The sequence below is a fragment of the Pseudomonas sp. 1L-C-7-B-C1 genome, from assembly GCF_057291635.1.
The window spans coordinates 55313-110734 of sequence record NZ_JBXAWH010000013.1; the positions used below are offsets into that span (position 1 = coordinate 55313).

Below are 55422 nucleotides of genomic sequence, written 5' to 3' on the forward strand. Positions count from 1 at the left end.
GCAGGCCGCCCAAGTAGTCGGGCACGCCGTAGATGTTCTGTTCCACGTCGTAGTTGAGGATGTGCTCCACCTCGTCCTGGTCGAACTCCACTTCTTTGCCGCCGGCCAGCAACTGGACGAAGCCGCCGCCAATCTTCACGCGCATGTTGATGGCCGGCAGGTGTTCCATCTCCAGCACCTGGCCAAACGCATTGGGCTTGCGGTAGAGATAGGCCTCGCCGAACACGTTGAAGTCGAGCGCTGCGCGACTCATCGTCGCGAAGGTGAAGCCCACTGATGGCATGAACTCACGCAGCAAGAGGTTGCGCTTGAAACCCGGGATGGCGCCGTGGTGTGCATTGGCCTTGAGCAGCTTGGCCAGCCCGGGGCGGGACACCGGCGGCGTGTACAGGCGCCCGTCGTTGCTGGCGAACACGCCCAGGTACTGGCCGATGTTCCCGGTAAGCACTTGCTCCGGGGCCCCGAACGAGAACGCCCGCATGGGCGCGGACGCCGCTGGCGGTGCCGGCTGAGTGTTGCGTTGATCCATTGTGTGTTGATCCGGTGAGGGCATAGCGGCTGCGCCGCTGCTTGTTGGTGTTGAGGGGTTCGTTGGCCAGCGCATGCATGACGGCCCAGGCGATGTCCGCATGGCCTGTGGCGTCGGTGCGCGAGGCGCTGTAGGTCACTTGGCCACTACCAGTGGTGCCGCGCTTGATCGTCAGGAATGCCTGGGCAATATCGCTCCAGCCAGCGTCCCACTCGATGCGGCTGCCCTGAATCGTGTCCTGCGCTTTGAGCACCAAGGTGTTTTTGGTTTCAAGGCTGTAGTGGATTGAGGTAGCGCGCGGGTAGAAGTCGCGCACCAGGTCGAACACGCCGTAGCCTATCCCGGTGGTGTCGATGCCGATGTGCTGAACGTTGAAGCGCTCGGTCAGCTTCTTGACCTGCTCGGCCTGGTACTTGAAGGACTGACCACGCCAGCTGTGTTTCTCCAGGATCCGGAACTTGCCGCCTGTTTCCAGCGGCGGCGCGATGACCACGCATGTGGCGTCGTCCCGGGTTCGGCTCGGGTCGTAGCCGATCCAGACCGGGCTATTGCCAAATGGCCGTGGGTCGTCAGGGTCGTAGTCCGTCCACAACGACAGATCCGAATAGCATCGCTCCAGATCCGCCAAGCTGAACGCGCTCTGCGTGCTGTCGATGAATTTGCACATGAACAGCTGCTCGAACGTGTCCTCGTCGTACTCCAGCTGGAGTTGCTCGAGGTCGAACAGATCACAGCCCCCAGCGATTGCGTCGAGGATGGTAATGACCTTGCGCCACTGGCCGTCCGGGCACAGCGCGCCGCCGGCGATCTGCTGTGCACCCGGCCATGGGTCTTTGGCTTTCTTGCGCTTGCTGTTGCGGAATTTCTCGCCACTCCAGAACGGATAGGCCTGGTGCGACACCGCGCTGGGTGTCGAGAAGTAGGTTTTGCGCCACTTCTTGTGGGTCGCCATCGCCGAGGCGACGGTGTTTAGCTTCTCGAAATTCTGAATCCAGAAATATTCGTCGACGTAGACGTGCCCATGATGGCCCTGGGCGGTACTGCTGTTGGTGCTCAAAAAGCGCAGCTCAGCCCACGGCTTGCCGTCTTTGCTGAGCACGATCGGGTTGCCGGTCAACTCCAGGCCAAACCATTCCTGGGCAAAGGAGATGATGTAGCTGCGGAAGATCTCCGACTGAGCTCGGCTGGCCGAGAGGAAAATCTGGTTTTCGCCAGTCAGCACCGCATCCATGAACGCTTCGCCGGCGAAATAGTAGGTCAGGCCGACCTGCCGACTTTTCAGGATGTTGCGGATCCGCGCCGTCAGGGGGTTCTGCTTCGCGGCGAACAGCTCCTTCTGATAGGCGTACATCTTGCTGATGAACTTGTCGAGAAAGTCGACTTCGGTCAGCTCGCTGACGTCGTTCTTGACCTTCTTTTCCCGCTTGCTCCCACCCTTGCTGCCACGGTCCGCCCGCTCCCGACGGTTGCCCCTTTCATCACCTCGTCGCTGGCCTGGCTCATCTGTGTTCTCGGCAACGGCCGTGGCGGCGGGTTTAGCGCACTGTTTAACGAGCCGTTCGCGCACGGTCGTCAGACGGTCGAGCTCGTCCAGCTCGCCTTTGGTCAACGGCGTGTGCTTTTCCAGCAGCAGCGTGATGCGTCGGCTGACTGCAGTCAGTGGCTCTTCATCGCACAGCATGTTTTCCCAGCCGCCCTGGCGGATCCAGTAATAGACGATGCGGATGTTCGGCAGGTTGAGGTGCGCCTGGATTTCCTTCGCCTTGTGGCGGCGCAGGAACAGGCGTTTGGCGGCTTCTTTAACTTCGTTGGCGTAGTACATGGACTGCAGTCTATGCGGCGAAATTAGGCCGAACGCGGGGTTAATTTCTGCAAATGACCTACATCGCGCATGTAGGAGGAGCGCGCAAGGCAACCGTTTGTTTGACGGCCTGCGCGTGCCTATCTTGGCGGCTCAGACCACCGATGAGCGCTATTCACGTCCATGCCCCGTTCACTTGTTTCGTATTGGAAACGCGTTGCCACCAGCGGCCCTACCGTCGACGGTCGCGAGATCCTTCCCCAGGAACTGCGGGACATCGCCGAGACCTACGCGCCGTCGAAATTCACCGCCGTCATCTGGTGCGAGCATGAGCGCTGGTTCGGCTCCCACGGAACCGTGTTTGCCGTACGCCTGATCGAGGAAGGTGAAGACCTGGACGCCGGCCAAGTCGCACTTGAGGCCCAACTCAAGCCGAATGACCGACTGCTGTCGTTGAATGACCAGGGCGAAAAGCTGTTCTCCAGCATCGAGATCACGCCCAACTTCGCTGGCACCGGCAAAGCCTACCTGACAGGCCTTGCCGTCACCGACTCCCCCGCCAGCCTGGGCACACAAGAACTCTACTTTGCGAGGAAAACCGGCAAAGACGCCTATTACGGAGCCTCTGTCGAGATCGGCCCGCTGAACGATGACCCGCCTCAGGGCGAGATGGGCAAGCTGACTGCGATGTTGGCCAGCCTGTTCAAGCGCTTCAGCAGCGATCAGCCAGCCCCCGCCGCAAACGAATCCCCTACCGAGAGCAAATCCCCGATGGATGAAGCCACAGCTAAGGCACTCAAGAGCCTGGTTGAACAACAGCAGGCCGTCACTGCCGGCATTCAAGCGATGATCGAAGGCAACATCGACGCCGACGCAGATCAGGTCGCCGACGTGCAGACCGCAGTTGATGAAGTGTTAGCCAACGCTGAAGACGACAAGCAGCTAAGCCAACAGGGCGCGAGCAATAAAGCCGTATTGGCCGCCGTCGCCAAGCTCGATGCCAAATTCAACAGCCTGCTCGACAGCCCCAAAGGCCGTCATCTGCCGCGCACCACCGGTGCCGCCGATCCACAAAAAGCGCGGGTGCTCTGACATGGCTCAAAATCTAAGCACCCTGGGCGCCAGACTTTATGCCCAGATGCAGCTCGACATCGCTGAAACCTACGGCGTCGAGCTGGCCACCAAAATGTTCAGCGTTGAGCCGACAATCGCTCAGGAGCTGAACGACGCAATCACCGCCAAGTCGGATTTCCTGCAACGCATCAACATCATCCCCGTGGGTGAGGTCAAAGGGCAGAAGGTTTTCCTGGGTGTGTCAGGGCCAGTGACTGGCCGCACCGACACCAAAACCAAAGATCGCGAAGCGAAGGATGGATCAGCTCTCGATGACAGCACCTACGAGCTGTTCTCCACCGAGTCGGACGTCTGCCTGCCCTACGCGAAAATCGACGCTTGGGCCAAATTTCCCGACTTTGCGCAGAAGTATTCCGCCGCCGTGCAGAAGCAGATCGCGCTGGACCGAATCATGGTCGGCTTCCACGGCGCCAGTGCTGAGGCGCAGACGGATCTGGTGGCCAACCCAATGCTGCAGGACGTCAACAAAGGCTGGCTGCAAATTGCCCGTGAGCAGATCCCGCAGCAGGTACTGACCCACGGCAAAGAGGACGGCAAGGTCACCATTGGCGAGGGCGGCGACTATGCCAACCTTGATGCCTTGGTACATGACACCAAGCAACTGGTCGACGAGCGCTTGCGCGACGGCGGCGATCTGGTCGCCATCATCGGCAGTGATCTGCTGGCAGCAGACAAGGCCAAGCTGTACGCCAAACAGGGCAGCACGCCGACCGAAAAAGAACGCATCGAAGACGCCCAGGTCATCGCAACCTACGGCGGCCTGCCGAGCTTCAGCGTGCCCTTTTTCCCGGTCAATGCGGTGATGGTCACCAGCTTCGACAACCTTTCGATTTACTTTCAGGACTCCAGCTGGCGCAAGCAAACAATCGACAACCCACGGCGCTCCCGCGTTGAGGATTACAACAGCCGCAACGAGGGCTACGTGATCGAGCAGCTGGAAAAATTCGCGCTCACGGAAAATGTGGAGGCCTATAAAGCCCCACCACCGGCAGCTCCCGTCCGAGCCGCTCAAGCTCCGGCACCAGCAGCCCCCGTTAAGCCTAAGCCTGCGCAGCCAGCAGCTCCTGCCCCTACACCACCCAAGAAGGTGGCTCCGTGAGCCTGGCACTGGCGCACAAACGTCGCGTGATCGCTGACGGCCCTGTGACGGCGGGCGCCGGTGCCAAACCGCCGGCGTATTCGGCGGAGACGGCGATGTCCAGCCCCGCCAATGCCCGCAAACACCTCCGGTTGATGGAGGACGCACTGGCAGTGGATCTGGACCGGATCAGCTCAATCAACAGTCACGAGCTGCGCCGGCAACTTAAGCGTGAGGAGCTGCTGCCCAAGTACCAGACGTACGTCCAGCGGTACCGCGAATCCGGATTGAGTTTCCCGAACCCGGTGCTGATGTACGTCCTCATCTGGCTGTTCGACACCGCCGAGTTTGACCAGGCGTTTGAGCTCGCAGACTTCGCCATGTCCCAAGGGCAGGTTTTGCCGGCACCGTTCAAGCGAGACATCCCCACTTTCTTGGCGGACGAGCTGATCGACTGGGCCGAGATCGAATACAAGGCCGGTCGCAGCCCGGAACCCTACGTCAGCAATCTGCTGCCCTGGGTGGACGGCGAATGGAAGCTGTTCGAGAAGATCCCGGCCCGCTACCACAAGCTGCTCGGCATCCTGGCGATGGACCAGAAGAACTGGGCGAAAGCGATCGAGCATTTCAATCGCGCAATGGATCTGGACGACAAGATCGGCGTGCTTACCCGGCTGAATGGGTGCGTCGGTGCCTTGAACAAGCTGGCCGCAGCAGCAGCCGCAAACCAATCAACAGACTGACTTACCCCCCAGCGGGGAACGGCTGAGGTCATCCAGTTCACTTGTGACCTGGTGATGCCGTCGACGCCGTCTTCCCGCCCTATTTGAGCGCCCAGCAATGAGCTTTTCAGGCAAACCCACCACTTTTGTGGAACAGACGATCAAGAACGACGGCTTCTGGCCGGACCTCTCCGTGTCTGAGTTTCAGAAAAGTTACCGCCTGCCGGCGGAGTACCTGAGCGAGATGCTGAGCGCCGACCTGACCACGGCGATGGTCGAGGTCAACACCGATCTGGCCATGCTGAGGACTCGCTGGACCAGCGCAGGCATCAAGTCCCTGGAAACTGCTGACAGCACGGTGCTGCCAGAGCGCACCTTCCAGGCCGCGACGTACAAGCGCGCCGTCTACTGCAGGGCGAAGGCCAGCCTGCTGACTCAATTTGCGACCGTTACCCGACGCGAAAGCGCAGAAAACACGGGCAAGGAGCAGCCAGAGCGATCGGAAACTTTTCTCGCTTTCAGCCAGCAGGCCGTGCGCTCGCTGCAGGGGCGCGGCCGGATTACGGCGGCGCTGTTATGACCAAGCTCAAAGCCCTCACCGCTTACCTCATCGGGTGCCAGTTGGTGGCTCCCGAGCAGTTGGACAGCTGGACCGAACAGGTTCACCTGGCGCTGATCTGGAAGCCTGACCTACAGGGCATGCGCATGGGGGACATGAAGTACACCGCGACGGTCGCGCTTGAGCGTTTTGACGATCATCCAGGCCGATTAATGGCGCTGGTGGGGAGCTGGCTGGAAACCCACGACAACGACCGCGACGACCTACCGCCAGTCGTGTTCGACATCACCATGGTCGATGACGATCTGGCGGACGTGGACATCAATCTGGAGTTCGTCGAGCCCCAGTACCTGGCGGAGGACCCGGACGGCGAGGTCGCCGCGTACGGCCGCACCTGGTCTTTCATTCCCTTTGATTTGTGGGTGGCTGAGAACGGGGAGGTGGCCAGCGGTGGCGCGTAGAAACTTCGACGTCGACGTGCGCGGCTACTTGGGCGTTCAGGAGCAACTGGCACTGCTTCGGCTGACGCCCAAGCTTCGCCGGCGCCTGCTCAACACCGCCACCAAACGCGTGCGCAGCATGAGCCGGCAGCGCATCCGCCAGCAGCAGAACCTCGACGGCACTCCCTTCGCGCCCCGCAAAAGCAGCGGCAAAGGCAAAAAGAAAATGGAGGCCGGCCTCGGCAAGTTGCTGATGGTCACCCGGCTGAGCCCGGACGAGGCGGAGCTGGGATGGCGTAACGCATTGACCCGCTGGGTCGCGAACCAGCAACACAAGGGGGTCTCTGAACGCCGTACTGCCGCGCAGATGCGCAAGTGGAACAAGACACCGCCAGGCCTGGCGGCGACCCCGAAGCAGGCAAAGCGACTGCGCCGCCTGGGCTTCAAGGTCCCGCAGCCCGGGAGGCAAAGCCTGACGCGCCCCTCCGTGGCGTGGATTCAAGAGCACGTCAATTACGCCAAGGCCGGTCTGCTGATCCGCATCCTGGATGACGAAAAGGCCGAGTCGACAGGCGCGCAAAGCTGGGAGATCACCCTGCCCAAACGCCAGTTCCTCGGCGTGAGCACTGATCGCGACACCGCGTTGCTGGTGAACCAGGTGCTTAAACAAATCCTCAATTCACCCCGTTAACGAGGCAGCTCAATGGCACTCGGACAAGTCACCGTCGACAACCTCAATCTCGGCCAGGGCGGCGTAAAAGAGATAGAGCGCTACTTTCTCTTCATCGGGCCGGCGGCCAAAAACGTGGGCCAGTTTCTGGCGCTCAACACCGACAGTAATCTAGATGCGGAGCTAGGCGACGAGGCCAGCGATCTGAAATCCCAGATTGAGGCGGCTCGCCTCAATGGCGGTCAGCGCTGGGCCTGCATGGCGGCGCCGATCGGCACGGAGGGCAACTGGGCCGAGGCGCTGGAAAAGTCCCAGCAACAGGGCGTTTCTGTCGAAGCCGTGGTGGTCACAAAGCCGGTGGCCACCGCTGGCGAAATCACCGCGATGCACGACGCAGCTATTGCTTTGAACAACCAATATGGCCGCCGTGTGTTCTTCATGGCCTCAACCGCCGGCATCTTGCCTGTGCAGACCTGGGCGGAGTACTCGACCGAGCAGAAGGCTCTGCTCGCTGGTGTGGCCGCGCCGCGTGTCATGGTTGTGCCGCAGCTGCATGGCAACGACCTGGGGGTTTTGGCGGGCCGTCTGGCGCATTCATCCGTCAGCATCGCAGACAGCCCAATGCGCGTGGCAACAGGCCCGCTGCTGGGGCTCGGCCCTGTGCCAGAGGATTCCGACGGTATCCCGCTGCCCGGCGCCGTACGTTCTGAGCTGGACGGAGCGCGCTTCTCGGTTTCCCAGACCTACTCCGATTACCCGGGCGTGTACTGGGCCGATGGCAACATGCTGGACACCCCCGGCAGCGACTTTCAGGTCGTCGAGTATCTGCGCATCACGGACAAGGCGGCGCGTCTGATCCGCCCCTTGTTGATCCGTCGCGTTGGCGATCGCCGACTCAACAACACGCCCAACAGCATGGCGGTCAACACCAGCCAACTGATGGCGCCGCTGCGGGCGATGGCCAAGTCAGTGACCTTCAACGGCGAAACCTTTCCGGGCGACATCGAACCCCCCAAGGACGGCGACCTGGTGCTGACGTGGCTCAGCAAAACCAAGGTCACCGCTTACATCAAGCTCAAACCCTTCAACTGTCCGAAAGACCTGACGGCCAACATCGCCCTCGATCTTTCGGTTGATACAGCGGAGTAACGCCAGATGGCGAAGATCGGCGGCAAAAACTTCGACGTGAACCTGGGCGACCTGTCGCTGCACGTCGAGAACTGCAACCTGGACATCACCGATAACTCGGCGGTCGCCCAAACCCGTGGCGTCCCCGATGGCTACGTAGAGGGCGACGTGGCGGCTAGCGGTGAATTCGAGCTGGACACCACCAATTTCAACCTGTTGATCGACGCAGCGCGCACGGCCGGCAGCTTTCGCGCGCTGCAGCCGTTCGACACGGTTTTCTTCGCCCAGGCGGGTGTTGATGACGTGCTGCGCGTGGAGGCGTTCGGTTGCAAGGTGAAGATCTCCAGCCTGCTGGGCATCGACAGCAAGGGCGGCGAGAAGAGCAAACACAAAGTGCCGTTCGACGTCACCAGCCCTGACTTTATCCGCATCAACGGCGTGCCGTACCTGGACGCCAAAGAGATCGAGGGCCTGCGCTGATGGGCGACTGGCTGGATCGAGTGCAGACGCTCGAACAACTGGAGCGCGACCACGCTATCAGCGCACAGCGTGCGCGTCCGATCCCCACAGGTTTGAGCCGTACGCACTGCATGGACTGCGAACAGCCCATCCCCGAAGCGAGACGCGCATTGGGTGGAATGGTGCGTTGCACGCCCTGTCAGGCGAGCACTGAACGAGGGCAGGTTTGATGGCCGAGCGCACCTGGCTGCATTTCGCCCCTGCCGAGCTGCGTTGCAAATGCGGTCAGTGCAGCAGCGACGGCTCTGAGATGAGCGCCGAGTTCATGGCGGAACTGGAGACGCTGCGCGAGCAGTTCGGTCATCCCATCGCACTGAGCAGCGCATTCCGCTGCGCCCGGCATCCCGTTGAAGCGGGCAAGGCAAATCCTGGCGAACACGCAACAGGCCTCGCCGTCGACGTGCGCTGCAGCGGCGCCGAGGCGGTGCAGATCCTGCGCCTGGCAATGAATCTCAAATTCACCCGATTCGGCGTGAGCCAGCGCGGTGCTGCGCGATTTATTCACCTGGGAATGGCTCCGATCGGCGGCCGCCTCCCCAGTCCGACCATCTGGAGTTATTGAGTGCCTTTCGAAACTGACCTGGAACTGCGCCACCGGCCTGGCCATGTGCGTTGGGAAGTGATTCAGCCACTGACGTACCGCGCTGCAGACGGCCGTGTGGTTGAGGTGCCGGCAGGCTATTTGTCGGACCTGGCCAGCGTCCCGCAACTCGCGCGGCGCATCGTTGATCCGCAGACGCCTCAGGCGCGACGGCCGTCGGTGGTGCATGACTACATCTACACCCATCTGACGCACCGTTTCAGCAAGGCCGAGGCAGACCGGATCCTTTACGACGCCCTGCGCGAAGAAGGCATGAATACAGCGCTGGCCTGGCTGATGTGGAAAGCCGTGCGCCTGGGCGGGCGTGGCACCTGGAGCGCATGACATGGAATTGAATCCACTGACCATCAGCATCCTGCTGATGCTGACTGAACTCTCCTTAACCGGCGTCGCGGGCTTTCAGGTGTACCTGTTCAGGCAGATCAGCGCGGCGCGCCGCGAGCACCTGGAGCTGCGCATTCACCTGGCGCAGAACTACGTGCGCAACGACCAGTTCGACAAGGTGATCAGCCGGCTGGAAACCCGGCTGGAAAATCACCTCGACAGCTATTTCAACAACCTCAACAAGCGAGCAGCACCATGAGCGATCAAAACGCAGACATCACCCTGGAAATTGGCGAAGAGGAATTCACTTTCCAGCTGACTCCCCAGGACGTGACCAAGTACTTCAACGCGATTACCCAAAACAACAAGGTCGCCCCCGGCCATAACCTGCTGATGACGACTGTCGAGCAATCCCGTCGCGCCTCGCTGAGGCCGCTGCTGGGCAACCCGGTGATGGTCATGCAGCTCGCCGGCACGCTGCTGGAAGAGTACGGCCCGGACGTTGAGGTGGTCGTAAAAAAGCGATTGAGCACGCTGAGCGCCTGACCGAGAACGGGCTGGGGCAGTTGATGGCGTTGATGAACCGGTGGCTACCCGGTGCAGAGCCCACGCCAGAGGCGATGGGCACCGCCAAGTGGCTTGAAGATGAGCACTGGAAACGCATGGAGATCGCCGTGGCTAACGGCATCGCCATGGCCTTGAACGGATAAAAGCAGTGGCAGATCGCAGCGCAAGCCTGGCTTTCATTTTGAGCATGACCGACCGGATCACCGCGCCACTGGCCAAGGTGAAGATGGGCTTTTCCGACTTGGCCAACCAAAGCGAAAAGCACACACGCACGATGGGCCTTGGGATCGGTGGCTTGGTCGGCAGCGCCTATGCCCTCAAGTCCGCCATGGCGCCGGCGCTCGAACAGAATGCCGCGCTGGGCGAGGTTCAGAGTCTGGGTGTGGCCGCCGAAGGGCTGGATCTGCTGAGCAAAAAGTCTCTGGAGTTCAGCATCGCTTACGGCGAGAACGCCACGGCGTTCGTCAGATCGGCCTACGACATTCAGAGCGCGATCGCGGGGCTCACTGGCAGTCAGTTGGCAACCTTCACCGCGTCATCGAACCTGCTGGCCAAGGCCACCAAAGCCGATGCCAGCACGATCACCAATTACGTCGGCACCATGTACGGGATCTTTCAGGATCAGGCCGATGCGATGGGCAAAGCCGCTTGGGTCGAGCAGCTCACCGGGCAAACCGCGACCGCCGTGCAGATGTACAAAACCACGGGCCAAGGCATGAGCAACGCTTTCACCGCCCTGGGCGCAAGCGCGACCTCGGCAGGCGTTAACGCCGCCGAGCAGATCGCGATCCTCGGAACGCTGCAGGCGACCATGAGCGGCGGCGAGGCAGGCACCAAATACAAGGCGTTTTTGGCCGGAGCCTACGGCGCGCAGCAGAAGCTGGGGCTGTCGTTCACCGACAGTCAGGGTCGGCTGCTGCCAATGCTGGATATCCTGGGCAAGCTGAAGGGCAAATACGGCGAGCTGGATGCGGCTGAGGCCGACCAGATCAGCAGAGCATTTGGCGGCAAGGAAGCAATGGGCCTGATCTCCCAGTTGCTTCCCAAGACCAATGACCTGGCCGCCGGCATCGACAAACTGGGCAAGGTCAAGGGCCTAGAGCAGGCCGAGAAAATGGCCCAGGCCATCGCCGATCCTTGGGAGAGGTTCGGCAGCGCGATACAGGCGGTGCGGATTGCGTTCGGCATGACGCTGTTGCCCGTGCTCAACCCGATCATGGAAGGACTTGCCGGGTGCGGGGCCTCCCTGCTTCGCTGGATCCAGCTGTTTCCCAATATCACCCGCATCATCGGTATCGCCACGCTAACCATCATGGGCATCGTGGCGGCGCTGTCGCTGCTTACTTTGACTGTCGGCGTTGCACGTATGACGAAATTGGGACTGCTCACGGTCTGGAAGCTGCTGCACATGGCCGGCATGCGCAGCGTCGCGATGTTCCTCTACCACACCGCCATGGTCGTACTCTTCATCGCGAGCCTCGCTGTGATGTACACCTGGATGGTGCTGGTGCGCACCGGCATGCTGCTCTGGCAGGGTGCGATCTGGCTCGTCAACGCCGCGATGCTGGCCAATCCGGTGGTGTGGATCATCATTGGCATTGTCGCGCTGATCGCGATCGTGGTCGCGGCGGTGTACTACTGGGACGAGTGGACCTCGGCGCTGTTGAACAGTGAAGGGTTCGCCTGGGTGAGCGCCAAGCTGCAAGCGCTTTCTGACTGGTTCAACTCCATGGGCGGCTGGTCCGCCATGGCGAAAGGCGCCTGGGACAGCATCGTCAGCGTCTTTTACGTCGCGATCAACAGCCTTATCGAGATGATCAACAGCATTCCGGGCGTCAACATCGAAGCGCGATTTGGCGGCATGCCTGACGTGCCCGGGCTGGACGCTGCGACCCAAGGGCTCGACAACGCAAACGCCGGCGAGAACGCCCGGCAAACCCTCAATTCAGCAATCCCCAGCCTGTCACCGGCCCGCCCTTCGGCGGTGCCGGCAGGCGGGCTGCTGACCAAAATCCAGAACAACAGCACCAGCCAGAACAAGGGCACCCATGTGGAGAACGTGAATATTCATACCGGCAAGGCCATGAGCCCGTTGGAGATGGAAAGCATGATGGCGATGGCGGTGGGCGGATGAGCGAATACGTCGACCTGCTGATTGAGCACAACGACCTGGCGCTGGATCCGTCCCATCAACCCAGGCTCATCGATGACCGCGGCTGCATTGCTCAGGACATTGCGCACATGATCCGCGACAGCGGCCTGCTGGTGACGCTGGTGGCCGAGCGCGATCGTCTGCGTCAGCGCGACTGCATCCAGCAGCTCGAATTGCTGGTGGAAGCCGATGAGCGTCTGGTACCGGGCACGGCAAAGATCAGGACGCTTGAATCTGGCGTGTACCTGGTCACCGCGAAAACGCTGAAGTTCGGCGCCGTGGAGATAAGCCTGTGAGTGATGTCGACTTCAAGGCAGTCATGGCCAATGCCGGCATCCCGACCACCGAAGCAGGCCTGAAAACCGCTTGGGAAAAGGAGGTCGCAGCCCAGGGCGCGAAGGTGGCCAACACTAGCAGCTACTCTCCTTTTTGGCGCGTCATCACCGCACTGGTGACCAAGCCTGTGCTTTGGCTGCTGGATTACCTGTGCGTCAGCATCCTACCCAACTTCTTTGTGAAGACCGCCGTTGATGCCTGGCTGGACATGCTGGCCTGGGCCGTGAACGTCGAGCGCAAGGGCGCCACCCGAGCCGTCGGCGCGGTGCTGTTCACGCGAGCGGCTGCAGAAGGCGTGCTTGAGCTTGATGCCGGCATCGTGATTCAGAGCCCTGCGATCAACGGCAACGTGTACAAGCTGATTACCACTGCCAATGCGCGCTTCCTCGACGGGCAACTGCAGGCCGAGGTGCCGGTTCAGGCTGTAGAACCGGGCAGCGGTTACAACCTGGCCCCGGGTTACTACGCGATTCTGCCCGTGCCCATAGCGGGAATCGTGCAGGTCGCCAACGCGGACGGCTGGCTGCAGTCGCCAGGCGCAGATCCGGAGCCCAATGATCAGTTGCGCCTGCGGGTGCGCAACCAGTTCTCCGCCGTCAACCAATGGCACACCGACGCGGTATACCGCGCCATGATCTCGGCCTTCCCAGGCGTGCGGCCGGACGGCGTGTACTTCGAGCATGGCGCGCCCCGTGGCCCGGGCAGCGCGAACGCCTTTGTGTTGTTCGACGCCGGCGTGCCGGCAGAGGGCTACCTGGTGCAGATCAATGAGCACATTCGCGACCTAGGCAACCATGGCCACGGCGACGACCTGTTGGCGTTTCTGATGCCAGAGGTGCAGGTAACGTTTGAGGTACAGGTCTGGCCTGACCCCCACCTCGACAAGCCAGGCGTCGAGGCTCTGATCGGCGAGATTGAGTTGTACGTGCGCGCCGCCTTCCGCGAGAGCACCCCGCGCGACTATCAGCCGACGCTCACCTACCCGCAATCACGTTTCAGCTTCAGCCGTTTGATGGAGGAGCTGCACGGGCAATTCCCGCAAATCCAGTCACTGCACATCGACAGTCCGGACATCATCTCAGGGCTCGACATCCCCCGGATCGAAAGCCTGAAGGTAGTGCCCGCATGATCAGGCTGAAGCTTCCTTTCTGGCTGGCAGGCGCCGAGCTTTCGAAACTCCGAGCGGCGGCGCAGTCCTGGTGGGCGGCGGTCAGCGGCTGGCTGGACTGGCCCTATCACCAGCTTGATCCCGAAACATGCCATCCCAGCGTATTGGAGCTGTGGGCCTGGCAGCGTGACGTGACGCGCTTCACCGGCGAGCCGGAGGCACTGTTCCGGACTCGAGTGCGGTACGCGTTCATCAACTCGGTCGACGCCGGCAGCACTGCCGGCATGAAGCGCATCTTCGTGCGGTTGGGCGTCGGGTACGTCGAGATCGAGGAACGACAGCCGGAGCGCGACTGGGACGTTATCCAGCTCAAGTTCAGCAATGCACAGCTTTCCCTCAACCCCGAACTGTTGCGCGTCCTGGTGCAGCAGTACGGCCGAACCTGCCGCCGGTATGAGTTTGTGACCATCACACCGGTCGCGGCGCGAGCCGTGCTGGTGGACTTCAACGACGATCAACAGACGTTGATCGCCACCCTAAAGGAGCATGAATGAGCGCCAGCATCACCTTGGCGGGAGAGGCGCAGATCGCCCGCAAACAGGGCGAGGAAAAGCCTCTCATCATCAACCGGTTTATTTTCGCCAATGTGCCGGGCCTGGACCCGGCGGCGCCGGTAGATCGTGCCGCCGGCAAACCGGCCCAGGAACATATCGCCTATGTCTACGACATGCCCCAGGACAACGCGGGCTTCGTCACGCCCAATCAGGTGGTCTATAGCGCCCAACTCGGTTCGAACATTGGCGACTGGGACTTCAACTATGTCGGGCTAGAGGATGCCGACGGTGAGCTGTTCGCGGTCTCCTATGTGCCGCTGCAGCAGAAGCGCAAGAACGTCGAGCCCCTGCAATTGGGCAACAACATCACACGCAACTTTCTGGTGGCGTTCGACGGAGCACAGGAACTGACGCGCATCACCATTGAGGCCAGCACCTGGCAGCACGACTTCACGGTGCGCCTGGCAGGCATTGATGAGCGAGAGCGGCTGAGCAACCGGGATCTGTTCGGCCGAGCCTGCTTCTTTGGCAATGCGATGAAGGTTGTTCAATCTGGGGGCGGCTATTCGCTCGCCCCGGGCAGGGCGTACATCGAGGGCGTCCGGCTTGAGACTGGGCAGCCCTTAGTCCTCAACCCCACGGCAGTGCCAAGCAAAGTGTGGATTGATGTTTGCCTGCACCGCGAAGGTAGCGACGTCGTGGCCAGCTTCGAAATGGCCTATAGCGGGTCACACGAGGACTACGTCGACACTGCCGGCCGTGCCCATTATTGCGTGCCCATCGCCTCCATCGAGTCCACCAACAAAATCACCGACCTGCGAACTACGCGACCGATCGTAGGGCCACTCGTGGATTTCTGGGCGGCACAGAATGGGGACTATGAGCATCTGCGAGCACGGGCGACTACGAAAGCGGACGTCGGGCTCGATCAGCTCCCCAACGCAAAGAGCGACGATCCCGACAGCAACAGCAGCGAGATCCTGGCCACAACCGCCGCGCTGACTCGGATGGCCGCCAAAGTGCTCGATCCCATGACAGGGATGATCAGTTTCTTTGCCATGACCAGCCCGCCACCTGGTTGGATCAAGTGCAACTTCGCTGCGCTGTCGCGTACCACCTACGCCGCGCTGTTCAACCGGATAGGCACCACCTATGGGCCGGGCGATGGCTCAACCACCTTCAACGTCCCGGACGCGCGAGGGGATTTCATCAGGGCTTGGGACGACGGTCGCGGCGTTGACCCGGGCCGAGTGTTCGGAACTGAACAAGGCCACATGACGGCGTCGCATGATCACGCCGCTTCGGCGGATCCAGTGGGCGACCACGCGCACGCTGCCTGGTCTGATGCGCAGGGCATCCATACACACGCTGCCTGGACCGATGTCCAGGGCAACCATACGCACCCAATTGCTGCTGATATGAGCGGCAATCAAAATCTCCTGACCATGGGCGCTACGCAAGGGATAGACGAGGGTCTAGTCATTAACCCGGCCCAACTCGGCTATGCAGGTGAGCACGCTCACAACGTAGGCATCGGCGAAGCCGGAAACCACGCGCACAACATCGGCATTCACGGCGCTGGTAGCCACAGCCACGTTATCCGCGTGCATGCAGCCGGCGGAGCTGAGACCCGGCCCCGCAACATCGCCTTCCTCTGCTGTATCAAATATTGAGCCTGCCCATGACAACCAAAACCGTATTTCAAACCAACGCATTCGGGCTGTACGTTGGTACCGTCGAGGCCGATCTGTCGCCACTTGAACCCGAGGTATACCTAATCCCCGGCGGGTGCGTGGAACTTGCCCCACCCGATGCGCCCGAGCACAAGGCAGCCCGGTGGAATGGCAAAGCCTGGGAATTGATCGACTACCTCGACGGCGTTACGGCTTACAGCATTGTGACGGGCGAACCGCTGGAGCTCGACGGTCATCGCCCGGTGCCCTCTGGCTACACGCTGAAAAAACCGGCAGAAGGCCAAGTCTGGAAAAATGGGGATTGGGTGGACGATGTGCCTACCATCCTGGCGAACCTGTACGCCGATCGCCTCGCCTTGATCAACCGTGAATGCAGCCGCTACATCGAATCCGGCTTTACTTCCCAGGCGCTGGGTTGGGTGTTCACGTACGCCAGCGAGCTGGACGATCAGATCAACCTGACCGGAATGATCCTGTGCGGTAACGGTGGTGACTTCGCCTGCTACGACGAGGCAGGAGTTAAAGCATTCCGAGCGCATACCGCCGAGCAATTGCGCGAAGTTGGTGAAGACCTGGTGCGATTCAAACACGCCGCGCTGCTGCAGGCGGATGCGCTCAAGACCAACTTAGAGGCCGCCCGGTCGCAAAACAGCATCTCGGCGCTGAAGGCCATCGACTGGGTAGCGCCGGCATGAGCTGGGCGCCGGTGACGATGCGCTGGCCGGAAAAATCCACCGCCTGGATGTCGGGGCTCGACGAGGCCAAGGCGCTGGCCAACGGTGAGATGGCCAGCTCGGCGGAGCGCTTGAAAGCGCTGGAAGGTCTGGTGACGACAAACCCCGGCCCCGTTGGCGCTGCTGCCAAGCAGGGGGTAGAGATTGGGCGCGAAGCACTGGCGCGCCAGCTGGGACAGGCCCCAAGTTGTGTCGTGCTGACCCCGTATCAAAGCGGGATAGGACAAGGCACCGGCTATTCCCGATTCCTATCCGCGCCAAATTTGCTGGAGCAGATGGCTCGCAAGCTGGGACACATGGATCGTGCAACACGCCCTGCAGGTGAGCAATACGCGCTCTCCATTCTGTTTCTGGCCACGCGGCTGGATCAGTTCGCCGACGCGCTCGGTCGCTTCAACGCGCTGATGCCCATGCGCGAGCTTGAACGCGCCGAGCGACGGGCTCGTTACCTTCACAAGCTCGAGGAAGAAAAGACGGAGATCCCGGTCGCCAGCACCACCCCACCTTGGCAGGCCCTTCCGCTGGCCAGCTGCACTTTGCTCAAAGCCGCCAAACAGTCGATGTCCGGGCAACTGTCGATGCTTGAGAGCTATGCCGACAGTTCTCCCCTGGATGAACTTGCAAAGCTTTCTGCGCAAAAGGCCGCGCAGCAGCTGGATCGCGATCGCCAACTGGCTGACCTCAAGGCGTCGCTGATGAACAGCGTCCCGGACGCGAACATGCGGGCTCGACTCATCGGCCCGGGCACAGATCTGCAGCGCCAGCTGCTGGCCGGCGAGCAGCCTGGCCATGAGTGGGTTTTGTGCGCCGGCGTGTTGCTCGTCGGCAACCTGGACGGGTTGAGTTTCGTGCAGGAGCTGATTGGCCTATGACGCTGCTGCTTGATGGCCAGAAGATCCAAGGCAAAAATCTGAAGGTCGTTGCCAACCTGCGCATCGAGAGCGGGGATCTCTCAGGGCAGACGAGCAACACCGAGAAGGCCCACAAGGGTTTTAAGCCAAAAACACTGGCCGTGACGATGACCATTCCGTTCAACCTGCCCGAGCAATTACGCGAGCTGATGCGGCTGGCGGAGGCCACTTCCAGCGGTGGGCAGCTTCACCTGTACCGCGTCGTCAACGACACCGCCGATGCTTTCGGTGTGCGCCAGGTCGAGTTCAGCGACGGCGTAAGCGTCAGGGAACACGACTCGCTGAGCCAGTGGCAGATCCAGTTCACCCTGAGCGAGCGGCAATCCAATCCGGAAAAGGTCGAGGGCAGACGCCCGGCCGGCCCCGTCAAGGCGCAGAGCGCACCCGGCGCGGTGATTGGTGAGACTCCTGAAGCGCCGGCGACCCCGGGCCTTACTGGCTTCGAAAAGGCGCTCTCCAAAATTGACAAGTGGCTGGAGTAAGCCGGCATGAAGCTGAACAAGGTTCTGACGGTGGACCAGGCGCCGGTAAATCTCGTCACCGATGACGTGCGGCTGGATCTCAAGAGCCCGGGCCGCGCCATATTCATAGTGCTTTCAGAGGCGCCACTTAAAGGTTTGGTGACCCTCGATATCGGCTACAACGAACGCGCCCTTCAGCGACACTTCATCGGCTACGTTGAGCGCAGCACGCCTTCAAGCGGTACTCAGCAGGTCTTGTACTGCCGCGAGATGAGCGCGGTGCTGGCTCAACGATTGCCCCTTAATCTACGACACGTCGACCTGAGGGCCGTATTAAGCGAGATCAGCGAGCAGACCGGGCTCAGCTTTCGGCATCCTGACCAATCGTACGCTCGCAGCAAGACGCCTTATTTCTACAACCTTTCAACGGGCTACCTCGCCCTCGACAGCATGAGCCGCGTGTTCAACATCCCCGACTACATCTGGCATCAGCAGGGCAACGGGGAGATCTTCGTGGGTAGCTGGGCGGACAGTTTTTTTGGGCAACGACCCGCCGTGCAATTGCCGGTTGAGCTCTTCGACGGGTACCAGGGCAATCAAAGCGCGACGATCGCGGCCTTACCAGGCATTCGCCCGGGCGCCACGTTCAACGACGGCCGGCGCATCACCAGCGTCTCTCTTTCAGACCAATCAATGGGGATCAAATGGACAGTGCCATCCGCCGCAGCGTAGAGCGCGAGTTTCCAGAAATTGCCGGCGGGTATCACGTCCCGCGCTTTGCTCGCATCCTCGCCGTCTCCGACGCGCCGGCCGATGCCGGCATGTGCGACGACTTCCGCCCGCGCTTTGCCGCCGATATCGAAGTACTCGGCCCCGACGACGAGCCAGATCCGGACATCCCGACGCTGTACAGCGTCCCGCTTCCGCTGCCCACGGGCGGCGACGAGATGGGCTTTTATGCTTTCCCTGGTGAAGGCACGAAGGTGGTGCTGTGCTTCGGCTATGGCCTGCCCAACAAGCCCTTTATCTCCGCGATCCTGCCCCACGGCATCAGCCTGCCCAACGTCCCGAAAGGGGACTCAATCTGGCAACACAGCGCGACCAGTCAGCAGCGGGTGGACGTGGAAGGCAGCTGGTCGCGGCAGACGCACGCGAAGATCACCGACAGCTCGATGGATCGTGAGATCAGCTCCTTGGAAAACAGCGAGCGGTTCGGTAGCCATTCCCAGGCAGTGGCGGACCATTCGAGCGAGACGATCGGCGGCGTGAAGTCTGTCGCCGCCGTCGGCGCGATTCACCTGTTGTCAGGGGGCGGGATGAACTCTGCGTGCGTTGGTGACATGAACGTCGCCACTGCGCGTGATATGAACCTGGTCGTGGCTCAGAAGCTCAGTGCGACGCTGGGTGAGCTGCAGGAGCGCGTGCTCGGCGAGCGCCGGAGTGTGGCGATCAAGACGTGGGTGGGGTCTGAGAGCGTGAACGTGCTGCAGGTCTTGTGTGACACCTTGGATCTGGTTGAGCGGATGGCTCAGCAGATCGCGGCACATGTGCATGGGCCGAGTCCCGCACCGGCGACGGCAGCTGCTTTTATAGCTGACGGCGCCACTGCAGCATCTTTAAACGCAGCTTTGAAACCCATTGTCTATTGAGTAATCATTGCGTGCCTTTTATCGAGCGTTTTAGTTCCAGCTTGGCCAGATCTCCAGCTATACCTATTTTAAATTTTTGCGCCATCCATGCGTTCATGATTAGATCTAGTACGCTGGCCATTGTTTCGGAGGGCTTAGGTTCACGCCAACGGAGATAGAACAAAAAGCTGGGAACTACGATATACACAGTGTTATCAGACTTGCTCCACTCTAACAGTTCAAAATTGTGTGTTTTTTGGAAGTTATCGAGTGCCGCTAAAGTGCTTTTGATAGAAGCTGCTGGCGGCTTCTTGTCTTGAGGGATAGGAGCAGACTTGAGGCGATGGTCAATTTCGTGTCTAGGCAAGCTAAAGGTCGGAGGATCCTGAGTAAAAAGCGCAAGAATAATTTCATATGTATCATAACGCCTGGCTCGTTTTCGCGGCCCGAATATCAGCTTGTTATACCAAGCTTCGAAATGGGCGTATCGAGTTATCGCTACATTATGAAGGGCAGTCTGAACCGCATGATCTGAAAAAGTAATGGACTGAGCAGTATCGTGCTCATCAATCCCTCTATCGTAAAACATCTGAGCGCACGCCTGCTGAACTAGGATCGGAAGTCCAGCACTCTCCTTGGCCAAAAGGCGACTGATAGTATCTGCCTTGAGTACATTAAGCTTATGAAGTCCTTTTTTTGCAATACGTTGCAAATCGTCGTCGGACCAACGACCAATATCTATGTGGCTAATACGACCGATTAGATCAGGATTTGCGGTTGCGAGATCTACCCCATGGTGAGTCGTACCAACAACAAGAACGGAAACCTCGTTATCAGTGAAAATTTTCCATTGCTGGAAGATTTCACGCTGGACAGCCGCTGTTAGATAATGAAAATCTTCAACAACAAGAACTGCATTCGAGTTTTTGAGCAGGGGAATGAGGTGAGAAGGCGAGGGTTTACTAAGAATATTTTCTTTAATCTCTTTATCTGTACTTGCCTTTGAGGCGCTCACAGTCATTGACCCGGTCAACTTTGCAAGCCACTCCCAACCTATCGCACCGCTCAAAGCTGCGGACCCGGAGACAGTCAAAGTAGAGCCATCTTCGACAGCTTTTAACCGCGAAAAATCAAGATTTTCAAGAGGATACGCCCAGAACTCGTCTGCTTTAAGCGAATCACTACATCTCACCCTTAACGGCTCTTTTCCAATGGCTTTTAGAACTTTCCCATACAGGGAGGTTTTTCCAGTTTTAGATGAGCCAGTAATTAAGCAAAGTGTCCCTTTTTCAACTATCCCGCGCTTTAGCTGATTTTCGAAGCGCCCATTTTCTTGCGGGATATAGGTCTCTTTAGGGACGGTCAACCCGTTGAAAATATCTACAATATTTACGCTAGCCATGCTTTTCCATCCTTTGCAAAGATCCAACTCCACCGGGCAGCTATAGTTACCCGAAATACGTCGCCAAAAGTACCGCTGTCGATTGGCTCTGATGCCACCATAGCTGATTAATTTCCGTTGTATAGCTCTGCCTCGTCAGGTCCCGTAGCATAGCCCACGCTGGCTCGCTTGGAGCGCTCGCAGATCGTAACGTCCCGCCTCCCCACCGACCGAATTTCGTGTACAAGCTCAGCTTGGAGGTCAGTTTTTGATCGCCTCCGCGCTCGAAGAGGTTTTTCAAGCAGCCTTGGCCGATTACGGTTTCCGGCGAATAGTGGTCTACATTAAATGCCCCGGCATTACAATTACAGGCTCGCCACGTTCTCTCCTCCCTAAACTTAGGTCCTGAGGACTAGGATGGAACCACAATGGCACTTTTTCAAATTCCTGAGGAAGTTTTCCACGATCAATTAGTGCGGTAATAAGGTGGACCGCACACCACTGCTTGTACATTAGGATGGTGGCTTCAAGGTCATCAATGTTGATCGATGCTTTGGGTGCAGGCGTAAACGGATTAACCATTACCCCATCTATTTGCAGTGGCGATGTTCCTAGGCTGATAGTTGCCGAATCATTTAGTGCGCCGACATTTAAGTAGCTTGTATAAACCCATACGCGATAGTTTGAGAATGCCTTTTCAATCTTCGTGTAACCATCAAATGATGGAAGGGACTGCTTGCTAGTTGTTACAAATACAGCAACCACTAATGTAGCCATGTCAGTCAAGCCAAATTCGCCTGCGCTTATTAGTTCGTCTTTGCCCTTAGGCTTACAAAGCTGGTGGATAGTGGGCTTTGCGTGGCACTTTACATATACTGGAGCTACAAGAATCTCTTTCGAACTATGAATAAATTGAGCAAGCGTTGCTTTTTTTCCACTCTCATACACGATAGATTTCTTTATGAGAGTACCGGATGATTTAGAGCTTGCATGCACTGAAAACCGATCCTCTTTGACTCCTTCTTCCTCAAGCGTGGTGAGGTCCACAAACCTCTGGTCCGGCTTTATATAAATAGAGAGCCCACCCTCTCCATCTTCACAAACTGATAAAATCTCATAACGCGCACCGTCGTACATATAGGTAAATCGCGTTTTACTTTTTTTCGCCATATTTAACTCTCTTTATATGAGACTCAGTTCTTATTGAGGCGCTCTTTATATCAGATGTCACTATCCGCACAGGCACTTTACGCTGCTATTGGGATCGAACTCGCGCTTGCATCTGACGTAAAGGCTGTTGCGGTCGAGTAGCGCAAAAACGGATTCATCCTTTGTCATGATCGCGAACGCTGTATTTCACGACACCCCAGATCACCAACTCGTCGCCCTCCATCACGTAGCGCGGCGGATACTTCGGGTTCTCTGACATCAGGATCACATCGTTCTTTCTCCTATACAGGCGCTTGCACACAGGTTCGGAGTTGATGGCGGCGATCACGATATCGCCATGAGTTGCGTCGAGGCTACGGTCCACGATCACTAGGTCGCCGGAGAAGATCCCCGCCCCTTGCATGCTGTCGCCTTCGATCTTGACCAGGTACGTATGCGGGGCGCGGATGTCGAACAGATCATCGAGGGAGATGTGCTTTTCGATGTGGTCTGCTGCAGGCGACGGAAACCCCGCCGGCACGAGGAACGAGTAAAGGGGCAGCCTCTCCCCGACTGCCGAAAGCGGGCCGATGATGTTGACGCTCATGATGCAAGCCTTACGATGGATGGATTAACTGTACGCATATACAGTTAACGTTCTGACTCGCCTTTGGTCAATGTTGTACGTGGGAAATTTCGACGGGTGACAGCATGTGCGGACGCTGCTCGGTCTACGCGCCGATGGACCACTACCTGAAGAAGCTTGCGCCAGAGCAGTTAGTGATTAATGGCTGCTACCTATGGCCCATCGAGCGCTACAACGTCGCGCCGACCAGCCGCGTTGAGATCGTCCAGCCAGCCGATGACTTCACTTGGGTGCACACTAAGCATGGCTGTAGGCGACATGCGAAACCACGGACCTCAGCTGATCGATCCTATGACCCAGAACGACGACGCCTGGTAAAACCGCACTTGGAATAAAAAACTTCCGGAAAAATCACTTATCCCCCTCCCGCCGGCGGGGTTTGCGTTCGTTTTTTTTGCAAAGTCGAGCCCTGTGTAAACCCCTACCTCCCCCAGGCAGTATAGGGCGTTGAGGCGAGGTCAAAGCTTTTCACGAATTGACAGACTTTGCGAAGTAATGAGGAGTGCGTACGTCGGCATGGGAAAACTTCTCAGCTGCTTTCAAGCAGACAAAGCCAGGCATTACAGGCAGCCGCCACGAAAAAACACCGGTTTATGTCATTTTTTTCCAGCAGCGCGCGAGAAAAGAGGCCCGCCAACTCCAGCTGCAATATGATGGAAATCGCTCAAAAGCCTTGAAAATAGGCGTGTTCGGCGTCGTAGCCAATTCACAAATCAACAGTGAAGCAAGGAGGCAATGTGCTGGAGTTTTTTGCATCGGATATAGGCAAAGTAGCGCTAGGTGGACTCATAGCGATCAGCGGCCAGCTGCTTGTGTTTGTCCTAGGCTGGATCAAAGAGTCTCGGTTCTCTCAAAAAAAACAGATGACGGAAGCTCAGCATCTCGGCATACGACTAGTGCTTGCGCTGGATAAATTGGTCGGCGACTGCTATTCAGCGGTTAACGACCCACTTACCACGGACAGGCATGGACTTACTGTGAGCACCGTGCCCAACCCACAGTTTGCCCTTCCTGAGGGTGGCGATTATCGTGCTCTTCCCACGCAAATCATGTACGACATCATGTCGATGCCAAATCGGCTTGTCGCAATCGAAGAGTCGTTGTCATGGGAATCGGAGTACGCGAGCCCGCCAGATTTCGAGGAATACTACGTTGCCCGGGCGGAAAAACTGTCTGTTTTTGGCCTGAAAGCCATAGGACAGATTGAGTCTCTGTGCGCGCTGTATAGCATCCCTGCACCAGAGTGGCCAGAACACTATAATCCCCGGCAAGGCCTACAAAATCACTTGCAAAGAATTGAGCAAAATCGTCTGAGGTATGGAAGCCGCATCAATACCAGCGACGACCTCTGATAAACGCAGTGATCCGGTAACCGACGTGAGTGCTCACTCTGAAGCGTCCACAAAACGTCCACACTGCGAAAACATATTCGCCACCTATTCCACGTATATTCCCCAGAAAATAGGGGGCCTGGCCGTGACCCGTGCTGCCCGGGCGACCTTTTTGGACTTGTAATCAGTAGGTCCCGGGTTCGACTCCTGGTGCCGGCACCAGATTTAGCAAAAAGGCTCACCGAAAGGTGGGCCTTTTTTGTTTGAGCGGTTTAGCAAACATCCATCAGGCAACCTCAATTTGCTCCGCTCCTCACCAAGCCTGCCCCCTCTTTAGCGTCTAGTCTCTTCCGCACCCCTGAACGAGAGACTTACCATGCCTCAGCCAAACAATGCTCCATCACCCCGACCGGCCCCGGACTTCAACGCACTCCTGCGCGCGAATCTGGAACAGGTGTTCAACGAGCGAGATGCCAATAAACGCATCGCTGCCATCCAACAGTTATTCTCCGCTGAACCCACGATGTACGAGCCAGAAGGCGTCGTCACCGGACAGGCCGCTATCTCCGACGTTGCAGGCGCACTGCTTGAGCAGTTCGGTCCCGACTTTTCCTTCGTCGCCCAGGGCGTGGCGGTGGGGCATCACGGGATGGCTTACCTGCGCTGGCATGCGGGACCGAAGGAAGGTCCGGTGGTTGTAACGGGCGCGGATGTGGCCGAAGTCGTCGACGGCAAGATCGTCCGGCTGTGGGTCTTGCTGGATCCGCCAGCGCAGTAAATCCGCCGAAAATCTCCGGCGTTCCGTGCGTGGTAGGCAGGCGTGAAAGCGTCTGGCGTAAGGGCGGCGGTGAACCTTCGGCGGTGTCGGGGCTCAGTTGTGCAGATGTCACTCTTGCGATCGCCAAGAAGGATCTGTCATGGAAAACCCTGCTCTTTCAACCCTGCCTCCTCCTCGTGCGCAGCGTGAGCTGAGTGCGCGTGCGGTGCTCACTGGCGCGGTGCTGGGTGTTTTGCTGACGCCGTCGAATGTTTACGCCGGGCTGAAGATCGGCTGGTCCTTCAACATGTCGATCATCGCTTTGCTGATCGGCTTTGGCGTGTGGCAGGGCCTGGCCAGAAACCGCCAGGACGGCCCCTCGTGGTCCCTGCACGAAAGCAATATCAACCAGACGGTAGCCTCAGCGGCGGCCTCGATTATCTCCGGCGGTTTGGTTGCGCCGATTCCCGCGTATACGCTGCTGACGGGGCATCAACTGGACCCATTGCCGATGATGGCGTGGGTATTTTCCGTGAGCTTTCTGGGCGTCTGGATCGCATGGTATCTGCGCCCTACCCTGCTGAACGACCACGGCCTTACATTCCCCGAGGGCATGGCGACGCTCGAAACGCTGCAGCACATTTACCATCACGGCAAAGAAGCGGTGGCGCGGATCAAGGTGCTGTCTGCGGCCGCGTTGCTGTCCGGCGGGTTGAAGTGGATCGACGAGTTTGTCTGGGCAATCCCGCGCTGGGCTCCCAATCCCGGGCTGGAACGTCTGACGTTCACGTTGGACCCTTCGCTGTTGCTCATCGGCTTCGGCGGCATCATCGGCATACGCGTGGGCCTGACGCTGATGCTCGGCGCAGCGCTGGCATGGGGCGGGCTGGCGCCGTTTCTCATCGACCACGCGCTGGTGGTGCTCGCCCCGAATGCCAGCGGTCCTCAATTTGCCAAGCTGGTGGAATGGCTGTTGTGGCCGGGCGTGAGTTTGATGGTGTGCGCGACCCTGACGTCATTGGCGGTGCGGGTCTTTCAAGTGCCGAAGCGCACGCCGGCTGACCCGTATCCGCGCGCCAAAGTGCGCTTCTCGCCCATACCCGCGCTGGGCATGTTATTCGCGGTCACTCTGGTTGTGTTGCTGCAGGTGCAGTTGTTTGAGATTGACCTGTGGATGGCACTGCTCAGTATTCCCTTGGGTATTTGCCTGGCCGTGGTCGCGGCGCGAGTCGTGGGCGCCACCGGCATTGCGCCGATTGGCGCCATCGGCAAGCTGTCGCAGTTGAGCTTCGGTTTGATTGCTCCCGGCCAGGTAGCGATCAATCTGATGAGCGCCAACACGGCTGGCGGCGCTGCCGGCCAGTCCACTGATCTGATGAACGACTTCAAGGTGGGCCTCGGGATTGGCGCAACGCCGCATAAACAGCTCATTGCCCAATGCATCGGCATTTCGATTGGCAGCGTAGTCGGCGTTCTGGTGTATCTGGCGCTGATCCCGGACCCACAGACGATGCTGCTCACTGAGGAATGGCCGGCACCGGCTGTTGCAACCTGGAAGGCAGTGGCGCAAACACTGACCCACGGGCTTGCGTCGCTGTCACCCGAGGTGCGGTGGGCGATCGTAATCGGCAGCGGGTTTGGCGTGCTGCTCGGGGCACTGGACAGCCTGCTGCCGGAACGCGCGGCCCGCTGGTTACCCAGTACCGCTGCGCTGGGGCTGGCCTTCGTGTTGCCGGCCTCCACCTCGGTGATGATGGGTCTTGGAGCAGTGCTGACCTGGCTGGTCAGCCGCGGATGGCCGCGCATCACCGAGCGCTTTGCGATCACTGCGGCTGCGGGCCTGATCGCTGGTGAGAGCATCACCGGCGTGGGCGCGTCGTTCTGGGAGATGCTGCGCAACATCTAGGCGGCTGGCAAATTCGGAGCGGTTCAGCGCCCTTCCCGGGCATCGAGCCGCGTAGTCCATCGTTGCGCCTGGGCGTGCTGGACCAGGAAATCCACAAACGCCCTCGTTTTCGCAGGCAGTAATTTCTGACTGGAGAAGTACAGGTAAATCTGCCCCGCATCCACGTACCACTCGGGCAGAACCCGTTCCAGGCTGCCATTCTCAAGGTAAGGCAACACATCGGGTACAGCCAGCAACGCGATGCCCAATCCCAGACGCGCACATTGACACAAAGCTTGGGGGTCGTTGGCCAACAGCCGGGGTTTCAACTCCAATGGCATCTGCGCATCTTCAGGCCCCTGAAGCGTCCAGCTTCTTATCTTGCCGGTCTGCACCGAACGCATGGCGAGATGAGCCAGCGTCGCCAAGTCTTCTGGTCGGCGAACACTTCTTTTGGCAGACAAGTACTCGGGGGACGCGACGAGCACCAGGTGGGCGGGCGCTATGTTTCTCGCGACAAGTCCCTGCGCCAGCTCGATCCCTCCGCCGATGGCGGCATCAAATCCTTCGGCAACGAGGTCCACCTGACGGTTCTCCAGGCTCCACTCGGGCACCACATCGGGGTACTGCTTCAGGAATTCAGGCATCAGGGGCAGCAGAAAATCCCTGCCGAATCCTGGGGCGGCGGTGATCCGCAGGACGCCCGAAGGCCGGCCAGCATTTCCGGCTAAGTCTTCAATCGCAGCCTGAACACTTTCAAGACCTGACCCCACATTGCTCAGGAAGCGCTCGCCCGCCTCGGTCAACGTGAGCTTGCGCGTGCTGCGCTGGAACAATCTCACGCCAAGGTTGGCTTCCAGCTGGGCAACGTTGCGGCTGACTGCAGCCGGGGTTAGCCCCAGACGACGGGCAGCGGCGGAGAAACTGCCGGTCTCGGCGCTACGCACAAATGACAGCAAATTACCCATCGTTTCCATGTCTAAACCTTCAAGCATTCGTTGAAAGTAATTCTAGCGATTACCTACTACTGGCGAACAGCTGAAAAGCGTCTCATAGCCTCATCAACTCACTGATCGAGGCTCAACACATGAACATTTCCACTCTTCCCCTCTCTGGCAAAATCGCTGTCGTTACCGGTGGCTCACGCAGCATCGGCGCGGCCATTGCCAAACGTCTGGCCGCAGACGGTGCCACCGTAGCCATCACCTATAACGCGTCGCCGGACCGCGCCAGCACCGTGGTGAACGACATCATTGCGTCCGGCGGCCAGGCCATCGCATTAGCGGCTGACGCTGGCGATCCTCAGGCAGTTCGGGCCGCCATCGACGACGTCGCGCAACGCTTTGGGCGTATCGACATTCTGGTCAACAACGCGGGCATCAGTGTTCTTGGCGCACCGGAGGACATTGCGTTCGAAGACTTCGAGCGAATCCTCGCGGTTAACGTGACCGGTGTTTTTGTCGCCACTCAGCAAGCGCTCAAACACATGGGTCAAGGCGGGCGAGTAATCCACATCGGGAGCTCGATGGTGCAACACGCCGCCTTCGGCACTGCATCTGCCTACACGCTAACCAAAGGTGCGCTGACCGGCTTCAGTCGTGGGCTGGTGAGGGATCTGGGCCCACGAGGCATTACGGTCAACACTGTGCACCCTGGCCCGACGGACAGCGATATGAACCCGGCCGACGGCGCAGTGGCTGACTTTGTTCGACCGAACATCGCCGTTGGGCGGTATGGCGAGGGCAAGGACGTCGCGGGCGCTGTTGCGTATCTGGCCAGCCCGGACGCCGGGTTCGTAACAGGGGCGGAATTAATGGTCGACGGCGGCTTCACTGCCTAAGGGGGATTGCCATGAACATCAGCATTATTGGAGCAGGGGCCATCGGCACCGCTATCGCCCGGCTGTTAGTCAACGCAGGCGTGCCTGTCAGCATCGCCAACAGTCGCGGCCCCCAAACCCTCGCGTCTCTTACCGCTGAACTCGGACCACTGGCCAAGGCTGTAAACGTCCGGGAGGCCGGTCAAGCGGAGATTGTGTTCCTCGCCGTGAACTGGTCAAAGATTGCGGATGCGGTTCAAAATGTCGGGCCTTGGGATGGTCGAATCGTGATCGACGCAACCAATCCGATCGAAGCACCATTGTTCAAAGCCTTTGACCTCGGCGGCAAGCCATCATCGCAGGTTGTCGCGCAGATGCTGCCAGGCGCACATCTGGTGAAGGCGTTCAATCACCTTACGCCCGCGCTGCTCGCACATCCTTCGGCTGAGGGTGGAAAGCGCGTGCTGTTTTATTCGGGCGAGCACGGCCCAAGCAAACAGCGCGTCGGGAGCCTCATTGATGAGCTGGGCTTTCATGGCGTCGACCTGGGCAGCCTTGAACAAGGACTACCTGCGCAATTTCCAGGCGGTCCGCTTCCAGGCCTGAACTTGGTCAAGCATGGATAAAGCCGCGCACCCGCGCGCCTGAACACAGGCGCGTTGGGGTTTCGAGCATGGCGTTGGGTTGCCCGCCGAAACCGGCGCAGTCCGTGTTTTACTAAGGCCCATTCACGCCGGGAAACCTTATGACTGACCTCGACCTGTGTGCCGCCCAATATTGCTCAGTGGCAGGCGACCTCAACGCCAATCTTGACCGACATGCTCAGGTCATGCGACTTGCCGCCCATCACGGCGCTAAATTTCTCTTGTTCCCGGAGCTTTCTTTGACCGGTTACGAGCCTTCGCTCGCCAGCAATCTTGCCCTTAACGCTGACCCCCAACTGCTGGAGCCGCTTCGGGACCTGGCAAAACAGTCAGGGATGACCACTGTGGTCGGCGCGCCCCTACGCCAGCCGGGGGCGGAAGCAGTCTTCATCGGCGCACTGGTTTTTTGCGCTGACGGCTCACAGATCACCTACACCAAGCAGCACCTCCATCCGGGCGAAGAGGTCGTCTTCACTCCGGGACAAGGCGGCCCGTTGGTGACCGTCGATGCCGGGCAGATTGCGCTGTCAGTCTGCGCGGATTTCAGTCACGCCAGTCACGCACAGGCTGCGGCGCAGGAAGGCGCCGGTGTCTACGCCGCCAGCGTCTTGATCAGCGACAACGGCTATGACCATGACAGTGGCTTGCTACAGGGCTACGCGCGGCAACATGCTTTTGGGGTATTGATGGCCAACCACGGCGGCGTCTCTGGAGGATGGGCCTGCGCAGGTCGAAGCGCGTTCTGGTCGCCTGATGGAGAACTCGTCGTGAGCGCGGCCGGTGCGGGGGATTGTCTGGTTATGGCCCGCAGACGGCGAGGCGCGTGGGAAGGCGAAGTTTTGCAGGCCTTGTAGAGCGCTCCCGATATCAACCGCGCCACCGAAGCAGTTATCGTTAATCTCCACGCCTGACATCAGGCGCCAGCGCCGGCATACCCATGGGCGTCGTTGTGACCCAGACAAGGAGGTTGAAATGGCCAAACCTACACTGCATCTCATGTGCGGAAAGATTGCATCCGGAAAATCTACGCTGGCGAACGCTCTAAAAACTGAGCAAGCAGCGATCCTATTGACCGAAGACCATTGGCTCTCAAGACTCTACCCAGGCCAGATCCACTCGGTCGCCGACTACGTAACGCTCTCAAGAAGACTCCGAGATGTCCTAGGCCCCTTGGTCATCGACATGCTAAAGGCCGGGATCAATGTGGTTCTCGATTTCCCCGCCAACACTCCCGGAGACCGCCACTGGTTACGGAGTCTGGCGGATACCGCCCAAGCCTCTCACAGCCTTCACTTCCTCGACGTCGACGACGACACTTGCCGAGCCCGGCTGCACCTTAGAAACGAGCGCGGCGAGCATGACTTCGCAGCAACTGACGCTGAATTCGATTTGATCACCAGCTACTTCCAAGCCCCAGATAAGGAAGAAGGGCTAAACATAGTCATTCACCAGGATCGCTCCTAAACGGCTGCCACCCGGAGCGAACCAAACCGTCAGGTTCAAATGGCGCCCTAAGATTCAGAGCGCCCCCTCCCCCATCCCGCCCCCATCGAGTAACGTATACCCATCCAACGGGCCCTCGCGTCTGCGTCAGGACAGCGACCCGCCATCAGAAACACGATAGAAGGCCCAACCGTGCACAAAGTCCGATTGATCAAGTACGTCTGGACCCACCAGACCCCGGAGATTTCGTCTGAATGGTCCAAGCTGCTTTACGAAGTGGAACTGCCGTTCGTCCCCTTCCATGGATTGAACATTCAGTTGCCGATGCAGCGCGTCTGGCGGATTCGGGATGTGGAGTGGAACGTAGAGGAGCAGACCTTTCGGTGCCATATCGAAGATCAGTTCATGAACTTGCTGGACGTGGACGACTCGTACGAGGACTGGATCGAAACCTTGTTGGAGTGTGGCTGGGTGCTGAGCGGCCGCTACACCAATGAGCACAACAAGACCTGATCCGCCTTTGCTCGAATTTTTCCCCGAAACTTACGCAGGATGCGCGCTGTGCCCGGCAGAGACGACTAACCAATGCCAGACTGGATAGCAAGTCAGGCACAAGACCTGTTTTGACGCCCTATTCCCTTTGAGCATGACTGCCATGAAATGGATTTCCTGTTGTATCCGTTACGCGGCCGGTGCGCTCTTGGCGTGCTCGTCGATGGCGTATGCACTTCCTTTCGTTGACGTGTACGTGGCCGAGGCTCCGCCGCTGACCATGGCCAGCCAGGGTGACCAGCACGGGATAGCGGGCGACATCACCCTGCAGGCCATGGCAATGGCCGGGTATTCCGCTCACCTGCTCTCACCTCCGTGGCCACGGGCGCAACGGGACGTGATGCTGGGCACCAACAGGCTCATCGCGCCGCTGACCCGCACACAAAGTCGTGAAGACAGCTTCACCTGGATCGCTCCGGTGATGACGATGGACCGGGCGTTTTTCAGCCTTGATCGTAATGTCGAGAGTTTTGAAGAGGCGCGCCAGACCTTCAAGATGATCGCCGTCGGCAGTGGCTCGGCACAGGAGACGCGGTTACGTGAGGAAGGTTTTTCAGCCGCTCAGATTTATCCGTTGAAGATTGGCGAGAACCCGGCGCTGATGTTGCTCAAGGGCCGGGTGGACGCGTGGTTTAACGGCGTGCCGGAAACGCTCTACATCTGGAAGCAGATCAGCGAACGGCCGCTGTTGATGAGCAGGCCGTTGATGACCGCCGACCTGTATCTGGCGTGCTCGAAGGATTGCGACCCTCAGATGGTCGAGAAGCTCAGGGCTGCGATCGGCAAGCTTCAGTCAAACGGGTCGATCAAACGCGTCCAGCATGACTATCTGAAAGGGCTGCCCGTCCAGTGATCGGGTCAGCGCTGCTCTAACGCCCATGCTCGCCTGTCACGGCAGCAAAATTACCTTGTCAGCGCCGCCTTGATTCACATCGGCGTAACGCGCCAGGCCTTCTTCCAGCGGCGATTCAATCAGGCCGGTCGGCAGCGGCAAGGTGCCGTCGTCGAACTGTTTGCCGAACTGCTCAAGCATCCGCGCGCAGGCTTCAACGCCGTACAGCAGCGAGTTGATCCCCACCACCGAACCGCCCTTGCGGTACAGCGCCAGCGCCGGTAGTTGCACGTGACCGTCCGTTGGCGCGGCAATAATTGCGATGCGACCGAATTGAGCCAACGCAGGCACAGAAGCCGGCAGCCAGAAGCCGGTGGTGTCGAAGATCACGTCGGCGCCGCCTGCAAAAACCGCGTTCACTTGAGCGCCCAGGTCTTCTGGCCTGTCGAGCTGGATCGCGTTGAAGCCTTGCTCTTGCAGCGCTTTCAGCTGGTCCGGTTTACGCACCGCTGCCAGCACCTGGGCGCCGCGTATCTTCGCCAGTGCGATGGCGGCGCTCCCCACTGCGCCATTGGCACCGATGACCAGCAACCGAGTGCCAGCCTGCACGAGGCTGCGCTCGAGCGCGTCCCACGCTGTGGTGTACGGAACCCCCAGGCTGGCGGCCTGGCTGAAAGTCAGCGACGCCGGTTTGATCGCCACGCCTTTGGCCGACAGGGTGATGTAGCCCGCGTGGGAGCCGTCGCGGACGAAGCCGATTTCCTTGCCAGTGCCCCACACTTCTTTGCCGACCAGTTCCTGCGGGCCTTCGACGACAACGCCCGCGAAGTCACGACCCGGAATGCGAGGCATCGTGGTGTAGGGGAAACGGCCCAGGACGTTTTTGACGTCGCTGGGGTTCAGGCCTGCGGCTTTGATCTGCACCAGAACTTCGCCAGCCGCCGGGACAGGCGCGGGCAGATCGACGACTTCCAGCGCAGCCAGGTTGCCGGTGCGGGAGAATTGCAGAGCTTTCATATGGATTCATCCAGAGTGGGGAAAGGGAAGTCGTCGATTCAGGACGCCAGATTGGACAGGAACTGCTTGCCCACGGGCCACAGCCATTCACCGGCCTGCATGCCGAGCAGGCCAACCAGTGCGACCAGAGGCGGTGCAGGTGAGCGGAAATCCAGCAGGCCGTACAGCAAACCGACGGCGATACCGATGGCGAGGGAAATGACGTAGCTCATGACAAACTCCGGTGCGAGGGACGCGCGACTCGATGGCGGCGCGACTGCGTTAAGCGATGACCAGAGTGTAAGGAGGGTCGGCAGGCGCTACCGGCCAAGTGCTTCTGAATTTCGGACAGAAGCAGCGCACGCGCTAGTTAGACAGATGTGTCAGCGACCGGGTACTGAGAAGGCGCCATGCCCAGTTCGCGGCGAAACATGTCGCTGAAACTGCTCGGCGAATACCCCATTGAACGGGCGATGGCGTTGACCGGCACGCCCTGGATGATCTCCGCCACCGAGGTCGCCAGTTGCACCTGTCGCCGCCATTCGGCGAAACCCATGCCGAGCACCGCCTGAAACAGCCGGGACAGCGTCCGCACACTGGCACCGGCGTTTTCGGCGTGCTGTTCGAACGACACGTCGATGGAAGGCTCGATCATCACCGCCTGGCAGACGTTCATCAGCCTGCGGTCGCTGTCATCGGGCATCGGCACTTTCAGCAGCGAACGCCGGGCGCGCTTGAGTTCGAGCAACGCCAGGTTGACTAAAGCATCGTAGTACTCCGATTCCTTGTCCTGCTCGGCCACCAGACCGACGATCAATTCGCGCAACAAGTGACCGACTTCTAGCACCTGAACCGTGGTGTCGAGAGTCCGAGCGAGCGCCGGGCGCAGGTAGATGTTGCGCATTTCCAGATCCGACACCACGCGGATGCCATGGGGCACGCCAGGCGGCAGCCAGACCGCGCGCTGCGGCGGCACGACCAGCGCTTCATTGGGGGTCTCGACCCACATCACGCCCGACATCGCATACAACACCTGCCCCCACTCATGCTCATGGGGCTCGATGTACAACCCGCGCGGGTACGTCCGTGACAAAGGCTGCACGGGGACGGCGGTATCGGTGAGGTCGGGTGGCGCAGCGATTGCCATGGCGAAACCGAAGGGATTGAGATGCGGCGATGGTAGCGGGAGAGCGTGCGGGATCGCCAGTGCAGTGCAGCACCGACCACGGCAGTTGATGATGGGATTGGCTCAATCCGTAGGAGCCGGCTTGCTGGCGAACCGCGTCTGTCATTCACTGCTACGGTGTCTGAACAAATGCGTTCGCCAGCAAGCCGGCTCCTACAGATTCATGTCAGCCAGAAGACTTCAACCCATCAGAACACGTTGATCGGGTAATCGACGAAGATCCGCGTTTCATTACCGCCAACGTTGTACTGATCCACGTCGTTGGAGACCCGCAGGAACGAGTTACGCAGACGCACCGACAGGTCTTTGACCGGGCCGCTCTGGACCACGTAGGTCAACTGGCTGAACAGTTCGCGCTCTTCGCCACGCCCACGGTCGCTGCCGTCGTCGATGTTGTCGCCGCGCACGTACGCCACGCGGTAGCTAAGGCCTGGCGTCACAACGGTGCCTAGGTTCACGCCGTAGCCCACTTGCCACGAACGCTCATCCTTGCCGTTGAAGTCTGACCAGTAGGAGTTGGCCAGGTAGATGGTGTTGCCGCCATCGCCGGTGCCGCCTGCGTTGCGGTAGCCGCCGTAGGTGTAACCGGTCTCGCCGGAGCTGCGCTGATGCGCGAGGGTGAACGAGTGAATGCCCACCGCCCAGGTCGCCGCCAGGCTCCAGATCTTGTTGTCGCGGGCGTCGTCGACGGCGAAGTCTTTGTCCAGCTTGGTCTTATAGCCGTTGAAGTCGAAGGTCAGCGACTGATCTTTCGGCATCGCCCAAACGTAATTCAGGTTCACGTACTGCTTTTTCAGCACGTCTTCGTCGTCAGAGGCGTAAAACGCGGCGCTGAGGGCTTCGGTGAATTTGTAACTGCCGCCGTAGACGTTGATGCTCTTGAGATCACCGCTGTCGCGGCCTTCGGCACTCTTGCGGGTTTCGGCAGTGAAGCGGCCGGCCACCAGCGTGAGGCCTTTAATCTCTTTGGAGGTGATCATGGTGCCGGTGTAGGACTCAGGCAACAGACGCGAGTTGTCGTAATTGAGTACTGGCAGCTCCGGCATCATGTCGCCGTATTTCAGTTCGGTATTGGAAACCCGGAATTTGACCGCGCCGCCAAAGCGCGACAGGTCGTCCGCCGCGTTGCCGCTGTCGCCCTGTTTGAAGAAGTCGATACCGCCCGCGCCGCTCTTGCCCTTGCCTCCGTCCAGACGCGCTGCGTACAGACCAAAGGCGTCAACGCCAACACCCACCACGCCCTGGGTGAAACCGGACGTGTAGCCGGCCATGAAAGCCTGACCCCATTCCGAGCGGTCCTGCGGTCCGTTTTTGTAGTCGCGATTAATGTAGGCGTTACGCAGGTTGATCTTCAGGCTGCTGTCTTCGACGAAGCCCTTGGAATCTGCCTGACCGTCCGCCATGGCGTGAGTGGCGGCAAGGATGCCCAGAGCGAGCAGGCCGATACGCTGTTTCATCTTGTTGTCCTTGTGAGCGGATTAATCGCGCGCTGTGGCAAATGCCTGGGGTGGGCAGTTGCGTCCCCCGGAACTGGAGCAGTTCCGGAAGCCCGCACGAATCATCGCAGTGGACTACTGATGCACGTACATGGCGCTAGGCCACAGGCGGTGGGGCCGCGAATGCTATCCCCGGCCTGCCGGGGTGTCAATTTGATGAAAGTCAAACCGAGGCAGGCCGTGTCTGTGGTCGCATCCACAACACCTTTGTCAGCTGTGAAGCAGGCCCAGCATTGCTTCGATCTCTGCGTCATTGATCAGCCCGATGGGGTAACGCTTGGAGAGCATCTCTCGAAAATCGCCGCGTTGCTCCAGTGCCTGCACGTCATGCATGCGCTCCATCGGGATCCGGGTCGTCCGTAACCAGTCCGCCATCATCTGCCGTGCTTCACTGCTCGCAGAAAAACCTCGAGTCACTCGCAACTCATGACCTGCGTTCATAAGGACAACCTCTTATGTCGTGGACTGCGAAATCTACGGGGCTTTTGTTACAGACGGACGACCCGGCGCGAGCAATTCCGCGCCTTGGGATCCCATCTTCCTATGACCGACTGGAAACTGTCCGCCCATAAAAAAGCCCATCGTCTGATGGGCTTGATAACAGCAAGAAGCGAACCAACTCAGCTGCGATGGGGGGCCGGTTGCTGCTGCGTCAGGCAGTGAATGTTGCCGCCGCCCAGCAACATTTCACGGCCCGGAACCATGACCACCTCGTGTTCCGGGAACAACTGCTGGAGGATCTTGCGGGCCGTGTCATCCATCGGATCGTCGAAACACGGGGCAATGATGCCGCCGTTAACGATCAGAAAATTCACGTACGAACCGGCCAGACGCACCGATGGGTTGCGCTCCTGACTGCCGTGCACCTGATCCACCCCGGCGCACTCTTCTTCGGTGGCAAACAGCGGGCCCGGGATCGGCATCTTGTGTACGACGAACGGACGTCCCTTGGCGTCCCGGGCATTTTCCAGCACTTTCATGGCCGCCTGGCAACGCGGGAAATTGGGGTCTTTCGGATCATCTGTCCAGGCGAGTAACACTTCACCGGGGCGCACGTAGCAGCAGAAATTATCCACATGGCCGTCGGTCTCGTCGTTGTACAGACCCTCCGGCAGCCAGATGATTTTTTCGACCGACAGGTGATCGCGCAGTACGGCTTCGATGTCTTCGCGAGACAGGTGTGGGTTACGGTTGCGATTGAGCAGGCATTCTTCCGTGGTGATCAGCGTGCCCTCGCCATCGACGTGGATCGAGCCGCCTTCCAGCACAAACCCGTCAGTGACGTAGCGCGGGCAGCGCTCGATTTCCAACACTTTGCTGGCGACCTGTTCATCCAGGTTCCACGGCGCGTACAGCCCACCGTCGAAACCGCCCCAGGCGTTGAAGCCCCAATTGACGCCGCGAACCTCGCCCGCGTCATTGATGACGAAGGTCGGACCGCTATCACGCACCCAGGCGTCGTTGCTGCTGAGCTCGACGACGCGGATGTTGGGCACATTCAGTCGTGCGCGGGCATTGTCGTACTGTGCCGCCGAAACGCCGACGGTGACAGGCTCGAAACGGGCGATGGCCTTGGCCACGGCAACGTGATCGTTCTGAACCGGCTTGCCGCCCAGACGCCAGTTGTCCGGACGCTCGGGCCAGATCATCCAGGTTTGCGTTTGCGGCGCCCACTCGGCAGGCATGTAGAAGCCATCGGCGCGGGGGGTGCTGTTGAGAGTGGTCACAGTAATCAGAACTCCATGAAACGACGAGGGCGTCTACGGCCAAATAAGGAAGACGTTATAGACGATAAAAATCGGATTTAAAAACACTAATCGAGCTTTCTGCGCAAACCCGGGGAGCCAACACCGATATATATCGATCTATGTTCGACGGGTGAGAGTCAGCTCAGCTCTCCAGCTCACCCAGCACCTTCGACACACTGTCGACGAAGAAGTCCACGCTCCGGCGGCTGGTCACCATCGGCGGCTTGATCTTGAGGATGTTCAGATAATCCCCCGTAGGCTGCATGAAGATCCCCAGCTCACGAAGACGATCGCACAAGTAGGCCGTTTCCTCGGTTGCGGGTTCCAGCGTCTCACGGTCGCGAACCAGCTCAAGTCCCAGATAGAACCCCGAGCCGTGGACAGCCCCGGCCAACGGGTGTTTGTCGATCAGCGTGAGCAGGCGTTCCTTGAAATAGCCGCCCACCACGCGGGCGTTCTCCCAGAGCTTTTCTTCTTCCATGACGTCGAGCACCGCCATGCCGATGCGGCAACTCACCGGACTGCCGCCTGACGACGAAAAGAAATAGCCCTCGGCTTCCAGCGCCTCAGCGATCTCGCGGCGGGTGATGACGGCGCCGAGGGGATGGCCGTTGCCCATGCCTTTGGCCATGGTGATGATGTCCGGCACCACGCCCTGCTCTTCGAAGCCCCAGAAGAACTGGCCCAAGCGGCCATAACCCACCTGCACTTCATCGGCGATGCACACGCCGCCCTGATCACGGACCCTGGCGTAGACCTGCTGCAGATAACCCGGCGGCAGGGAGATTCCGCCGGCATTGCCGTACACCGGCTCGCAGATGAAGCCCGCCACTTGCCGCCCCTGCTCCTTTAGCGCGCTCAAATACGCGTCAACGCTGCGCAGGTAGAACGGCGCAGTGTCCGCGCCACGAAACTCGCCGCGATAGGTATTGGGCGCCACCACAGGGTGCACCCAGTCGGGACGCGTGCTCAGGGCTTGCGGGTTGTCGGCGATGGATGTCGAAATCGCATCGGTCGCCACCGACCAGCCGTGATAAGCCTCCAGCACGCTCAATACATAGCGGCCGCCGCTGTAGGCCCAGGCCAGACGAATCGCCAGATCATTCGCCTCGGTGCCGCTGTTCACCAGAAATACACGGTCCATGCCGGCGGGCGCCAGCTTCAGCAGCCGCTCGGAAAACTCGGCGATCGCCGCGTAATGAAAGCGTGAGTTGGTGTTAAGCAGCGACCACTGCCGCGACGCAACCTCAGCCATGCGCGGATGGCCGTGACCAAGCACCGCGACGTTGTTGAGCATGTCCAGATAGGACCGGCCCTGCAGGTCAATCAGGTGGTTGCGCCAGCCACGCTCGATCTGCGGCGGGGCCTGGTAATAATGCTTTTGAGAGCGGGCGAAGCTGGCGTCGCGACGGGCGAGCAGCGCGGCGGAATCGGCCAACGCCGGCGCATCGCAATCGAAACCCAGGAGCCCTTTGGGTGACGGGCACAGCGAACGCCAGGCGGGAGCCCGCGACGGGGTGGTGAACAACGGCGGGCTCACGTCAGGCTCCGAACACAGCTGCACGATCAACGCGCCACCGCCCTGGCCGATCACGTCCCCCGCGCCGAACTCGACGCCGGCATCAAAATCAGAACGTACCCCCCACATACGCAGGCTCACCTCAGCGCCCACCAGCTGCAAGGCGCCGTCTGCGGTGTGGCGAAGGATTCCGGCAAACGGCGCATGAACAGCGGTGCCGTGGGGGATGTACAGTTCGGTATGCAACGCGAAGGTATCCGGCTGCTGTGCGCTGTCCGGCAATGTGCGCGATAGCCGATATTCACCGTAGCGGCTGGCGGCCAGCCCATGAGCTTGCGCAGCCTCTCTCAATAGTTGCTCGTCGATGCCGCTCTGTTCCCAGTTGCCAGCCACAAAGTGCTCGCTGAGCACACCCAGGTCCACGAGGGTAAAACCCTGCCCGCTCAAGTTCGGCAACAGCGGCGAAAACGGCTCGGGCTCTTCGTCCGTTTCCCATTCACCTACTGCGTCGAGAATCGCCGCTTCCATCAGCGCAATCGGCACGGAAGTGGCGACGTCGAAGATGTTCCACTCGCTCGCCAGATTGGCCTGGATGTAAGTGTTTTCCGGCTCGATGCTCGCCTGTTGCTCGCTGCCCAAGACCAGCACGGCCGAGCGCGCGACGATCAACGGCCACAGCGCCAGCAGCTCCTCAGTCTGAAGGGGATTAATAAGGTGGTAAGCCTGAACGGCGGGCAGGATAAAAAACGGATCGCCCTCGGCGTGGTGCAGCAGCGCGGCGCAGGTCACCGAAAGATCGGCGATGCGCCATGTACGGATCAGGTCACCAAAGTCGATCAGGCCTTGAAGCTGCCACTGGCGATGGGCATCTCGAGCCCAGACCACGTTGTACTCAGTGATGTCCATGTGGATCGCCTGCACCGGCAGCGACGCCACCAGCGGCAGCAAATAGGCCTGGGCCTGCTCGGCGGCCTCGGCGATACAGGCGCGCTTGTCGGCGTCGGGGATGACCGGGAGCAAGTGCTCGATCAACGCAAAGGCGTGGCGAGGGTCCCATTGCAAAACACGATCAAGGCCGGCGTGCTCGAACCCCGTCAGCGCCGCGTCGACACGGGCGCAGAGCTGCGCCAGCCCGGTCACGATGTCCCTGTTCAGGTGCGCAACGTGGGCGAGTGATTGTCCGTTGATAAACTCCAGAACGCGAAAGTGCACGGCGTTGCCGTTGTGATCAACGGTCAATAGGTCCTCACCCTTCAACGTCGGCATCACCGCCGGGACGCGCACCGTCGACTCGCGGCTCAAATGCCGCAGCGCCGCATGCTGCGCGGCAAGTTCGGTGGTTGAGTAATCTCCGTGGCAGATCTTCAGAACGAAACGTCGCCCGTCACCGCAGTCCATCAGGAAGTTTCGGTCCTGATGGCTACCCAACTCTTTCAACGCCCCCGACAGTCCGTAGTACGTCGCCAACCATTCGGCGGCCTGCGCGGCACCGACATCCGGGCATGGCAGGCTGGAGCGGCGAATCAAGGTGTCAAGCGACATGAAGGAAGTCCTGATAGATAGAGGCGCCCAAATACTATCGCCAGTTGCGCGTCGGTTAATCAACCCCGTGCCATAGCTAATAAAGAAATGCCATAAAAGACCGACAGATACGCAAAGCGTTGAGGTCGTGAAACACGAGCGGCGGTTTTATGGCGCTAATTGCGATAGGCCATCAATTAATATCATCGCTTGTCGGCGGATTGCTCCTTGCGCCAGTCAGCAAGGCCCCACAAGCTATGCTCCATCGTCTTACATCTTTCCAGGGAAGAAGGTTTATCCATGCGAATCCTTGTTACCGGTGGCGCCGGCTTCATCGGCTCTGCGCTGATCCGTCATCTGATCAACAACACCGATCACGACGTCCTCAATTTCGACAAGCTGACCTACGCCGGGAATCTTGAGTCGCTGCAGGGCATTGCCACGAACACCCGGTATGAGTTCGTACAGCAGGACATCGTTGATCAGGCCGCAGTGAGCAAAGTCCTCGCGCGCTTCAAGCCTGACGCGATCATGCACCTGGCGGCAGAATCCCACGTCGACCGTTCGATTGATGGCCCGTCGGAGTTCATCCAGACCAACATCGTCGGCACCTACAGCCTGCTGGAAGCGACCCGCAGCTATTGGCTGACCTTGCCCGAAGACGAGCGCGCCGCCTTCCGCTTCCACCACATCTCCACCGATGAAGTGTATGGCGACCTCCACGGCGTGGACGACCTGTTCACCGAAACGACGCCCTACGCGCCAAGCTCGCCGTATTCGGCCAGCAAAGCGGCGTCGGACCATCTGGTTCGCGCCTGGCAGCGCACCTACGGGCTGCCGGTGGTCGTCACCAACTGCTCGAACAACTACGGCCCGTTCCACTTCCCCGAGAAGCTCATCCCGCTGGTGATCCTCAACGCCCTGGCCGGGAAGCCGCTGCCGGTGTACGGCAATGGCTTGCAGGTGCGTGACTGGCTGTTTGTCGAAGATCACGCCCGGGCACTGCTCAAGGTAGTGACCGAGGGCCAGGTCGGCGAGACCTACAACATCGGCGGCCACAACGAACAAAAGAACATCGACGTCGTGCGCGGCATCTGCGCGCTGCTCGAAGAACTGGCGCCGGAACAGCGCAAAGGCGTGGCCAACTACGCGGACCTGATTACCTACGTGACTGACCGCCCTGGCCATGACATGCGCTACGCCATCGACGCGAGCAAAATCGAGCGCGAACTGGGCTGGACGCCGGAAGAGACATTCGAATCCGGCCTGCGCAAAACCGTGCAGTGGTATCTCGACAATCTTGAATGGTGCCGCAACGTGCAGGATGGCAGTTATCAGGGCGAACGCCTGGGCACCAACGTAAAGGAACTGATCGCATGACTAAAGGAATTGTACTGGCGGGCGGTTCGGGCACGCGCCTGCACCCGATTACCCTCGGGGTCTCCAAACAGCTGTTGCCGATCTACGACAAACCGATGATCTATTACCCGATCTCGGTGCTGATGCTGGCCGGGATCAAGGACATCCTGGTCATCTCGACGCCGCTGGACCTGCCACAATACCGGGCGTTGCTGGGTGACGGCAGTCAGTTCGGCGTGCGCTTTCATTTCAAGGAGCAGCCCAAGCCGGACGGCCTCGCGCAGGCATTCCTGATTGGCGAAGAGTTCATCGGCGATGACTCGGTATGCCTGATTCTCGGCGACAACATCTTCCACGGTCAGCACTTCAGCGAACAGCTCAAGCGTGCGGCGGACAACACCTCCGGCGCGACTGTGTTCGGCTACTGGGTCAAGGATCCGGAGCGTTTTGGCGTGATCGATTTCGATGAGCACGGCCACGCGCTGTCCATCGAAGAGAAGCCCAAGGCGCCTAAATCCAGCTACGCCGTCACCGGTCTGTATTTCTACGACAACGAGGTCATCCAGATCGCCAAGGACGTCAAGCCGTCCCCGCGCGGCGAGCTGGAGATCACCGACGTCAACAACGCTTACCTCAAGCGCGGCGACTTGCGCGTTGAACGTTTCGGCCGCGGTTTCGCCTGGCTCGACACGGGCACTCATGACAGCCTGCTGGACGCGTCGCAATACGTGCAGACCATCGAGCACCGTCAGGGCCTGAAAGTCGCGTGCCTGGAAGAGATCGCCTATCAGAATGGCTGGATTGACCGCGCCCACCTGTTGAATCGGGCTGAATATTTCGGCAAGACCGGCTACGGTCAGTACCTGTTCAAGATCGCAGGGGAAAGTCAGTGAAAGTGGTTGCCAGCAAGTTGCCTGAAGTCCTCATCATCGAACCCAAAGTGTTCGGCGATGAGCGTGGCTTCTTCTACGAAAGCTTCAACGCCCGGGCCTTTGCCGAGGCCACCGGCGTAGCCGACCAGTTCGTCCAGGACAATCACTCGCGCTCGCAAAAAGGCGTCCTGCGCGGGTTGCATTACCAAATTGAAAATCCTCAGGGGAAATTGGTGCGCGTGACCGCTGGCAGCGTGCTGGACATCGCCGTCGACATCCGTCGCAGCTCGCCGCAATTCGGCCAGTGGTTCGGTCTGGAGCTGTCGGCCGAGAACGCTCGTCAGCTGTGGATTCCCAAAGGTTTCGCCCACGGCTTCGTGGTGCTGAGCGACTACGCCGAATTCCTCTACAAGACCACCGACTACTACACGCCGTCGGCCGAGCGCTGCATTCGCTGGGACGATCCTGAGCTGGCCATCGACTGGGGCTTGAGCGAAGCACCTCAACTGTCGGCCAAGGATCAGGTCGGCAAGCTCCTGAAAGAAGCGGATCTGTTCCCGTGAGTGCGCCGCTGCGGATTCTGATCAGCGGGCAACATGGCCAGGTGTCCCAAGCGCTGCAGCAACACCTGCAGAGCATGGGCGAGCTGATCGTGCTGGGCCGTGATCAGCTTGATTTGAGCCAGCCGGAATCCATCCGCCCGGTGGTTCGCGACATCAAGCCTGACCTGATCATCAACGCTGCCGCACACACGGCGGTGGATCAGGCCGAAAGCGAGCCCGACCTGGCCTTCGCCATCAACGCGACCTCCCCCGGTGTGTTCGCTGAAGAAGCCGCTGCCCTGGGCGTTCCGCTGATTCACTACTCCACCGATTACGTGTTCGACGGCAGCAAGGCTGGGGCATGGGTTGAGGCAGACACGCCCAATCCGCTGGGCGTTTACGGCAACAGCAAGCTGGCAGGCGAACGCGCGATCGCCGCAGCGGGCGGGCAGCACCTGATTTTGCGCACGAGCTGGGTTTATTCCCTGACCGGGCGCAACTTTCTGCTGACCATGCAGCGCTTGCTGCAAGAGCGAGAGAAGCTGTCGATCGTTGCCGACCAGATTGGCGCACCCACCTGGGCCGGCACCATCGCCGCCAGCACCGGCGCGCTGATTGAGCGCTGGCGTCACGGCGCGCCGGGCGCCTGGGGTGTTTATCACCTGACGGCCAGCGGCGAGACGTCGTGGTTCGGGTTCGCTGAAGCAATTGGTCGGCAATTGATCAACAGCGGCAAGCCCTGCGCGGCGCTGGAACCGATTGCTTCCAGCGCTTACCCGACCCCGGCTGCACGCCCGCTCAATTCGCGCCTGGATTGCAGCCTGTTGCAGCGCCAATGGGGCGTCAGCCAGCCCGACTGGCACGATGCGTTGCTGGAGTGCTTAGCGCAGCAGCGGTAGGCATAATGGGCCGACTCGATGTTGCGCGGCTGCGGAAACTGATACATCCGCAGCCGCCCCGCATCGCAACGAACCCACCGGCGATTCCATGATCAGCACTAACGCCCTTCCCCGCCGTCCTCGCTGGCGCAGCCTTGCCTTGCTGGCGCTGATCCTCGCCCCGCTGTTGTGGCCGCTCGAACGCCTGGCCGAACACTATTACCGCAATGAGCTGCTGAGCCAGAATCGCCAGACGCTCGACCTTTACGTCGCCAACCTGCTCGGCACCTTGCACCGCTATGAAGTCCTGCCGCAGATTCTTGGCGACCTGCCCGGCCTGCGCGCCACGCTGGCGAACCCGCAGGACCAGCACGCCCAGGCCCAGGCGAACCTGCTGCTGATGAACACCGCCAGGCAAACTGGCGCCGAGGTGATTTACCTGATGGCGCCCAATGGCGACACCCTCGCTGCGTCGAACTGGGACAAGCGTGACAGCTTCGTCGGGCGCAACTTCGCGTTTCGTCCGTACTTCAGCAACGCCATGGCCGGCAACCTCGGCCGCTTTTTCGGCCTGGGCACGACGTCGGCCAAACGCGGCTATTTCTTCGCCGCAGCGGTGCGCGATGGCGACGCTGTGATCGGCGTGCTGGTGGTCAAAGTCGACCTGGACCTTACCGAAACGCTGTGGGGCAAAACGCCGGAGCAGTTGCTTGTCACCGACCACAACGGCGTCGTGATCCTCACCTCCAATCCCAACTGGCGTTTCCGCGCGACCCGGCCGCTCAGCGAGGAGGAAAAGCAGGCCATCGTCGCCATCCAGCCCTACCCGACCCGCGACCCGCGCCCGCTGCAGCTGGATGAAACCGGCTGGCTGACGCAGACGCAGCAGATCGACGAGACTGGCTGGAGCGTCAATATCCTTGCGCCCAAGGTGCTTGTGTCGAGGCCGGTGCGAACGGTCGTGGCCATTGGTGGCGCGGCGTTGCTGGTCCTGATGTTGCTGCTGGGTCTGATGATGCAGCGGCGACGGCATTATCTGGATCGCATCAACTTCGAGGCCAAGGCGCGCCGTGAGCTGGAAGTGCGAGTCGCCGAGCGGACCTGTGATCTGGAAGGCGTCAATCAGCGACTTCGCCAGGAAGTCCTCGAGCGCGAGCAAGCCCAGCAAGAGCTGTTTCGCGCCCAGGACGAACTGGTTCAGGCCGGCAAGCTGTCTGCGCTGGGCACGATGTCGGCGAGCATCAGCCACGAACTCAACCAGCCGCTGGCGGCGATTCGTAGCTACGCCGAGAACGCCGAAGTGCTGCTCGATCACCAGCGCACTGAAGACGCCCGCGGCAACCTCAAGCTGATCAGCGAACTCACCGGGCGCATGGCGTCGATCATTGCGCACCTGCGCGCCTTCGCCCGGCGCGACCGGCATGCGCCTGAAAGCGTGGCGCTGCAACCGGCGCTGGACGATGCGCTGGCCCTGCTCGCCAAGCGTCGGCGCGCGATGGAAGTGGAGCTGATCCGCGACCTGCCCGCCGCGACTTTGTGGGTGCAGGCCGGCGAGACGCGCCTGCGTCAGGTGCTGGGCAATTTGCTGGCGAATGCGCTGGATGCACTGACCGAGAAAGGCCCGCCGCGCAAATTGTGGATCAGCGCCGAGTACAACGCCGAGGGCGTCAATCTGTTCATCCGCGACAACGGCCCGGGGTTTTCCAAAGAAGCGCTGGAGCACGCACGCGAGCCGTTTTTCACCACCAAGACGCGCACCCAGGGACTCGGTCTGGGCCTGGCGATCTGCGACACGCTGATGCGCGCGCTGGGCGGGGAGTTGCTGTTCGCCAATCACCCGGAAGGCGGCGCGCTGCTCACGTTGCGCATGCGCACCGGCGCCTCGGGCGTCAACCTTCAACCGTCTGAGGACTTATCTGCATGAGCACCGACGCCATCGACAGCCGCATTCAGGTGGTGCTGATCGACGACGACCCGCACCTGCGCCAGGCGCTGAGCCAGACGCTCGATCTCGCCGGGCTGAAAATCCTGCCGCTGAGCGACGCCAAAGGCCTGCAAGCGCGCATCGAGCGCGACTGGCCGGGGGTGATCGTCAGTGACATCCGCATGCCGGGCATCGACGGCCTCGAATTGCTCAACCAGCTGCATGCTCAGGATCCGGAGTTGCCGGTGTTGCTGATCACCGGTCACGGCGATGTGCCGCTGGCGGTTCAGGCCATGAGGGCGGGCGCCTACGATTTTCTGGAAAAACCGTTCGCCAGCGACGCTCTGCTCGACAGCGTTCGGCGCGCCTTGGCGCTGCGCAGGCTGGTGCTGGACAACCGGAGCTTGCGGCTCGAGCTCAGCGATCGTCAGCAATTGAGCACGCGACTGGTGGGGTTGTCCGCACCCATTCAGCGCCTGCGCGATCAGATCGGCGCGCTGGCCGCGACCAAGGCTGACGTGTTGATTCTTGGCGAAACCGGCGCCGGCAAAGAGGTGGTCGCCCGCGCGCTGCATGACTTGTCCAACCGCCGTAACGGTCCGTTTGTGGCGATCAACGCGGGGGCGCTGGCCGAGTCGGTGGTCGAGAGCGAGCTGTTCGGCCATGAGTCGGGGGCGTTCACCGGCGCGCAGAAGCGTCGCATCGGCAAGTTCGAATTCGCCAACGGCGGCACGCTGTTTCTGGACGAAATCGAAAGCATGAGCATGGACGTTCAGGTCAAGCTGCTGCGCTTGCTGCAAGAGCGCGTGGTCGAGCGCCTGGGCGGGAATCAGCAGATCCCGCTGGACATCCGGGTGATCGCGGCGACTAAAGAAGACCTGCGCCAGGCGGCGGACCAAGGGCGTTTCAGGCCCGACTTGTACTACCGCCTCAACGTCGCACCGTTGCGCATTCCGCCGCTGCGGGAGCGTGGCGAAGATGCGCTAGTGCTGTTCCAGCATTTCGCCGATACCGCCAGTTTGCGCCACGGCCTGCCCCGCCATGAATTGCAGCCGGGACATCGCGCGCTGCTGCTGCGCCACACCTGGCCGGGCAACGTGCGTGAACTGCAGAACGCCGCCGAGCGTTTCGCCTTGGGCCTTGAGCTGGAACTGGAAGGCGCCGCGCAGCCGGATCTGGTGGCATCCAACGGCGGGCTGAGCGAGCAGGTCGAGGCGTTCGAGCGGGCGTTGATCGCCGCCGAACTGACCCGCCCGCACAGCTCGGTCCGCAGCCTCGCCGAAGCCCTGGGCCTGCCACGCAAAACGTTGCACGACAAACTGCGCAAGCACGGGCTGACCTTCAACGGCGCGGGGTCCGACGACAATGACTGACCTGCAACGCTTGTCCGCTGAAGACTTGGAAGCGGTGCTGCACCGGGACATTCCCCTCACCCGGGAGATGGGCATCAAGGTGCTGGGCTGGCGAGACCACCAGCTTCGTCTGCACCTGCCATTGGCCCCGAACGTCAATCACAAGAACACCCTGTTCGGCGGCAGCCTGTATTGCGGCGCGGTGCTGGTGGGCTGGGGCTGGCTGTATTTGCGGCTCAAAGAAGCCGGGATCGATGACGGGCACATCGTGATTCAGGACGGCCAGATCAGCTATCCCCTGCCGGTCACCCGCGATGGCGTCGCTGTTTGCGACGCACCGGATGAAGCAAGCTGGGAGAAATTTCTGAAGCTCTACCAACGCCGCGGCCGTGCAAGGCTGGCGCTGCACACCCGCATCGTGGTGGAAGGATCAGAAGAAACGGCGGTGCAATTCGTTGGGCAGTTCGTGCTGCATCGCTGAACAAAGCTGCCCGACACGCCTTGCCTATGTGGGAGTGACCGGGGTGGCGCTCCACCTTGTTCACGAAGACGGCATTCCAGCCGCTGAAAATTGCGTGGATATACAGACCTATTCGCGAGCAAGCTCGCTCCCACAATTCGTATTCGGCAGAGACATCCGCGGCGTCTTCTGACACCGCGCTTTGTTGCAGCAGACACAGCCCCTTGTGGAGTGAGCTTGCTCACGAAGACAGCATTCCAGCCGCTGAAAACTGCGTGGATGTACCGACCTGTTCGCGAGCAAGCTCGCTCCCACAAATCACCGTTGGCAAATATATTTGAGGCGTCCTCTGACACCGCGCTTTCTTGCAGCCGACACAGCCCCTGTGGGAGTGAGCTTGTTCACGAAGACGGCATTCCAGCCGCTGAAAATTGCGTGGATATACCGACCTGTTCGCGAGCAAGCTCGCTCCCACAAATCACCGTTGGCCAATATATTTGCGGCGTCCTCTGACACCGCGCTTTCTTGCAGCCTACACAGCCCCTGTGGGAGTGAGCTTGCTCACAAAGACAGCATTCCAGCCGCTGAAAATTGCGTGGATATCCCGACCTGTTCGCGAGCAAGCTCGCTCCCACAAATCACCGTTGGCCAATATATTTGCGGCGTCCTCTGACACCGCGCTTTCTCGCAGCCGACACAGGCCCTGTGGGAGTGAGCTTGCTCACGAAAGCGGCATTCCAGCCGCTGGAGATTTACCAGCCCTGATGTGAGCTCAAGTCCGCGCCAACGCCAGCAACGCGTCGCGCCACGTTGCTTCCCCCGGCAACGCCAGGAAATACGAATTGAGCAGTGTCTCCCGTGCCGGGTACTCGAAGGTCGTGCCGTCCAGGTTCAACACCACGCCGCCGGCGCCTTCCACCACGCCTTGGGCAGCAGCGGTGTCCCACTGAGAAGTCGGCGCCAGACGCGGGTAGCAGTCGGCAGCGCCTTCGGCGAGCAGGCAAAACTTCAGCGAGCTGCCGATATTCGTCAGCTCAAGCTCACCCACTACTTCCGATAACCCGGCGAGCAACCTCTGTTGCTCGGGGCTGGAGTGACGACGGCTGGCGACCACCGTGAACGCTTCCCCTGCGCCCGGCTCATTGCGCACCTGAATAGGCGCCAGATGACGTGCATCGTCACTGCGCCAAGCACCCAGACCGGCGCCACCGAAATAGCAGCGGTTGTTGGTCGGCATCGACACCACGCCAAATACCACGCGACCGTTCTCGATCAGCGCCACGTTGACGGTGAACTCTTCGCTGCCAGCAATAAATTCCTTGGTGCCATCAAGCGGGTCCACCAGCCACCAGCGTTGCCACTGGCTGCGTTCGCTCAACGGGATGTTGGCGTCCTCTTCGGAGAGGATATGAATGCTCGGATCCAGCGCCTTGAGGCCCGCCACCAGCAGCTCATGGGCGGCCAGGTCGGCGGCGGTGACAGGCGAGTCGTCCGACTTGACCGTGACGTCCACGCCGGAGCGCCAGAACGGCAGAGTAACTTCTCCAGCCTGCCGGCAAAGCTCGATCACGGGCGCAAGCAGCGGGTGCGGCAAATGGGCGAATGTCGGGTTCATGGCAGGAAGTCCCCACGCTCGGCCAGCAGGTCGCGGGCAAGGTACAACGCAGCCAGCGCGCGCCCCTCAGTGAACTGCGGGTTCTGAACCAGAGCGGAAAGCTCGCGCAGATTGACCTTGTCCACACGCATTGGCTCAGGCTCATCGCCGGGCAGCGTTTCTTCATACAAATCGGTGGCCAGCACGACCTGAATTTTCTGGCTCATGTAGCCCGGCGAAAGAGAGAGTTCGGTCAGGTGCACCAAGGTCCGCGCGCCATAACCGGCCTCTTCCTTGAGCTCGCGATTGGCGGCGGCCAACACGTCTTCGCCTGGTTCGATCAAGCCCTTGGGCAGCGAAAGCTCGTATTGGTCAGTGCCGCCGCAGTACTCCTCGACGAGTACGGCGTGATCTGCATCGAGCATGGCTACGATCATCACCGCCCCGTAGCCACTGCCGCTGCCGACAAGCCGCTCGTAGGTACGCTCGACGCCGTTGGAGAAGCGCAATTGCACTTCTTCAACGCGGAACAGACGGCTGCTCGCGACGATTTCGCGAGAGAGGACGGTTGGTTTCTGCTGCATGACGAGCTCCTTGGCGTAGACGGGTTACTATACCGTGGCTTTTGCGGATGTCTTCGCCGCAAACCCACGCGACTCATTCAACGCCGAGAGACCTGTATGCCTTCCTTGCCCTGGCGCGATATCGACACCGTTCTGCTGGATATGGACGGCACGCTGCTCGACCTGCATTTCGACAATCACTTCTGGCTGGAGCATCTGCCCAAGCGCTATGCCGAAGTGCACGGGGTCAGTCTGGCGATGGCGCAAATGGAGCTGATGCCGCTCTTCGAAAAAAACGCCGGCACCCTAAACTGGTACTGCACCGACTTCTGGAGCACCGAGCTGAACCTGCCGGTGAAAGACCTGAAAATCGAAATCGCTCACCTCATCGCCTTGCGCCCTGACGCCGAGACGTTTCTGGCCGCCATCAAGCAGGCCGGAAAACGGGTGATCATGATTACCAACGCGCACCGGGACTCGCTGTCGCTAAAGATGGAAAGACTGGAGTTGGCACCCTACTTCGAGCGTTTGATCAGCTCCCATGACTACGGCTACCCCAAGGAAAACCCGCAGTTTTGGGACGCGCTGCAAGCCGACATCCAGTTCGATCCTGCGCGTAGCCTGTTTATTGACGACACTCTGCCAATCTTGCGCAGCGCGGGAAGATCCGGCATTGGTCATCTGCTGGCGGTACGTGAGCCGGACAGTCGCAAAGGGCCTAAAGACACGGAAGAATTCGAGGCGGTTGAAGACTATCGGTCGTTGATTCAGGGCTTATAAGCACCACAAAACAACTGTAGCAGCGCGCTTGCCCGCGAAGGATTCGTACACCCGATGCAGATCAACCGGATGTACGATTTTTCGCGGGCAAGCGCGCTCCTACAAGGGTCAGCGTACGGTCTTCACGCCAGCCGCATTATTCAGGAATACGCAGAACCTGACCTGGATAGATCTTGTTGACGTCCTTCAGCATCGGCTTGTTGGCGTCGAAGATTTTCTGGTACTTGTTGGCATCGTGATAAACGCGCAGCGAAATAGCGCTCAGCGTATCGCCCTTCTGGACAGTGACGAACGTCGCGGCAACTACGGCAGGTGCGCCGGCGGCGATAGTCAGTTGATCATCAACACTGCCTACACCGGCGATGTTGCCGGCAGCCAATACAACCTTCTCTTTCTCTTCCTGACTGGCGACTTCGCCCGTCAACGTGATCTTGTCACCTTCGACCGTTGCGTGAACATTGGGATTGCCCAAGCCAACAGACTCGATGTGCTTTTTCAGCTCATCACTGGCGTTGGCGTTTCCCGGGGTAAGCAGGTCGATAAGCTTCTCGCCGGCTTCCTTCACAAAACTGAACAGACTCATGGGTTTCTCCTTGGTGTCGTTGTGATGTCGTTGTGGTTTCCCCGCGCAACATCTAATCCGCTGACATTGCCCGACAAAACTCCGACCCGATGCCGCGCCCCAAGGTTTCAAGCCATTCGACGTTCGGTCGCGATAGACTTCGCCGGGCCAGCCTGTGCCTTCTGGAGTGAAGATGGACATTAAACAGCTGAAATTTCTGATCGCCCTCGACGAAACCCGTCACTTCGGGCAGGCCGCTGCGCGCTGCCACATCACGCAACCGACACTGTCGATGCGTCTGCGCAGCCTTGAGGAAGAGCTGGACCTGCCACTGGTCAATCGCGGCCAACGCTTCGAAGGTTTCACTGCGCCGGGCGAACGCGTTCTGGCTTGGGCGCGCACCGTGCTGGCGGCGTACGACGGGTTGCAGGCTGAAGCAGCCGCCTGTCGCGGGCATCTGGTCGGCACATTACGGCTGGGCGTGGTGCCGCTCTCCAATTTTGATCCATTGCCCTTGCTGCAACGTTTGCACTCCCTGCACCCGAACATGCGTTTCGAGCTTTCATCCCTGAGCTCCGAGCAGATCCTCGACCAACTCGCCAGTAACCGCCTGGACCTCGGGGTTTCGTATCTGGACCGGCTGGATACCGAACGGTTTGACTCACTGCAACTGGCCGAAACCCGTATGGGCGTGATGTACGACCAGCGTTATTTCAGCTTTGCCGAAGCCACTTCAAGCTGGGAAAGCCTGACCGAACTGCCCTTGGGCATGCTCACCAGCGGCATGCACTTTCGGCAGTCCATCGATCACAACTTCCACAGCCGCGGCCTTCATCCGCAGCCGATCATCCAGACCGATGCCGTCCATCAACTGCTGCAAGCGGTTCATGGCGGTTTCTGCTGCGCGATCATGCCGCTGCACGGCGGCCTTGAATACCTCACTGAGCATCTGCGTTTGCAGCCCATCGAAGACGCGCAAACCCTCGCCCGGCTTGGCTTGATCATGCGACGCTCCGCGCCGCGTTCGGCATTGGCTGAAGCTTGCCTGGCGCTGTACCACACGATGATGGAAGCATCTTGATCGACGTCATCTATCGGTGCATCAGTACTAGCAATTAGACGTTATCCGACCAGAGGCCTAGGCTTAAGCCTAATCAATCTGCCGGTCACTCCCGATGCACGCCAAGCACATGGATATCACGGCGCCCGCACAACAACTGCCCGCGCCCGCCGCAAGCCAGTCCTACAGCTATTCGAACCTCGAACACGACGTCAGCGAGCCCAATGTGCTCGCCGAGGAAGTCGCGTTGGCGATCGCCTATAACGGCATCAGCCAGGCAGTCATGCTGGTCACGCCCACCGATCTGGAAGACTTTATCGTCGGCTTCAGCATCGGCAGCGGACTCATCGAATCACCGGATGAGATCTACGACATCAAGCTCGGTGGCTGCGGCTCTGCGCAGACCGCAGAAGTGGAAATCGCCAGCCGCGCCTTCTGGAATCTCAAGACCCAGCGTCGGCAAATGGCCGGCACCAGCGGCTGCGGCCTATGTGGCGTCGAAGCCGTCGAGCAGGCGTTGCCCGAGCTCAACGTGCTGCCCGGCGCGCCCCTTCCCCCCGCCAAATGGCTGAAAGGCCTGCGCGAACGTATGGGCCAATTTCAGCCGCTGGGCGAACACTGCGGTGCCGTCCATGCAGCAATGTTCATGGACGCTCGCGGCGAAATTCTTTTAGGTCGTGAAGACATCGGCCGACATAACGCTTTGGACAAGCTGATCGGCGCGCTGATTCGCCAGGACATCCCGACCACGGGCGGTCTGGCCATCGTCACCAGCCGCTGCAGTCTCGAACTCATTCAAAAAGTATTACGTGCCGGCATTCAGACCCTGGTCAGCCTGTCATCGCCCACCGGGCTGGCGCTGCAATGGGCTCGCCGCCACAACCTCAACCTCATTCATCTGCCTAAACACAGTGCGCCGCGGGTTTACAGTCCTGCGTTGGAGAATCAAGCGTGAGCATGCATAAAGAAGCCGACAAGGTATCGACCCCCCGCTACAAGCCCTACAAAGGCCCGGCCGGCGGATGGGGCGCATTGATCAGCGTCGCCCACTTCTGGCTGACCAGCGACAACGCCCTGAAGAACATCCGCACGATGCTCAAGACCAACCAGAACGGCGGTTTCGACTGCCCGGGTTGCGCGTGGGGCGATTCGCCGGAAAGCGGCATGGTCAAGTTCTGCGAAAACGGCGCCAAGGCAGTGAACTGGGAAGCGACCAAGCGCCGCGTCGACCCGTCCTTCTTCGCTCGTTACAGCGTCAGCTCGCTGCTCGAACAAAGTGATTACTGGCTGGAATACCAGGGCCGTCTGACCGAACCGATGGTCTACGATGCTCAAACCGATCGCTACAAGCCGATCGCCTGGGACGACGCCTTCGCGCTGATCGCCAAACACTTGAACAGCCTGCCAAGCCCGAACATGGCCGAGTTCTACACCTCAGGCCGTGCCAGCAATGAAGCGGCGTATCTGTATCAGCTGTTCGTGCGTGCCTACGGCACCAACAACTTCCCTGACTGCTCGAACATGTGCCACGAAGCCAGCGGCGTTGCGTTGTCGCAAAGCGTGGGCGTCGGCAAAGGCACAGTGACGTTCGAAGACTTCGAACACGCGGACGCGATTTTCGTCCTCGGCCAGAACCCGGGCACTAACCACCCGCGCATGCTGGAACCGCTGCGTGAAGCGGTTAAACGTGGCGCCCAAGTGGTGTGCGTCAACCCGCTGAAAGAGCGCGGTCTGGAGCGTTTTCAGCACCCGCAGCATCCGCTGGAAATGCTCAGCAACGGTTCGGAGCCGACCAACACGGCGTATTTCCGTCCGGCACTGGGCGGCGACATGGCCCTGCTGCGCGGCATGGCCAAGTTCCTGCTGCAGTGGGAGCGTGAGGCCCAGGCGAGCAACGAGCCGTCGGTGTTCGATCACACCTTCCTCAACGAACACACCAACGGCGTGCTGGAATACCTGGCCGCCATCGACGACACCTCGTGGGAATTCATCGTCGAGCAGTCGGGGCTGCCACTGACCGACATCGAGCTCGCCGCGCGCATGTACGCCAAAGGCAAGAACGTGATCATGTGCTGGGCGATGGGCATCACTCAGCACCGCCATTCGGTGCCGACCATCCAGGAAGTCTCCAACCTGATGCTGCTGCGCGGCAACATCGGCCGGCCCGGCGCTGGCCTGTGTCCGGTGCGCGGTCACAGCAACGTGCAGGGCGACCGCACGATGGGCATCAACGAGCGTCCACCGGCATTCTTCCTCGATGCGTTGGAGAAACGTTTCCAGTTCAAGGTACCGCGTGAAAACGGCCATAACGTCGTTGAAGCGATTCACGCGATGCTGGAAGGCCGCGCGAAGGTCTTTATTGGTCTGGGCGGTAACTTCGCCCAGGCCACTCCGGACAGCCCGCGCACCTTCGAAGCCCTGAGCAACTGCGACCTGACCGTGCAGATCAGCACCAAGCTCAACCGCAGCCACTTGGCCCATGGCAAGGAGGCGCTGATTCTGCCGTGCTTCGGCCGTACCGACATCGACATCCAGGCCGAAGGCCCGCAAGCGGTGACCGTTGAAGACTCTTTCAGCATGGTTCATGCGTCCAACGGCCAGCTCAAGCCGCTGTCAGCGCAGATGCGTTCCGAGCCTGCGATTCTGGCAGGCATCGCCAACGCAACGCTGGGCAAGCAGCCGGTAGACTGGCTGTGGCTGGTAGCGGACTACAGCCGCATTCGCGACCTGATCGCCGACACCATTCCGTCGTTCCAGAACTTCAACGAGAAGATCAAGAACCCGGGCGGCTTCTATCTGGGCAACGCCGCAGGCTCCCGTCGCTGGAACACGCCAAGTGCGCGGGCCAACTTCAAGCCGAACGTATTGCCGAGCGATCTGGTGCATGAAAGCGTGCGCGGGACAGGCATCGTGCCGGACCT

Annotated in this window: 59 protein-coding genes and 1 pseudogene (2 of these 60 only partly in view); 44 read left to right on the forward strand and 16 right to left on the reverse strand. The window is 60.2% G+C overall.

The window, feature by feature from the left end; all coding sequences use genetic code 11:
• Positions 1-376: the 5' portion of a phage portal protein gene (locus AC0Z8Z_RS19725; RefSeq protein WP_485620329.1), read on the reverse strand. Its footprint begins 488 nt before the window's first position; 376 of the gene's 864 nt are visible here — the first part of the coding sequence; its start codon is at positions 374-376; its stop codon lies beyond the left edge, outside the window.
• The gene (locus AC0Z8Z_RS19730) at positions 288-2351 is read right to left on the reverse strand and encodes a terminase large subunit domain-containing protein (RefSeq protein ID WP_485620229.1); all 2064 of its coding nucleotides are present in this window, start codon (positions 2349-2351) and stop codon (positions 288-290) included. The genes AC0Z8Z_RS19725 and AC0Z8Z_RS19730 overlap by 89 nt, the downstream gene beginning before the upstream one ends.
• A 162-nt stretch (positions 2352-2513) precedes the next feature.
• On the opposite strand from AC0Z8Z_RS19730, the gene AC0Z8Z_RS19735 reads away from it, so the two are divergent.
• The 24 genes and pseudogenes from AC0Z8Z_RS19735 to AC0Z8Z_RS19850 all read left to right on the forward strand — a co-directional run bounded on the left by AC0Z8Z_RS19735 (position 2514) and on the right by AC0Z8Z_RS19850 (position 19671).
• Entirely contained in the window at positions 2514-3422 is a 909-nt protein-coding gene (locus AC0Z8Z_RS19735; protein ID WP_485620230.1) for a GPO family capsid scaffolding protein, read from the forward strand.
• Position 3423: 1 nt separating this feature from the next.
• A pseudogene (locus tag AC0Z8Z_RS19740) lies at positions 3424-4443 on the forward strand (phage major capsid protein, P2 family); the annotation flags it as partial.
• Between the two features lie 116 nt (positions 4444-4559).
• On the forward strand, positions 4560-5285 hold the full coding sequence (gene gpM, locus AC0Z8Z_RS19745) for a phage terminase small subunit (RefSeq protein ID WP_485620231.1): 726 nt from the start codon (positions 4560-4562) through the stop codon (positions 5283-5285).
• A gap of 97 nt (positions 5286-5382) precedes the next feature.
• Complete coding sequence (locus AC0Z8Z_RS19750) at positions 5383-5844, forward strand: head completion/stabilization protein (RefSeq protein WP_485620232.1); 462 nt, start codon at positions 5383-5385, stop codon at positions 5842-5844.
• Positions 5841-6284 (forward strand): phage tail protein, encoded by a 444-nt coding sequence (locus AC0Z8Z_RS19755; protein ID WP_485620233.1) that lies wholly within the window; start codon positions 5841-5843, stop codon positions 6282-6284. The genes AC0Z8Z_RS19750 and AC0Z8Z_RS19755 overlap by 4 nt, the downstream gene beginning before the upstream one ends.
• The gene (locus AC0Z8Z_RS19760) at positions 6274-6954 is read left to right on the forward strand and encodes a phage virion morphogenesis family protein (protein ID WP_485620234.1); all 681 of its coding nucleotides are present in this window, start codon (positions 6274-6276) and stop codon (positions 6952-6954) included. The genes AC0Z8Z_RS19755 and AC0Z8Z_RS19760 overlap by 11 nt, the downstream gene beginning before the upstream one ends.
• A 12-nt stretch (positions 6955-6966) precedes the next feature.
• Entirely contained in the window at positions 6967-8082 is a 1116-nt protein-coding gene (locus tag AC0Z8Z_RS19765; RefSeq protein WP_205486400.1) for a DUF2586 domain-containing protein, read from the forward strand.
• Between the two features lie 6 nt (positions 8083-8088).
• Positions 8089-8541: a phage protein gene (locus AC0Z8Z_RS19770; protein WP_485620235.1), complete on the forward strand. Its 453-nt coding sequence runs from the start codon at positions 8089-8091 to the stop codon at positions 8539-8541.
• 110 nt (positions 8542-8651) lie between these two features.
• The gene (locus AC0Z8Z_RS19775) at positions 8652-8750 is read left to right on the forward strand and encodes a hypothetical protein (protein WP_485620330.1); all 99 of its coding nucleotides are present in this window, start codon (positions 8652-8654) and stop codon (positions 8748-8750) included.
• Positions 8750-9142, forward strand: a complete 393-nt coding sequence (locus tag AC0Z8Z_RS19780) for a D-Ala-D-Ala carboxypeptidase family metallohydrolase (RefSeq protein ID WP_485620236.1) — start codon at positions 8750-8752, stop codon at positions 9140-9142. The genes AC0Z8Z_RS19775 and AC0Z8Z_RS19780 overlap by 1 nt, the downstream gene beginning before the upstream one ends.
• Positions 9143-9505, forward strand: coding sequence for a DUF1353 domain-containing protein (locus tag AC0Z8Z_RS19785; RefSeq protein ID WP_485620237.1), 363 nt, complete (start codon positions 9143-9145; stop codon positions 9503-9505). It abuts the gene before it with no gap.
• A 1-nt stretch (position 9506) separates the two neighbouring features.
• The gene (locus tag AC0Z8Z_RS19790; RefSeq protein ID WP_205486382.1) at positions 9507-9764 is read left to right on the forward strand and encodes a hypothetical protein; all 258 of its coding nucleotides are present in this window, start codon (positions 9507-9509) and stop codon (positions 9762-9764) included.
• On the forward strand, positions 9761-10051 hold the full coding sequence (locus tag AC0Z8Z_RS19795; protein WP_485620238.1) for a putative phage tail assembly chaperone: 291 nt from the start codon (positions 9761-9763) through the stop codon (positions 10049-10051). The genes AC0Z8Z_RS19790 and AC0Z8Z_RS19795 overlap by 4 nt, the downstream gene beginning before the upstream one ends.
• A gap of 23 nt (positions 10052-10074) precedes the next feature.
• On the forward strand, positions 10075-10215 hold the full coding sequence (locus AC0Z8Z_RS19800) for a DUF6890 family protein (protein WP_485620239.1): 141 nt from the start codon (positions 10075-10077) through the stop codon (positions 10213-10215).
• Positions 10216-10220: 5 nt separating this feature from the next.
• On the forward strand, positions 10221-12206 hold the full coding sequence (locus tag AC0Z8Z_RS19805; protein ID WP_485620240.1) for a phage tail tape measure protein: 1986 nt from the start codon (positions 10221-10223) through the stop codon (positions 12204-12206).
• The gene (locus tag AC0Z8Z_RS19810; protein ID WP_205486374.1) at positions 12203-12520 is read left to right on the forward strand and encodes a DUF2590 family protein; all 318 of its coding nucleotides are present in this window, start codon (positions 12203-12205) and stop codon (positions 12518-12520) included. Before AC0Z8Z_RS19805 ends, AC0Z8Z_RS19810 begins: the two co-directional genes overlap by 4 nt.
• Positions 12517-13689, forward strand: coding sequence for a baseplate J/gp47 family protein (locus AC0Z8Z_RS19815; protein ID WP_485620241.1), 1173 nt, complete (start codon positions 12517-12519; stop codon positions 13687-13689). The genes AC0Z8Z_RS19810 and AC0Z8Z_RS19815 overlap by 4 nt, the downstream gene beginning before the upstream one ends.
• Positions 13686-14222: a phage tail protein gene (locus AC0Z8Z_RS19820; protein ID WP_485620242.1), complete on the forward strand. Its 537-nt coding sequence runs from the start codon at positions 13686-13688 to the stop codon at positions 14220-14222. The genes AC0Z8Z_RS19815 and AC0Z8Z_RS19820 overlap by 4 nt, the downstream gene beginning before the upstream one ends.
• Entirely contained in the window at positions 14219-15895 is a 1677-nt protein-coding gene (locus AC0Z8Z_RS19825) for a phage tail-collar fiber domain-containing protein (RefSeq protein WP_485620243.1), read from the forward strand. The genes AC0Z8Z_RS19820 and AC0Z8Z_RS19825 overlap by 4 nt, the downstream gene beginning before the upstream one ends.
• Positions 15896-15903: 8 nt before the next feature.
• Positions 15904-16611, forward strand: a complete 708-nt coding sequence (locus tag AC0Z8Z_RS19830; RefSeq protein WP_205486359.1) for a DUF4376 domain-containing protein — start codon at positions 15904-15906, stop codon at positions 16609-16611.
• Positions 16608-17522 carry a hypothetical protein gene (locus AC0Z8Z_RS19835; RefSeq protein ID WP_485620244.1) on the forward strand — a complete coding sequence of 305 codons (915 nt, stop codon included), beginning with the start codon at positions 16608-16610 and terminating at the stop codon, positions 17520-17522. The genes AC0Z8Z_RS19830 and AC0Z8Z_RS19835 overlap by 4 nt, the downstream gene beginning before the upstream one ends.
• Positions 17519-18043: a baseplate complex protein gene (locus AC0Z8Z_RS19840; protein WP_485620245.1), complete on the forward strand. Its 525-nt coding sequence runs from the start codon at positions 17519-17521 to the stop codon at positions 18041-18043. The genes AC0Z8Z_RS19835 and AC0Z8Z_RS19840 overlap by 4 nt, the downstream gene beginning before the upstream one ends.
• 6 nt (positions 18044-18049) lie before the next feature.
• The gene (locus tag AC0Z8Z_RS19845; RefSeq protein ID WP_485620246.1) at positions 18050-18754 is read left to right on the forward strand and encodes a hypothetical protein; all 705 of its coding nucleotides are present in this window, start codon (positions 18050-18052) and stop codon (positions 18752-18754) included.
• Positions 18727-19671: a hypothetical protein gene (locus AC0Z8Z_RS19850; RefSeq protein WP_485620247.1), complete on the forward strand. Its 945-nt coding sequence runs from the start codon at positions 18727-18729 to the stop codon at positions 19669-19671. The genes AC0Z8Z_RS19845 and AC0Z8Z_RS19850 overlap by 28 nt, the downstream gene beginning before the upstream one ends.
• A 4-nt stretch (positions 19672-19675) precedes the next feature.
• Here the strand turns inward: AC0Z8Z_RS19850 and AC0Z8Z_RS19855 are convergent, their stop codons facing one another.
• The 3 genes from AC0Z8Z_RS19855 to AC0Z8Z_RS19865 all read right to left on the reverse strand — a co-directional run bounded on the left by AC0Z8Z_RS19855 (position 19676) and on the right by AC0Z8Z_RS19865 (position 22787).
• Positions 19676-21052 (reverse strand): AAA family ATPase, encoded by a 1377-nt coding sequence (locus tag AC0Z8Z_RS19855; RefSeq protein WP_485620248.1) that lies wholly within the window; start codon positions 21050-21052, stop codon positions 19676-19678.
• A 318-nt stretch (positions 21053-21370) separates the two neighbouring features.
• A complete protein-coding gene (locus AC0Z8Z_RS19860) occupies positions 21371-22201 on the reverse strand; it encodes a hypothetical protein (RefSeq protein ID WP_485620249.1) in 831 nt (276 codons plus the stop codon).
• 154 nt (positions 22202-22355) lie between these two features.
• A complete protein-coding gene (locus AC0Z8Z_RS19865) occupies positions 22356-22787 on the reverse strand; it encodes a LexA family protein (RefSeq protein ID WP_485620250.1) in 432 nt (143 codons plus the stop codon).
• A 776-nt stretch (positions 22788-23563) separates the two neighbouring features.
• Between AC0Z8Z_RS19865 and AC0Z8Z_RS19870 the strand changes: the two genes are divergently transcribed.
• The 3 genes from AC0Z8Z_RS19870 to AC0Z8Z_RS19880 all read left to right on the forward strand — a co-directional run bounded on the left by AC0Z8Z_RS19870 (position 23564) and on the right by AC0Z8Z_RS19880 (position 26820).
• Positions 23564-24178 carry a hypothetical protein gene (locus AC0Z8Z_RS19870; protein WP_485620251.1) on the forward strand — a complete coding sequence of 205 codons (615 nt, stop codon included), beginning with the start codon at positions 23564-23566 and terminating at the stop codon, positions 24176-24178.
• 355 nt (positions 24179-24533) lie between these two features.
• Positions 24534-24935 (forward strand): nuclear transport factor 2 family protein, encoded by a 402-nt coding sequence (locus AC0Z8Z_RS19875; RefSeq protein WP_172610369.1) that lies wholly within the window; start codon positions 24534-24536, stop codon positions 24933-24935.
• 139 nt (positions 24936-25074) lie between these two features.
• Positions 25075-26820: an OPT family oligopeptide transporter gene (locus AC0Z8Z_RS19880; protein ID WP_485620252.1), complete on the forward strand. Its 1746-nt coding sequence runs from the start codon at positions 25075-25077 to the stop codon at positions 26818-26820.
• Between the two features lie 23 nt (positions 26821-26843).
• Here AC0Z8Z_RS19880 and AC0Z8Z_RS19885 read toward each other — a convergent pair whose 3' ends face one another.
• Positions 26844-27776, reverse strand: a complete 933-nt coding sequence (locus AC0Z8Z_RS19885; protein ID WP_485620253.1) for a LysR family transcriptional regulator — start codon at positions 27774-27776, stop codon at positions 26844-26846.
• 110 nt (positions 27777-27886) lie between these two features.
• On the opposite strand from AC0Z8Z_RS19885, the gene AC0Z8Z_RS19890 reads away from it, so the two are divergent.
• The 6 genes from AC0Z8Z_RS19890 to AC0Z8Z_RS19915 all read left to right on the forward strand — a co-directional run bounded on the left by AC0Z8Z_RS19890 (position 27887) and on the right by AC0Z8Z_RS19915 (position 32110).
• Positions 27887-28639: a 3-oxoacyl-ACP reductase family protein gene (locus AC0Z8Z_RS19890; protein ID WP_485620254.1), complete on the forward strand. Its 753-nt coding sequence runs from the start codon at positions 27887-27889 to the stop codon at positions 28637-28639.
• An 11-nt stretch (positions 28640-28650) separates the two neighbouring features.
• Positions 28651-29244 (forward strand): NADPH-dependent F420 reductase, encoded by a 594-nt coding sequence (locus tag AC0Z8Z_RS19895; RefSeq protein WP_485620255.1) that lies wholly within the window; start codon positions 28651-28653, stop codon positions 29242-29244.
• Between the two features lie 119 nt (positions 29245-29363).
• Positions 29364-30116 (forward strand): carbon-nitrogen hydrolase family protein, encoded by a 753-nt coding sequence (locus tag AC0Z8Z_RS19900; RefSeq protein WP_485620256.1) that lies wholly within the window; start codon positions 29364-29366, stop codon positions 30114-30116.
• Between the two features lie 118 nt (positions 30117-30234).
• Complete coding sequence (locus AC0Z8Z_RS19905; protein WP_485620257.1) at positions 30235-30726, forward strand: P-loop nucleotide/nucleoside kinase family protein; 492 nt, start codon at positions 30235-30237, stop codon at positions 30724-30726.
• Positions 30727-30897: 171 nt separating this feature from the next.
• Complete coding sequence (locus AC0Z8Z_RS19910; RefSeq protein ID WP_037016364.1) at positions 30898-31218, forward strand: hypothetical protein; 321 nt, start codon at positions 30898-30900, stop codon at positions 31216-31218.
• Between the two features lie 142 nt (positions 31219-31360).
• Positions 31361-32110: a substrate-binding periplasmic protein gene (locus tag AC0Z8Z_RS19915; protein ID WP_485620258.1), complete on the forward strand. Its 750-nt coding sequence runs from the start codon at positions 31361-31363 to the stop codon at positions 32108-32110.
• Between the two features lie 36 nt (positions 32111-32146).
• Here the strand turns inward: AC0Z8Z_RS19915 and AC0Z8Z_RS19920 are convergent, their stop codons facing one another.
• The 7 genes from AC0Z8Z_RS19920 to AC0Z8Z_RS19950 form a co-directional block, all read right to left on the reverse strand.
• The gene (locus AC0Z8Z_RS19920; protein ID WP_485620259.1) at positions 32147-33106 is read right to left on the reverse strand and encodes a quinone oxidoreductase family protein; all 960 of its coding nucleotides are present in this window, start codon (positions 33104-33106) and stop codon (positions 32147-32149) included.
• A 38-nt stretch (positions 33107-33144) separates the two neighbouring features.
• Entirely contained in the window at positions 33145-33318 is a 174-nt protein-coding gene (locus AC0Z8Z_RS19925) for a DUF1427 family protein (RefSeq protein WP_074889899.1), read from the reverse strand.
• A 137-nt stretch (positions 33319-33455) separates the two neighbouring features.
• Complete coding sequence (locus AC0Z8Z_RS19930) at positions 33456-34232, reverse strand: AraC family transcriptional regulator (RefSeq protein ID WP_485620260.1); 777 nt, start codon at positions 34230-34232, stop codon at positions 33456-33458.
• Between the two features lie 227 nt (positions 34233-34459).
• A complete protein-coding gene (locus tag AC0Z8Z_RS19935) occupies positions 34460-35728 on the reverse strand; it encodes an OprD family porin (protein WP_485620261.1) in 1269 nt (422 codons plus the stop codon).
• 249 nt (positions 35729-35977) lie between these two features.
• Positions 35978-36208 (reverse strand): hypothetical protein, encoded by a 231-nt coding sequence (locus AC0Z8Z_RS19940; RefSeq protein WP_485620262.1) that lies wholly within the window; start codon positions 36206-36208, stop codon positions 35978-35980.
• A 179-nt stretch (positions 36209-36387) separates the two neighbouring features.
• The gene (gene aguA / locus AC0Z8Z_RS19945; RefSeq protein ID WP_485620263.1) at positions 36388-37494 is read right to left on the reverse strand and encodes an agmatine deiminase; all 1107 of its coding nucleotides are present in this window, start codon (positions 37492-37494) and stop codon (positions 36388-36390) included.
• 163 nt (positions 37495-37657) lie between these two features.
• The gene (locus tag AC0Z8Z_RS19950) at positions 37658-40576 is read right to left on the reverse strand and encodes an aminotransferase (RefSeq protein WP_485620264.1); all 2919 of its coding nucleotides are present in this window, start codon (positions 40574-40576) and stop codon (positions 37658-37660) included.
• A gap of 279 nt (positions 40577-40855) precedes the next feature.
• Between AC0Z8Z_RS19950 and rfbB the strand changes: the two genes are divergently transcribed.
• The 7 genes from rfbB (at position 40856) to AC0Z8Z_RS19985 (ending at position 47963) form a co-directional block, all read left to right on the forward strand.
• Positions 40856-41935, forward strand: a complete 1080-nt coding sequence (gene rfbB, locus AC0Z8Z_RS19955) for a dTDP-glucose 4,6-dehydratase (RefSeq protein WP_485620265.1) — start codon at positions 40856-40858, stop codon at positions 41933-41935.
• Complete coding sequence (rfbA, locus tag AC0Z8Z_RS19960) at positions 41932-42807, forward strand: glucose-1-phosphate thymidylyltransferase RfbA (protein ID WP_485620266.1); 876 nt, start codon at positions 41932-41934, stop codon at positions 42805-42807. The genes rfbB and rfbA overlap by 4 nt, the downstream gene beginning before the upstream one ends.
• Positions 42804-43349, forward strand: a complete 546-nt coding sequence (rfbC, locus tag AC0Z8Z_RS19965; protein ID WP_485620267.1) for a dTDP-4-dehydrorhamnose 3,5-epimerase — start codon at positions 42804-42806, stop codon at positions 43347-43349. The genes rfbA and rfbC overlap by 4 nt, the downstream gene beginning before the upstream one ends.
• Positions 43346-44227: a dTDP-4-dehydrorhamnose reductase gene (rfbD, locus tag AC0Z8Z_RS19970; protein ID WP_485620268.1), complete on the forward strand. Its 882-nt coding sequence runs from the start codon at positions 43346-43348 to the stop codon at positions 44225-44227. Before rfbC ends, rfbD begins: the two co-directional genes overlap by 4 nt.
• 88 nt (positions 44228-44315) lie before the next feature.
• A complete protein-coding gene (locus tag AC0Z8Z_RS19975) occupies positions 44316-46130 on the forward strand; it encodes a sensor histidine kinase (protein ID WP_122534369.1) in 1815 nt (604 codons plus the stop codon).
• Positions 46127-47503: a sigma-54-dependent transcriptional regulator gene (locus AC0Z8Z_RS19980; RefSeq protein ID WP_074889926.1), complete on the forward strand. Its 1377-nt coding sequence runs from the start codon at positions 46127-46129 to the stop codon at positions 47501-47503. Before AC0Z8Z_RS19975 ends, AC0Z8Z_RS19980 begins: the two co-directional genes overlap by 4 nt.
• Positions 47496-47963, forward strand: coding sequence for a YiiD C-terminal domain-containing protein (locus AC0Z8Z_RS19985; RefSeq protein ID WP_485620269.1), 468 nt, complete (start codon positions 47496-47498; stop codon positions 47961-47963). Before AC0Z8Z_RS19980 ends, AC0Z8Z_RS19985 begins: the two co-directional genes overlap by 8 nt.
• A gap of 751 nt (positions 47964-48714) precedes the next feature.
• Here the strand turns inward: AC0Z8Z_RS19985 and cysQ are convergent.
• On the reverse strand, positions 48715-49557 hold the full coding sequence (gene cysQ, locus AC0Z8Z_RS19990) for a 3'(2'),5'-bisphosphate nucleotidase CysQ (protein WP_485620270.1): 843 nt from the start codon (positions 49555-49557) through the stop codon (positions 48715-48717).
• On the reverse strand, positions 49554-50120 hold the full coding sequence (gene nudE, locus AC0Z8Z_RS19995; protein ID WP_108122674.1) for an ADP compounds hydrolase NudE: 567 nt from the start codon (positions 50118-50120) through the stop codon (positions 49554-49556). The genes cysQ and nudE overlap by 4 nt, the downstream gene beginning before the upstream one ends.
• Before the next feature lie 96 nt (positions 50121-50216).
• Between nudE and yrfG the strand changes: the two genes are divergently transcribed.
• Positions 50217-50879: a GMP/IMP nucleotidase gene (yrfG, locus tag AC0Z8Z_RS20000; RefSeq protein WP_485620271.1), complete on the forward strand. Its 663-nt coding sequence runs from the start codon at positions 50217-50219 to the stop codon at positions 50877-50879.
• Positions 50880-51015: 136 nt separating this feature from the next.
• Here yrfG and lysM read toward each other — a convergent pair whose 3' ends face one another.
• Positions 51016-51462, reverse strand: a complete 447-nt coding sequence (lysM, locus tag AC0Z8Z_RS20005; protein WP_122534056.1) for a peptidoglycan-binding protein LysM — start codon at positions 51460-51462, stop codon at positions 51016-51018.
• A 172-nt stretch (positions 51463-51634) separates the two neighbouring features.
• On the opposite strand from lysM, the gene AC0Z8Z_RS20010 reads away from it, so the two are divergent.
• The 3 genes from AC0Z8Z_RS20010 to AC0Z8Z_RS20020 form a co-directional block, all read left to right on the forward strand.
• Positions 51635-52522 (forward strand): LysR family transcriptional regulator, encoded by an 888-nt coding sequence (locus AC0Z8Z_RS20010; RefSeq protein WP_122534057.1) that lies wholly within the window; start codon positions 51635-51637, stop codon positions 52520-52522.
• 94 nt (positions 52523-52616) lie between these two features.
• Entirely contained in the window at positions 52617-53456 is an 840-nt protein-coding gene (gene fdhD, locus AC0Z8Z_RS20015) for a formate dehydrogenase accessory sulfurtransferase FdhD (RefSeq protein WP_485620272.1), read from the forward strand.
• 2 nt (positions 53457-53458) lie between these two features.
• On the forward strand, positions 53459-55422 hold the 5' portion of the coding sequence (locus tag AC0Z8Z_RS20020; protein ID WP_163022078.1) for an FdhF/YdeP family oxidoreductase. It continues 367 nt past the right edge of the window; the window shows 1964 of its 2331 coding nt (coding positions 1-1964); the start codon lies at positions 53459-53461; its stop codon lies beyond the right edge, outside the window.

Bases quoted from the DNA above. Each gene is read 5' to 3' on its own strand.
- AC0Z8Z_RS19925 (WP_074889899.1), bottom strand. From the start codon at position 33,318: ATGAGCTACGTCATTTCCCTCGCCATCGGTATCGCCGTCGGTTTGCTG.
- AC0Z8Z_RS19835 (WP_485620244.1), top strand. From the start codon at position 16,608: ATGAGCTGGGCGCCGGTGACGATGCGCTGGCCGGAAAAATCCACCGCC.
- AC0Z8Z_RS19750 (WP_485620232.1), top strand. From the start codon at position 5,383: ATGAGCTTTTCAGGCAAACCCACCACTTTTGTGGAACAGACGATCAAG.
- AC0Z8Z_RS19930 (WP_485620260.1), bottom strand. From the start codon at position 34,232: ATGGCAATCGCTGCGCCACCCGACCTCACCGATACCGCCGTCCCCGTG.
- AC0Z8Z_RS19855 (WP_485620248.1), bottom strand. From the start codon at position 21,052: ATGGCTAGCGTAAATATTGTAGATATTTTCAACGGGTTGACCGTCCCT.
- AC0Z8Z_RS19820 (WP_485620242.1), top strand. From the start codon at position 13,686: ATGATCAGGCTGAAGCTTCCTTTCTGGCTGGCAGGCGCCGAGCTTTCG.
- AC0Z8Z_RS19920 (WP_485620259.1), bottom strand. From the start codon at position 33,106: ATGAAAGCTCTGCAATTCTCCCGCACCGGCAACCTGGCTGCGCTGGAA.
- AC0Z8Z_RS19810 (WP_205486374.1), top strand. From the start codon at position 12,203: ATGAGCGAATACGTCGACCTGCTGATTGAGCACAACGACCTGGCGCTG.
- AC0Z8Z_RS19875 (WP_172610369.1), top strand. From the start codon at position 24,534: ATGCCTCAGCCAAACAATGCTCCATCACCCCGACCGGCCCCGGACTTC.
- AC0Z8Z_RS19765 (WP_205486400.1), top strand. From the start codon at position 6,967: ATGGCACTCGGACAAGTCACCGTCGACAACCTCAATCTCGGCCAGGGC.
- AC0Z8Z_RS19985 (WP_485620269.1), top strand. From the start codon at position 47,496: ATGACTGACCTGCAACGCTTGTCCGCTGAAGACTTGGAAGCGGTGCTG.
- AC0Z8Z_RS19890 (WP_485620254.1), top strand. From the start codon at position 27,887: ATGAACATTTCCACTCTTCCCCTCTCTGGCAAAATCGCTGTCGTTACC.
- AC0Z8Z_RS19900 (WP_485620256.1), top strand. From the start codon at position 29,364: ATGACTGACCTCGACCTGTGTGCCGCCCAATATTGCTCAGTGGCAGGC.
- AC0Z8Z_RS19850 (WP_485620247.1), top strand. From the start codon at position 18,727: ATGGACAGTGCCATCCGCCGCAGCGTAGAGCGCGAGTTTCCAGAAATT.
- AC0Z8Z_RS19980 (WP_074889926.1), top strand. From the start codon at position 46,127: ATGAGCACCGACGCCATCGACAGCCGCATTCAGGTGGTGCTGATCGAC.
- cysQ (WP_485620270.1), bottom strand. From the start codon at position 49,557: ATGAACCCGACATTCGCCCATTTGCCGCACCCGCTGCTTGCGCCCGTG.
- rfbB (WP_485620265.1), top strand. From the start codon at position 40,856: ATGCGAATCCTTGTTACCGGTGGCGCCGGCTTCATCGGCTCTGCGCTG.
- AC0Z8Z_RS19895 (WP_485620255.1), top strand. From the start codon at position 28,651: ATGAACATCAGCATTATTGGAGCAGGGGCCATCGGCACCGCTATCGCC.
- AC0Z8Z_RS19730 (WP_485620229.1), bottom strand. From the start codon at position 2,351: ATGTACTACGCCAACGAAGTTAAAGAAGCCGCCAAACGCCTGTTCCTG.
- AC0Z8Z_RS19845 (WP_485620246.1), top strand. From the start codon at position 18,050: ATGAAGCTGAACAAGGTTCTGACGGTGGACCAGGCGCCGGTAAATCTC.
- AC0Z8Z_RS19880 (WP_485620252.1), top strand. From the start codon at position 25,075: ATGGAAAACCCTGCTCTTTCAACCCTGCCTCCTCCTCGTGCGCAGCGT.
- fdhD (WP_485620272.1), top strand. From the start codon at position 52,617: ATGCACGCCAAGCACATGGATATCACGGCGCCCGCACAACAACTGCCC.
- AC0Z8Z_RS19755 (WP_485620233.1), top strand. From the start codon at position 5,841: ATGACCAAGCTCAAAGCCCTCACCGCTTACCTCATCGGGTGCCAGTTG.
- AC0Z8Z_RS19775 (WP_485620330.1), top strand. From the start codon at position 8,652: ATGGACTGCGAACAGCCCATCCCCGAAGCGAGACGCGCATTGGGTGGA.
- AC0Z8Z_RS19975 (WP_122534369.1), top strand. From the start codon at position 44,316: ATGATCAGCACTAACGCCCTTCCCCGCCGTCCTCGCTGGCGCAGCCTT.
- AC0Z8Z_RS19915 (WP_485620258.1), top strand. From the start codon at position 31,361: ATGAAATGGATTTCCTGTTGTATCCGTTACGCGGCCGGTGCGCTCTTG.
- AC0Z8Z_RS19935 (WP_485620261.1), bottom strand. From the start codon at position 35,728: ATGAAACAGCGTATCGGCCTGCTCGCTCTGGGCATCCTTGCCGCCACT.
- yrfG (WP_485620271.1), top strand. From the start codon at position 50,217: ATGCCTTCCTTGCCCTGGCGCGATATCGACACCGTTCTGCTGGATATG.
- AC0Z8Z_RS19950 (WP_485620264.1), bottom strand. From the start codon at position 40,576: ATGTCGCTTGACACCTTGATTCGCCGCTCCAGCCTGCCATGCCCGGAT.
- AC0Z8Z_RS19830 (WP_205486359.1), top strand. From the start codon at position 15,904: ATGACAACCAAAACCGTATTTCAAACCAACGCATTCGGGCTGTACGTT.
- AC0Z8Z_RS19860 (WP_485620249.1), bottom strand. From the start codon at position 22,201: ATGGCGAAAAAAAGTAAAACGCGATTTACCTATATGTACGACGGTGCG.
- AC0Z8Z_RS19795 (WP_485620238.1), top strand. From the start codon at position 9,761: ATGAGCGATCAAAACGCAGACATCACCCTGGAAATTGGCGAAGAGGAA.
- AC0Z8Z_RS19735 (WP_485620230.1), top strand. From the start codon at position 2,514: ATGCCCCGTTCACTTGTTTCGTATTGGAAACGCGTTGCCACCAGCGGC.
- AC0Z8Z_RS19800 (WP_485620239.1), top strand. From the start codon at position 10,075: ATGGCGTTGATGAACCGGTGGCTACCCGGTGCAGAGCCCACGCCAGAG.
- AC0Z8Z_RS19770 (WP_485620235.1), top strand. From the start codon at position 8,089: ATGGCGAAGATCGGCGGCAAAAACTTCGACGTGAACCTGGGCGACCTG.
- AC0Z8Z_RS19885 (WP_485620253.1), bottom strand. From the start codon at position 27,776: ATGGAAACGATGGGTAATTTGCTGTCATTTGTGCGTAGCGCCGAGACC.
- AC0Z8Z_RS19825 (WP_485620243.1), top strand. From the start codon at position 14,219: ATGAGCGCCAGCATCACCTTGGCGGGAGAGGCGCAGATCGCCCGCAAA.
- AC0Z8Z_RS20010 (WP_122534057.1), top strand. From the start codon at position 51,635: ATGGACATTAAACAGCTGAAATTTCTGATCGCCCTCGACGAAACCCGT.
- rfbA (WP_485620266.1), top strand. From the start codon at position 41,932: ATGACTAAAGGAATTGTACTGGCGGGCGGTTCGGGCACGCGCCTGCAC.
- AC0Z8Z_RS19840 (WP_485620245.1), top strand. From the start codon at position 17,519: ATGACGCTGCTGCTTGATGGCCAGAAGATCCAAGGCAAAAATCTGAAG.
- nudE (WP_108122674.1), bottom strand. From the start codon at position 50,120: ATGCAGCAGAAACCAACCGTCCTCTCTCGCGAAATCGTCGCGAGCAGC.
- AC0Z8Z_RS19940 (WP_485620262.1), bottom strand. From the start codon at position 36,208: ATGAACGCAGGTCATGAGTTGCGAGTGACTCGAGGTTTTTCTGCGAGC.
- lysM (WP_122534056.1), bottom strand. From the start codon at position 51,462: ATGAGTCTGTTCAGTTTTGTGAAGGAAGCCGGCGAGAAGCTTATCGAC.
- AC0Z8Z_RS19865 (WP_485620250.1), bottom strand. From the start codon at position 22,787: ATGAGCGTCAACATCATCGGCCCGCTTTCGGCAGTCGGGGAGAGGCTG.
- AC0Z8Z_RS19905 (WP_485620257.1), top strand. From the start codon at position 30,235: ATGGCCAAACCTACACTGCATCTCATGTGCGGAAAGATTGCATCCGGA.
- AC0Z8Z_RS19790 (WP_205486382.1), top strand. From the start codon at position 9,507: ATGGAATTGAATCCACTGACCATCAGCATCCTGCTGATGCTGACTGAA.
- AC0Z8Z_RS19780 (WP_485620236.1), top strand. From the start codon at position 8,750: ATGGCCGAGCGCACCTGGCTGCATTTCGCCCCTGCCGAGCTGCGTTGC.